This is a genomic window from Aporhodopirellula rubra, from assembly GCF_014192335.1.
Lineage (GTDB): Bacteria > Planctomycetota > Planctomycetia > Pirellulales > Pirellulaceae > Rhodopirellula > Rhodopirellula rubra.
The window spans coordinates 1-57671 of the sequence record NZ_JACHXU010000011.1; the positions used below are offsets into that span (position 1 = coordinate 1).

The 57671-nt window shown below is 57.7% G+C and carries 43 protein-coding genes and 2 tRNA genes (1 of these 45 running past the window's edge); 22 read left to right on the forward strand and 23 right to left on the reverse strand.

Annotated elements, in window-relative coordinates; all coding sequences use genetic code 11:
• The 11 genes from FHS27_RS15485 to FHS27_RS15535 all read left to right on the forward strand — a co-directional run.
• A partial coding sequence (locus FHS27_RS15485) for a tyrosine-type recombinase/integrase (RefSeq protein WP_184305825.1) occupies positions 1 to 1083 on the forward strand: 1083 nt, incomplete at its 5' end.
• 1346 nt (positions 1084 to 2429) lie between these two features.
• Positions 2430 to 2500, forward strand: a tRNA-Ile gene (locus FHS27_RS15490).
• A gap of 240 nt (positions 2501 to 2740) precedes the next feature.
• Complete coding sequence (locus tag FHS27_RS15495; protein ID WP_184305826.1) at positions 2741 to 2980, forward strand: helix-turn-helix transcriptional regulator; 240 nt, start codon at positions 2741 to 2743, stop codon at positions 2978 to 2980.
• 221 nt (positions 2981 to 3201) lie between these two features.
• Entirely contained in the window at positions 3202 to 3378 is a 177-nt protein-coding gene (locus FHS27_RS15500) for a hypothetical protein (protein ID WP_184305827.1), read from the forward strand.
• Between the two features lie 257 nt (positions 3379 to 3635).
• Positions 3636 to 4964, forward strand: coding sequence for a hypothetical protein (locus FHS27_RS15505; RefSeq protein ID WP_184305828.1), 1329 nt, complete (start codon positions 3636 to 3638; stop codon positions 4962 to 4964).
• A 467-nt stretch (positions 4965 to 5431) separates the two neighbouring features.
• Positions 5432 to 5734 carry a hypothetical protein gene (locus FHS27_RS15510; protein ID WP_184305829.1) on the forward strand — a complete coding sequence of 101 codons (303 nt, stop codon included), beginning with the start codon at positions 5432 to 5434 and terminating at the stop codon, positions 5732 to 5734.
• 328 nt (positions 5735 to 6062) lie between these two features.
• Entirely contained in the window at positions 6063 to 6497 is a 435-nt protein-coding gene (locus FHS27_RS15515; RefSeq protein ID WP_184305830.1) for a hypothetical protein, read from the forward strand.
• Positions 6484 to 6864, forward strand: coding sequence for a helix-turn-helix domain-containing protein (locus FHS27_RS15520; protein ID WP_184305831.1), 381 nt, complete (start codon positions 6484 to 6486; stop codon positions 6862 to 6864). Before FHS27_RS15515 ends, FHS27_RS15520 begins: the two co-directional genes overlap by 14 nt.
• Before the next feature lie 62 nt (positions 6865 to 6926).
• Entirely contained in the window at positions 6927 to 7346 is a 420-nt protein-coding gene (locus tag FHS27_RS15525) for a hypothetical protein (RefSeq protein ID WP_221225142.1), read from the forward strand.
• 785 nt (positions 7347 to 8131) lie between these two features.
• On the forward strand, positions 8132 to 8347 hold the full coding sequence (locus FHS27_RS15530; RefSeq protein ID WP_184305833.1) for a hypothetical protein: 216 nt from the start codon (positions 8132 to 8134) through the stop codon (positions 8345 to 8347).
• Between the two features lie 133 nt (positions 8348 to 8480).
• Positions 8481 to 8554, forward strand: a tRNA-Ile gene (locus tag FHS27_RS15535).
• Here the strand turns inward: FHS27_RS15535 and FHS27_RS15540 are convergent.
• From FHS27_RS15540 to FHS27_RS15575, 9 genes are all read right to left on the reverse strand, one after another.
• A complete protein-coding gene (locus FHS27_RS15540; RefSeq protein ID WP_246419869.1) occupies positions 8523 to 9941 on the reverse strand; it encodes a tyrosine-type recombinase/integrase in 1419 nt (472 codons plus the stop codon). The two genes, FHS27_RS15535 and FHS27_RS15540, sit on opposite strands and share 32 nt — an antisense overlap.
• A 566-nt stretch (positions 9942 to 10507) precedes the next feature.
• Positions 10508 to 10927, reverse strand: a complete 420-nt coding sequence (locus FHS27_RS15545; protein ID WP_184305835.1) for a hypothetical protein — start codon at positions 10925 to 10927, stop codon at positions 10508 to 10510.
• A 154-nt stretch (positions 10928 to 11081) separates the two neighbouring features.
• Positions 11082 to 12821 carry a DNA polymerase gene (locus tag FHS27_RS15550; RefSeq protein WP_184305836.1) on the reverse strand — a complete coding sequence of 580 codons (1740 nt, stop codon included), beginning with the start codon at positions 12819 to 12821 and terminating at the stop codon, positions 11082 to 11084.
• A complete protein-coding gene (locus FHS27_RS15555) occupies positions 12821 to 13552 on the reverse strand; it encodes a hypothetical protein (protein WP_184305837.1) in 732 nt (243 codons plus the stop codon). Before FHS27_RS15555 ends, FHS27_RS15550 begins: the two co-directional genes overlap by 1 nt.
• Positions 13549 to 13782, reverse strand: coding sequence for a hypothetical protein (locus tag FHS27_RS30810; RefSeq protein ID WP_221225143.1), 234 nt, complete (start codon positions 13780 to 13782; stop codon positions 13549 to 13551). The genes FHS27_RS15555 and FHS27_RS30810 overlap by 4 nt, the downstream gene beginning before the upstream one ends.
• The gene (locus tag FHS27_RS15560; protein ID WP_184305838.1) at positions 13782 to 14165 is read right to left on the reverse strand and encodes an excisionase family DNA-binding protein; all 384 of its coding nucleotides are present in this window, start codon (positions 14163 to 14165) and stop codon (positions 13782 to 13784) included. Before FHS27_RS15560 ends, FHS27_RS30810 begins: the two co-directional genes overlap by 1 nt.
• Positions 14162 to 14428, reverse strand: a complete 267-nt coding sequence (locus tag FHS27_RS15565) for a hypothetical protein (protein ID WP_184305839.1) — start codon at positions 14426 to 14428, stop codon at positions 14162 to 14164. Before FHS27_RS15565 ends, FHS27_RS15560 begins: the two co-directional genes overlap by 4 nt.
• The gene (locus FHS27_RS15570; protein ID WP_184305840.1) at positions 14421 to 14606 is read right to left on the reverse strand and encodes a hypothetical protein; all 186 of its coding nucleotides are present in this window, start codon (positions 14604 to 14606) and stop codon (positions 14421 to 14423) included. Before FHS27_RS15570 ends, FHS27_RS15565 begins: the two co-directional genes overlap by 8 nt.
• Positions 14607 to 14685: 79 nt before the next feature.
• On the reverse strand, positions 14686 to 15990 hold the full coding sequence (locus tag FHS27_RS15575; protein WP_184305841.1) for a hypothetical protein: 1305 nt from the start codon (positions 15988 to 15990) through the stop codon (positions 14686 to 14688).
• A 1353-nt stretch (positions 15991 to 17343) separates the two neighbouring features.
• On the opposite strand from FHS27_RS15575, the gene FHS27_RS15580 reads away from it, so the two are divergent.
• The 5 genes from FHS27_RS15580 (at position 17344) to FHS27_RS15600 (ending at position 26260) form a co-directional block, all read left to right on the forward strand.
• Complete coding sequence (locus FHS27_RS15580; RefSeq protein ID WP_184305842.1) at positions 17344 to 18555, forward strand: pseudouridine synthase; 1212 nt, start codon at positions 17344 to 17346, stop codon at positions 18553 to 18555.
• Positions 18556 to 18561: 6 nt separating this feature from the next.
• Complete coding sequence (locus FHS27_RS15585) at positions 18562 to 19419, forward strand: dihydroorotate dehydrogenase electron transfer subunit (protein WP_184305843.1); 858 nt, start codon at positions 18562 to 18564, stop codon at positions 19417 to 19419.
• Between the two features lie 3 nt (positions 19420 to 19422).
• Positions 19423 to 20730: a glycosyltransferase family 2 protein gene (locus tag FHS27_RS15590; RefSeq protein ID WP_184305844.1), complete on the forward strand. Its 1308-nt coding sequence runs from the start codon at positions 19423 to 19425 to the stop codon at positions 20728 to 20730.
• Positions 20730 to 22364: a hypothetical protein gene (locus FHS27_RS15595; protein WP_184305845.1), complete on the forward strand. Its 1635-nt coding sequence runs from the start codon at positions 20730 to 20732 to the stop codon at positions 22362 to 22364. Before FHS27_RS15590 ends, FHS27_RS15595 begins: the two co-directional genes overlap by 1 nt.
• 131 nt (positions 22365 to 22495) lie before the next feature.
• Positions 22496 to 26260, forward strand: coding sequence for a hypothetical protein (locus FHS27_RS15600; RefSeq protein WP_184305846.1), 3765 nt, complete (start codon positions 22496 to 22498; stop codon positions 26258 to 26260).
• Between the two features lie 69 nt (positions 26261 to 26329).
• Here FHS27_RS15600 and FHS27_RS15605 read toward each other — a convergent pair whose 3' ends face one another.
• The 5 genes from FHS27_RS15605 to FHS27_RS15625 all read right to left on the reverse strand — a co-directional run bounded on the left by FHS27_RS15605 (position 26330) and on the right by FHS27_RS15625 (position 33342).
• Entirely contained in the window at positions 26330 to 27790 is a 1461-nt protein-coding gene (locus tag FHS27_RS15605; RefSeq protein ID WP_184305847.1) for an MATE family efflux transporter, read from the reverse strand.
• Between the two features lie 5 nt (positions 27791 to 27795).
• Positions 27796 to 28239, reverse strand: coding sequence for a transcription antitermination factor NusB (gene nusB / locus FHS27_RS15610; protein ID WP_173405327.1), 444 nt, complete (start codon positions 28237 to 28239; stop codon positions 27796 to 27798).
• Between the two features lie 165 nt (positions 28240 to 28404).
• Positions 28405 to 28815: a 6-carboxytetrahydropterin synthase QueD gene (queD, locus tag FHS27_RS15615; RefSeq protein WP_044253920.1), complete on the reverse strand. Its 411-nt coding sequence runs from the start codon at positions 28813 to 28815 to the stop codon at positions 28405 to 28407.
• A 222-nt stretch (positions 28816 to 29037) separates the two neighbouring features.
• Positions 29038 to 29841: a hypothetical protein gene (locus FHS27_RS15620; RefSeq protein ID WP_184305848.1), complete on the reverse strand. Its 804-nt coding sequence runs from the start codon at positions 29839 to 29841 to the stop codon at positions 29038 to 29040.
• A gap of 138 nt (positions 29842 to 29979) precedes the next feature.
• Complete coding sequence (locus FHS27_RS15625) at positions 29980 to 33342, reverse strand: hypothetical protein (protein WP_184305849.1); 3363 nt, start codon at positions 33340 to 33342, stop codon at positions 29980 to 29982.
• Between the two features lie 322 nt (positions 33343 to 33664).
• Between FHS27_RS15625 and FHS27_RS15630 the strand changes: the two genes are divergently transcribed.
• Positions 33665 to 34654 carry a lysophospholipid acyltransferase family protein gene (locus FHS27_RS15630; RefSeq protein ID WP_184305850.1) on the forward strand — a complete coding sequence of 330 codons (990 nt, stop codon included), beginning with the start codon at positions 33665 to 33667 and terminating at the stop codon, positions 34652 to 34654.
• Here the strand turns inward: FHS27_RS15630 and holA are convergent.
• From holA to pilM, 4 genes are all read right to left on the reverse strand, one after another.
• Positions 34637 to 35686 (reverse strand): DNA polymerase III subunit delta, encoded by a 1050-nt coding sequence (gene holA / locus FHS27_RS15635; protein ID WP_184305851.1) that lies wholly within the window; start codon positions 35684 to 35686, stop codon positions 34637 to 34639. The two genes, FHS27_RS15630 and holA, sit on opposite strands and share 18 nt — an antisense overlap.
• A gap of 5 nt (positions 35687 to 35691) precedes the next feature.
• The gene (locus FHS27_RS15640; RefSeq protein ID WP_184305852.1) at positions 35692 to 37776 is read right to left on the reverse strand and encodes a hypothetical protein; all 2085 of its coding nucleotides are present in this window, start codon (positions 37774 to 37776) and stop codon (positions 35692 to 35694) included.
• Between the two features lie 95 nt (positions 37777 to 37871).
• A complete protein-coding gene (locus FHS27_RS15645; RefSeq protein ID WP_184305853.1) occupies positions 37872 to 39647 on the reverse strand; it encodes a hypothetical protein in 1776 nt (591 codons plus the stop codon).
• 72 nt (positions 39648 to 39719) lie between these two features.
• The gene (gene pilM, locus FHS27_RS15650; RefSeq protein WP_184305854.1) at positions 39720 to 41861 is read right to left on the reverse strand and encodes a type IV pilus assembly protein PilM; all 2142 of its coding nucleotides are present in this window, start codon (positions 41859 to 41861) and stop codon (positions 39720 to 39722) included.
• A gap of 155 nt (positions 41862 to 42016) precedes the next feature.
• Here pilM and FHS27_RS15655 point away from each other — a divergent pair, with 155 nt between their 5' ends.
• From FHS27_RS15655 to FHS27_RS15665, 3 genes are all read left to right on the forward strand, one after another.
• Positions 42017 to 45442: a hypothetical protein gene (locus FHS27_RS15655; protein WP_184305855.1), complete on the forward strand. Its 3426-nt coding sequence runs from the start codon at positions 42017 to 42019 to the stop codon at positions 45440 to 45442.
• On the forward strand, positions 45439 to 46962 hold the full coding sequence (locus tag FHS27_RS15660) for a serine/threonine-protein kinase (RefSeq protein ID WP_184305856.1): 1524 nt from the start codon (positions 45439 to 45441) through the stop codon (positions 46960 to 46962). The genes FHS27_RS15655 and FHS27_RS15660 overlap by 4 nt, the downstream gene beginning before the upstream one ends.
• A 201-nt stretch (positions 46963 to 47163) precedes the next feature.
• A complete protein-coding gene (locus FHS27_RS15665; RefSeq protein ID WP_184305857.1) occupies positions 47164 to 47925 on the forward strand; it encodes an SGNH/GDSL hydrolase family protein in 762 nt (253 codons plus the stop codon).
• Between the two features lie 210 nt (positions 47926 to 48135).
• Here the strand turns inward: FHS27_RS15665 and FHS27_RS15670 are convergent, their stop codons facing one another.
• A complete protein-coding gene (locus FHS27_RS15670) occupies positions 48136 to 48507 on the reverse strand; it encodes a hypothetical protein (RefSeq protein ID WP_184305858.1) in 372 nt (123 codons plus the stop codon).
• A gap of 779 nt (positions 48508 to 49286) precedes the next feature.
• Between FHS27_RS15670 and FHS27_RS15675 the strand changes: the two genes are divergently transcribed.
• Positions 49287 to 51116, forward strand: a complete 1830-nt coding sequence (locus FHS27_RS15675; protein WP_184305859.1) for a UDP-N-acetylmuramoyl-L-alanyl-D-glutamate--2,6-diaminopimelate ligase — start codon at positions 49287 to 49289, stop codon at positions 51114 to 51116.
• Positions 51117 to 51313: 197 nt separating this feature from the next.
• Here FHS27_RS15675 and lepA read toward each other — a convergent pair whose 3' ends face one another.
• The 4 genes from lepA to FHS27_RS15695 form a co-directional block, all read right to left on the reverse strand.
• Entirely contained in the window at positions 51314 to 53119 is a 1806-nt protein-coding gene (gene lepA, locus FHS27_RS15680) for a translation elongation factor 4 (protein WP_184305860.1), read from the reverse strand.
• 191 nt (positions 53120 to 53310) lie between these two features.
• On the reverse strand, positions 53311 to 54369 hold the full coding sequence (locus tag FHS27_RS15685) for an ROK family protein (RefSeq protein WP_184305861.1): 1059 nt from the start codon (positions 54367 to 54369) through the stop codon (positions 53311 to 53313).
• A gap of 312 nt (positions 54370 to 54681) precedes the next feature.
• On the reverse strand, positions 54682 to 55146 hold the full coding sequence (locus FHS27_RS15690; protein WP_184305862.1) for a hypothetical protein: 465 nt from the start codon (positions 55144 to 55146) through the stop codon (positions 54682 to 54684).
• 21 nt (positions 55147 to 55167) lie between these two features.
• Positions 55168 to 56934 (reverse strand): ExeA family protein, encoded by a 1767-nt coding sequence (locus FHS27_RS15695; protein ID WP_221225144.1) that lies wholly within the window; start codon positions 56932 to 56934, stop codon positions 55168 to 55170.
• 250 nt (positions 56935 to 57184) lie between these two features.
• Between FHS27_RS15695 and queG the strand changes: the two genes are divergently transcribed.
• Positions 57185 to 57671: the start of a tRNA epoxyqueuosine(34) reductase QueG gene (gene queG / locus FHS27_RS15700; protein WP_184305863.1), read on the forward strand. It continues 695 nt past the right edge of the window; the window shows 487 of its 1182 coding nt (coding positions 1-487); it begins with the start codon at positions 57185 to 57187; its stop codon lies off the right edge, out of view.

Here is a 57671-nt window from a genome sequence, read left to right on the forward strand (position 1 = left end):
GATTTGGATCGCAACACGATCTCAATCGTTCAAGGGAAAGGGAACGTGGATCGTCAGGTGATGTTGCCGGCGACTTATCGGGCAATGTTCGCGGCAGTCAAAGGGCAGTTGGGAGGAGACGCGTATTTGTTTCCGAGTGAGTCGGTGTCGCGAGGCGGTTCGAGCTCGTCGCGTTACCTGTCGCCTCGCACGGTACAGCGTGCGATGAAGAAAGCGGTCGCGATCGCGGGAATCATGAAGGACGCCACGCCACACAGTTTGCGTCACTCGTTCGCGACGCACAGTTTCGAGGACGGGTGTGACATCCGCCGCATCCAAAAGGTGCTCGGTCACGTTCGGCTGGAAACGACGACGATTTACGTCCACATCGCCAAGCCGGCCGAGCCGTCGCTGATGCCCAGTCCGATGGACCGGTTGTCGGAGTCGAAAGAACAAGTGACGGCGGAAGAGTACGTAACGGGGCGGGCCGGTTCGAGACGTGTCAATTCGAAAAGGGCGGATTCAGGAAGGGCCGATTCAGAAAGGAACTGTCCGGTAAGGGGCGGTTCTGGAAGGGGTGATTCCGGAAGGGGCGGGGCACGTCGAGCGAATCCGTCGGGAGCGAACGGGTCGCGTGTGGATGAGGGCGTTGGATCCGGTCGAGATGCGGTGGCGGGGAGGTTGGCGGGAACTTTGGCTGGGTTCGTCAATCCGCCGCGTGTTCACGTGAAGCGTTTCGAGGGCGAGTCGTGGACTCGCGTGACGGTTGAGATTGTGGCGACGTCGGGGCGAGTGTTTTTGACCGGGATTCGGGCGACGGAGTCACGGCCGGGGTTTTGGACGTTATCGATCCCGCCGCTGGAGAGTTGGCGGGACGAGATCGGGCGGCTCGATGCGGTGCAATGCAAAGTGTGGAGGCGGAGTTCTATGAGTTTCTGCGAGCGTCGATCGGGAGCCGGTTGCGGGCGAGTGAGTCGGAGCGTGCGAGTTCGGTCGCGGAGGTTCGCACGAGTGGCTTGGGGGCAGCGTTGTCTCGGAAGGTCGATCAGAAAGTCCAGGAGTCGCGGTCTCGGTTCGTCGTGTCGAAGTCGGCGTAGAGGCTAGGCGGTTCTCGAGCGTGGAAGTTGGTGGCCGGGGCTTTGCGTTGAGCCCCGTTGTTGCGCTGGGCCCTCCCCTCGCTTTGCTCGACCCTCCCGGGGGGAGGGTTAATGTTTTTTTGGGGGGAAGCGGGTGATGTTTGGGGTTGGTGATGGGGCGTGTGGGGTTTGGTGTTTGATTGAATTGTGGCGGGCTGAGGCTCTCAGGCCGTGTCGGTGAGGAGCTGACCGAGGGCCTCGGTTAGCTACGAGGGTGTTTGGTGATGTTTGGGTTGGTGGGGCTGGTGATGGGTTGTGTGGGGTTTGGTATTTGAATGAATTGTGGCGGACTGAGGCTCTCAGGCCGTGTTGGTGTGTGGGGCTGACCGAGGGCCTCGGTTAGCTACGAGGGTGTTTGGTGGATGATGTGGGCTGGTGGGGTTGGTGATGGGGCGTGCGGGGGTTGGTGTTTGATTGAACTTTGGCGGACTGAGGCTCTCAGGGTGTGTCGGTGTGTGGGGCTGACCGAGGGCCTCGGTTAGCTACGAGGGTGTTTGGTGGATGATGTGGGTTGGTGGGGTTGGTGATGGGGCGTGTGGTGGTTGGTGTTTGATTGAACTTTGGCGGACTGAGGCTCTCAGGCCGTGTCGGTGTGTGGGGCTGACCGAGGGCCTGGGTTAGTTACGAGGGTGTTTGGTGGATGATATGGGCTGGTGGGGTTGGTGATGGGGCGTGCGGGGGTTGGTGTTTGATTGAATTGTGGCGGGCTGAGGCTCTCAGGCCGTGTTGGTGTGTGGGGCTGACCGAGGGCCTCGGTTAGCTACGAGGGTGTTTGGTGGATGATGTGGGTTGGTGGGGCTGGTGATGGGGTGTGTGGGGTTTGGTGTTTGATTGAATTGTGGCGGACTGAGGCTCTCAGGCCGTGTCGGTGTGTGGGGCTGACCGAGGGCCTCGGTTAGCTACGAGGGTGTTTGGTGATGTTTGGGTTGGTGGGGTTGGTGATGGGGCGTGCGGGGGTTGGTATTTGATTGAATTGTGGCGGACTGAGGCTCTCAGGCCGTGATGATGTGTGGGGCTGACCGAGGGCCTCGGTCAGCTACGGGGGTGTTTGGTGGTTGGCGTGGGTTGGTGGAAGCGGGTGATGTTTGGGGTTGGTGGCTTGGTTGTTTGAGTGGGGCGTTTGAGAATGAGGTTGCTGCGTCTGTCGCGTTTTGGGGGAGGTGACTACAATCTTCGATGCCGTTCGCGGAGTTGCTCTTCATTTTGGGGCGACGTCCGCCACAGAAGGCTCGGCTTGATCGCTCAGGTGCTCAAGACGGGGGTGGGGAGGAATCGTCGAAACGACGCTTTTTCTCTTCAAATCGACGGCATTCCGGGGCTGTAGCTCAGTCGGTTAGAGCTGGGAACTCATAATTCCGATTGGCGTCTTTCGCCAAGTCCCGCCAGGACGCCCTCGGATAGCGCAAAACACCGTATTTTGCAGCGCCAAACGCCGTCGCCACACTCGCCGGTTCACGCCGCCTCCCGCCGAGTAACGCCTCCGAAATATCCCCTATGTATCCCCGGAGATAGAAAGACTTGAAATCAGATTTTGATCTGCCAGGGTGACCTGCGGAATTACGCCTTGCTTAATGGAGGCGACTCCACATGGTGAAGATCAAGATATCAAGCAACGGAGTGGCAGCGTGCTACGTAAGCAAATCGACGGACAGTACACCGCATCGCTACAGCCGAGCGGAATGAAGAAAGCAGACGCCGCGTACTACTGCGGTTTGTCCGTGAGGACCTTTGAGCGGCTCGTGGCGTCTGGGGAAATCCGACCGCGACGGGTGGGTAGCCGCACCATCATCTACCTACGCAGCGAACTGGATGAGTATCTGGGGCAATTGCCGGTCGGCGGTGGCGAGATGCCATCAGTCGACTAAAAGACTACGAACAAATCCTCTTGCGTGGGCTGGCGATCGCCCTGAAGATATTCGCACCGCCATGACGGTGTCAGTTGGCCTCACGATTGAGGCGCATGAAAAAGCCCCGATGATCCGTCGCCAAACAGTGACCATCGAGGCTCATCACCTGATGCGTCGATGATACGGTAGGCGAAGCCAAATTCAACCGCATCAGATCACTCCCAAGTCATCTGATAAAAATGTCTGACTCCCTCCCTGATACACAGCGTGAGCAAAACTCCCTCTCGTCGTCTTGCCTAACCCCCGCGCAAGTAGACGCCATCGCGAGACTGCTCCTGAGCCTGACGGAGGACCGTAGCGACGGTGCAGATGAACCGACCAGCCGTGTCGGTCAGCGCGAGCAGAAAGAGGCTTAGTTTCGCTATGGATGGCGATCATTTCGGCCACGATTTAAAAACCCCAGCTTGGGGTTTTTAAATTCGTCCCGCAAAACACGGTGTTTTTGGGTCTGAACGCCCAAGACTAGAGATTGACCCGATCGGGTGTTCTCATTTTTAACAGACACAAAAAAACGGGCATCAAGCAATTTGCCTGATGACCGTAATTGAATCGGGATGACTTTGAGCTGTGGCGGCGATCAGTCATCTCTCCCGTACACGACTGAGGTAGAGTCATGCAGCTGAACGACATTGTACGCGTGCAAAAAGCCAAGGGCAACAACTTGCCCAAACGGGAGCCGCTGGCAAGGGTGGCGGTCCCAAGGTCGGTTGAATTGCCATCTGGCGTCGAGGGTGATAACTGGGCGCTGTTCTTGTCGACACTCGCCCTGCATACATCGCTGACACGCGAGAGGCGAGATCACGGCCACTGGGTCAACCTCCACAACCAAAATCTCTCGACGTTGCTAGGCCGGAGCTATCGCCGCCGAATCGATGCAATGATCGACGCTGGCATCGTCGAGCGGAACGATCGCTATTCGACGGGCATGGAAGGCGTCAAAGCGTTCACGAAGTCGTACAGGATCGCAGAGCAGCACCGAACAGGGCAGTCGCGACAGCACTGCATCACGTCACGCCCGGTCGCGAAGAAGGTAGCAAAGACGTACGCGGTCGACCCAGAGAACTTAGGGCAGGCTGGAATGCACTACCGAGAATGCTTCAACAAATTGCGTTTGGATGAAGCGGCGGCGGAAGATCCGAAGCTAACCAACCACTGGGACCAGTGGACGATAGCACGATGGCACAACAGACAGGAGTTCGCGAAACGGTGCGATTATGGGAGGTATCACGGTCTGACCTCACAGCTACCAAAACGCGCGAGAAAGCATCTACGGACAATCAATGGAGAAGACATCGTCGTTGTCGACGTCTCAGCCTGTCAGCCACTCATAACAGGGCACCTAGCTCACCAACACACCACAGGCAACCACCCACCGCAACGCGCCCCACTACCATATGACGCGCGTTTTTCGAAAATGGAAAAGAACAAGACCAAACCGGATGTGGCGAGGTGGATCGAGCTGTGTGAATCGAAATCGTTCTATCGGTATTTCTTCGATTCAATCCAGACGTTCGACGGTGACACAACCGCGACGATCAAGCTGCAATCAGGGCGGACGATCAGGACTGATATGCGGGAAATGCCCGAACGCTCGATCAAGCGGGCGACGTTGATTCCCGTTTTCGACCGTACTGACGCAATGAGACGTTCGCCGATCTTCCGTATCATCGAGCGTGACTTCCCAACTATTGCAAATTTCATCGTTGCGGCTAAAGAAAGCGGACATCAGCGATTAGCCTGTCTGCTGCAGCGCACCGAGTCGGGACTTATGATCGACGGACTAGGGAACGAGCTAAGGAAGCGACACCCAGGCGTGACGGCACAGCCGATCCACGATGCGATAGTGGTACCGGTATCGTTCGCGGCCACTGCCGCCGAACTGATTCGGGAGCAGTTCGGTAGAGTAGGTCTATCGCCTAGTGTGACGGCGGACGCTGTGTAGTTCGGTCACGGCAAAATGATCGCACAAAAAAAACACGCCCCAGAGTGATCCAGGGCGTGGCCAAAGGTGATCGGCATGTCCGTACCGAGCAGTGTCAGTGTAGTGGTTGCGGTATGGTATTCAATCTCTTGGCATTTCAATCGAACTACTAGCCGAATCGTCACTCTGGTTTTGAAACGAAGGGACCTGATTGGCGTCGCGCTCTCGATGACAGGCGAGTGACAGACGTCATCACCCGCGATCGAGAGGAGCAGGACTTGGCGACCGATATTCTCTACTGGTGTATTCTCTACTGGTGCTGCCGGGTTAGGCCGTTAGGCATCGACGAAAAAACCGCTTGACGCGATTCACGAAATCCGCAACATTGATCGCACGACTACTCACCAGCCGCCGCAACCGGCTGAGTCGCGATCGATCGGGAACGTTACTAACTACCGTTCACCTTCTTTCCGTTGCGAGGCACTATCATGACCATCGAGTCATCACGTCGACGGTTGATCGACGCGCACCCGTCACTCTGTCAGTTCGATCAGATTCTCTTGGTCGCTACGCTGCTGAAGCAGTCGCGCCGAGACCTCACCATCGAGGAGATCAACGAGGACGTTTCGGAAATCCGGGGAGACGTTTCAGGTGACGTTCCTATTGAGACTGTTCTGGAATTCCTGGATTCCATCGGCGTCGTCAGCGAGCTAGACGGTCAGTGGCGTTTCTATGACATCGAGTCGACCACTCACAGGATCGTTGACTCGCTAGCCGCTTCTCTTCGATAGCTGTTTAGTTGCTATCGGTGGTCAAGAAACAGGAGACCGCCGCGCGGGGTGTGGGGAGACGCAACAACCCGGCATCCAATCCCCCCGGCGACAAAGGGGGGCGTTTTTCCTTCGTGGCAGCGCGGTGGCCACGTGTCCAAAACCTGATAAAACAGGGCCTGCCAGTTAGGCAGACTGCGTGGTTATCGCCCCCTGCCAAGGGGAGTCATTGCCGGTGTAAACTGAGTCCAGACAGGAAAACGCACGTCAAACCCCGTTTTTCCGAACCACTCTTATCCAAATCAGTCTATCCTGAGACTTGAAAAATGTTTAGGTAAAGCTACACTTCATGCGTTCCGAAGAAGTTCTAAAGGAGTACTGCGACCTGCTTGAAGTTGGAGAGTGGGGGAAAATTTGGGCAGTGAAAGTAATCCCACTTCGGCGAATGTGCTCCCAGGCAACTTCCGTTGAGGACATGGTTGAGCAGATGGCGGAAAGCAAGATCGGTCATTTTGCTGCGGTTGTCTCGCAACTCGCGGAGAATGGAACTACGGGATCCCACAAGTTCCGATCCGAAGCAAATGGATTCAAAGCTATCGCAATCAAGGGTAAGCAGCAGCAGATGTACAGATTCCCGGCCTTCCGCTTGCGATGCAATTGGGTTGTTGTTTACGGTTTTGTAAAGCCACGACAAGCAACATGGGACCAGAAACATAATGACTGGGCTGATACGGTTCGAACTGAAATCACGGAAAAAATACGAGGGAAAAATGAGCAAGCTTAAGCAGCGATTAGAAGCGACCAAGCGAGGCCGCCATTACTGCGAAACCAAATTTATTCTTGAAGTCACTGACGCGCTTGCTGACTGCCTCGAAGACTCAGGTGTCAAGAAGAAAGACTTGGCAAGCAAGCTTGGGCTTACCAGAGGCCGTATCTCACAGTTGTTCAGCGGTGAGAAAAACCTCACCCTGCGAACCTTAGCTGGCATTCTTTGGGCGTCGGGCAAACGTGGCCGACTTGTCATTGAGGACATGGACCAGGACTCGGATGAATTCCATCCACTTAACCAATGTATCTACAACGCATCCTCTTGCACTCGCTATACTTTCAAGACGGACGCGAGTTACTGCGAAAGTAATATCTCGACATGACGCATAAGCTTATCGAACTCACTTCGTTGGTTTCCCCTCACGCATCTGTGCTACGGATTCGCATGACCTCTGGTCAATTCAATTCACCAGATCATTTGCCTGAGCGAAACGCTGTTGAGTTCGCTGTTTCCGCGAAATACTTACCTGTGGAAGGGGATGGTCGCTGCGCGTGCGATGTCAGTGTTAAGGTCCGCACTACCGACAACAGCGAGGAGTCAGAGGAGTCAGAGGAAACTGGGCTTCAGATACTGGCAAACTACGAGGTGCTATTTTCAATTGAAGGCGAGCACGAGCAGGAGGCTATTGAAGCCTTTGCAAGGCTAAATGGGGTCTTCACTGCATGGCCATACATGCGGGAGTTCACGCAGTCCTGCACATGCCGAATGGACCTGCCGCCACTAACTCTTCCACTCGTTACGGCACCAGCAATAGCGAACCATCTTTCTAAAGACGAGGACGTCGATATCCCGGCGATCGAATAGTGCGCACGGTCATTGGACGGCTCAATTTGCGCAACCGCTCATGGCCTTCATCACGGACTTCCAGTGTTGTCTCCTGTTCGTAGTTACCTACGACTTCGGGAGACATTGGCGAGGACATGCCAGCTGCTTCCCCGATCCGAAAACGCCCGGCTCTCACAGTTATCGCTGCAATCGTGTTCGTGTTGATCGGTGCCGTCACGTTGTTGCTGGGGTCGTGGATAGACGGCGTTGGTGCGCTGCTAGTTGGCGCGGCGTGTTGGGCTATCGGGCGCGAGGGAAAGTCGCCCTCCTGACGGCGATCACTTTGGCGACGATTTAAAAACCCCAACTTGGGGTTTTTAAATTCGCCCCGCAAAACACGGCGTTTTTTGAAAGGCAATTTTCGGGCGCCGTCCGTTTCGAGCGTGAATTCTCGCGATGGTGTCCGCGTATTGCGGACTGCCTAGCGCAGTGAAACGATTGATTTTGGTCAATCAAATCACCTGCGACTGGAGCCTCGCATGTCAACTATCGATTCGAATTCAACTCCCTCGACCGTCCACCCCCGCGTCGTCTCACTGATACGAGAGCGTATCGGCGTGGACACTTGCCGCACCCTCTCTGATGACGATTTAGTCCGGTGTGCCAGCGGCACCGCACTGATGGCTGTCTGCCAGTTACGTTACGTGGGCGAGCAGGTTAGCCAGTCTCTGTCAGACCTCGTGTCTGGTGTCAGCAGCCGCCTTGGTCGTGAGGTGCGATCATGATTCCCGCTTGGCATTTCTGCTTGAGACCGATCCCAGGCTATGGCATTGGCTGGCGTCCATGTCAAGACGATCCAATCAGTGATGCGACACAAGGACGTGAAATTGACTCTCGACACCTACGGCCATTTATTCCGGTCGATGGAAGCGGAGGCAGTGCAGCGGATGGCGTTGATGGTTGGCGGTGTGTCGCCGGAGGCTGCGGCAAACGCACCGCTCACGACCGAAACCAACCGGGTTGGATCTGTCGCAAACTGATCTGCGCGGCTATCATCCCCGGTGCCTCGCGGCTGTTTCTGGGGGAGAATATCCCCTATGTATCCCCGAGGCGAATTTTGCCGCGTTTTTAAATGTTCGAAAAACGCGATTTGTCCCGTGTTTTACGGGCAAAGGGGCTGTAGCTCAGTTGGTCAGAGCTGGGAACTCATAATTCCTAGGTCGCGGGTTCAAGTCCTGCCAGCCCTACTAGGTAGTAATCGCCGTTGTTGTCCTGAACTATTGAAAACCCGTTTTCTCGCGGGTTTTCCGGTGTTTTTGCCGGGTTCGCGGCAACAACGGCGGTTCCCTCTTCTGGTTCAATAGCACCAGATTCACCCGAAATGGAACCACCAGACGCGTCGGTTCCACTGGTGGCGTCCTCGGACTCCTCGGTCGGTTTCGGTGTGCCGGAGGCGACCGTCGTCGCCTCCGGATCCGATGCCGCCTTGAACGCTTCGTCCGTCGCCATCGCGTAATGCTTCATCGCCGTGGGCACCGAATTGCCGAGCCACGAGGCGACGTCCTTGGCCGGGTAGCGGGCCATCAGTTCCGTTTCGCGAGAGGCCCGCAAGTTTTGGAACAACCGGGGCCACGGCTCCACACCGCCACGCGTCAGAATTTTTAGGAACGTGGTCCCCAAGTTTTGATCGGGTCGCCGATATCGGTTGATCACGTAGGGCGACGTCGGGCCGTCCGGCATCGCATCCCATGCCGCTTGCAAGTGCCGGTGAAGTTCAGGGAATATCGGGCACACCCGGATCCCGCCGGAGGAGTGGTGTTCAGTTTTCGACGCCGTGATGGTCATTTTGCGGGCCTCCAAATCAATATCCGACCGTCGCAGTGGGATCAATTCGGACGGGCACCGCAGGCCACCGTAACGCGTCAGGGCCAATATCAGACGCCAGTCGCCGCAGGGACAATGGTCCATCAAACTTTCAATCGTTGTCGACTCGACGAAGTGTTGGTTTTTCTCGTTTCCTTGGCCGGTCGACGCGAGGCCCGCGAACGGATTGGAATCAATGAGGCCACGAGCCATCGCCTCACCGAAAAACAGTTTCGCCAGTGCCGTCATCTTGCGAGTCGTTTCCTCGGACAGCCCCGGTTTATCCTTGTCGCGGAGATTGCCTTTCGTCTTGATCGCAATCCGCCACTTGCGAGCGTCCTCGACCGTCACGTCACGAAGTCGTTTTCGTTTCCCGAAATAGTCGACCAGCTTCGCACGGCCGCGAGAGTAGGTGAGTTTCGTGCTTGGCTTCACGTCCTCACGCTCCGCCACGTATTCGTCGATCCATGCGACCAATGTCAGATCACGAGAGACGCGTTTGGTGACCGATTCGCACAGACCGCATTTCGCCAGCTTGTTCCGCAGGTCGTTATCAACACTCGCGAGCCAATCAGCCGTCGCCGATTCCGGTGGTCGCTGTTTTTTGGTTTGCACGATCAAGTGTTCGACGTGGGCCTGAATATCCTCCGCCTTGGCCTCGGTCACGTCACCCAGCCAAATAGATCGCTTGCGTTTCGAAGCATCCCGAAATTGCAAACGGTATCCGCCGGTGCGTTTCTCGGTCTTTTCTTCGCGGCTCAAACTCGCCATTGAATCAACTCCATCAGTTGTTCCCATGTAGGTGAATGAAGAGCCACGGCGGGGCCGGCATGGGACCGGCTTTTCGGCCGCTAAACCTAGCCGTGGCCAAACGCATCATAGCGGTGAATCTCGAATCAAAACATTGTCGCCGCAATTTCGTTCCGTGTTTCACCTTCTTTCAGTTCCGAGAGATAGGACCGTCTATGCGACTCGCACGAATAATCCGATATCGCGTACCGTGCTTCGACGGACACTCCGATGTACTCGGTCTCGTAATCACTCTCGCCCCCTAGACCATTCGCTCGGAGATCCCAACGTATCCGGCCTACAATGAAGTCGTGTCGATTCGCCGCGGACCGAATTAGCGGATCCACAACTTGAACCCAATCACCCTCACGAGGTACGGCGGGGAGTTCCAAATCAAAACCGAAATCTGCTTCACCACCATGTGGTGGAACTACTACAAAGTGAATTCTCATAGGATTTTCCAAAAGGGAATGTTGAAACGACGAAAAACTTCGCCCGTACATTCCATGTCGCGAAATCGGTGTGAGTAGGGTCGCCTAGTTATCGTTTTATTGGAGGAAAGTTGTCGGTGGAGCCGTAATCGTCACCAAAGGCGACCGGCCACGAGCAAACTCACACTGGACCAATCCCAATTCCTCCATACGCCGCAAAATCCGTTTTCCGGTCTTCGGGTGGACGCGTAGTTCGCTGAGGAGCGTCGGTGTCATCTTGATCGGATTCCGCCGTTGGTATCCCGCCGCATACCACAGCAGCACCGCCACGGCCTCGGCACGATCACCACACGTCGACGCCGCTCGGAACCACGTCAACGGGATCGGGCCACGGATGAATCGCTCACCCGGTCGATGCCGTGGCAATGGCACCGATACCGACTTGGCCTTGGCGTTCCGATCGACTCTCCGCTCGCCACGGACTGCGAACAATTCGGCCACGTCGGTGGGGCGGGCCGTGAAAGATTCCAAGTTCATGGGGTACCTATTAAAGAGATTTCTAAATAGAACCAGTAAAGAGATTACTAAGTAGATATGGGGGTACGGGTGGGACAACACGTTCCATTTCTTGGACAATGCGTTCCGATTTTCGGACGACGCGTTCCAATTACCGGAACGTGGTGTCCGATGTTCAAGTTTGCTGTTTGGCGTCCGCTTCGCAGGCAAGCCGGACCACTCGGTCCCACATATCCACACCACGATCGTCGTCCATGTAACGGTCGGGATGCCGGATCACCTTGGCGTCGGACTCCAAATCGAAGCCATCGAGCACGAGGCGACCGGCCTCTCGCATGATCGCTTGCGTTTCCATCACCACACGGTCGATCACGTCGGTTTCGGCCTCGATCAAAATTGCATCGTGAACCGGACAACACACCCGAACTCCGGCCTCGGTCGCCATACAGCACGCCAGACGCATCATCTCCGCCCCGTTGGCCTGCATCGGGAAGTTTGCGAGGGACCTCGGATTGTCGCCGCCGATGGTGCGGATACGCCACCCGAACACGGTCTGTAACCCGCCGGTCAACATCGCAGTGTCGACTTGGGCCTGCGACCATTTCCAAAACACAGGAAAGGTTTCGCGGTGTCGACGGAGGAGGTTTCTCGCGAACGCGACCGGCTTGTTCAACTTCAACGCGAGTCCGTGTTCGCTCATGCCGTATTGGGTCGCCAACATGCAAACCTTGTACGCCGATCGCTCCGCCGGGTGGGATTTCTTCGTCGCCGTCGCCGGGACCGCTCCGGCCATCTTGGCGAACTCCAAATAGGGATCCCCGCTCGCGTAGGCACGCGTCAACGCAGGGTCGCCGGACAATGCCGCCGCAATCCCGAGTTCTTGCTGCGACCAATCCACGTAGGCCAACGCGTGACCGTGTTGAGGTTGCATTAAACCGCGTAACCAAACCGATGGACCGAAAATGAATTTGTTGTTGGACGGTTGATTCCGGCCACTGCGACTCGCGAACGGACTCAACATCGTCCGGTTCCGTCCGTCCGATCCCACTGCCAACTTTTCCAGCTTCATCTCGGACAACGCGTGACACAGTTCACGCAGTGGCGATAGTTGCGGATAGGTTTTCACTTGATCCCGAAACACGTCGTCCTTCAATGACAATTGACCACTGTCCGTTTCCGGCCACGGGATCCCGTTACGAATCAGATATGCCGCAAACCGATCACGCTTCAACGTCATCCCATCGAACACGCCGAACGCATGATCGACCGACCGAATCAAATCGAGTTTGATCGTCTCCCATTGCCGCCGAAACATCGACAATATGTTCGTGTCGATCGGGATCCCGTTGTATTCCATACTCGCCACGGCTTTCATGTAACGGCCACGATGCACCGCACGAGGGAAGTCGATCAGCGGCAACATAGCGGGCAACAATTTGTCCAGAGCATCGACGTCGGTCTGACAGTAGTCCACGAGTGCTTCCATCTCCTCGGACGTGTATGGGCCGCCGCGTATCGCGAGATCACGCATTTCGGTTTTCTCGGTCGCCAACATCGAATCGAAACCGAAGTGTGACAGGCACGAGAGCAGGCCCCATCCGGACGCCGGAAAAGTGCCGTTGAGCATGTTCCGAAACTCACACCACAAGTCGAGCACGTAGGTCGGTAGGCTCCATCCCAAGGCGAGGAAACATTTCCACTCCGCCGATGAAAAGTACGCCACGCAAAGCGAACTCGGTCCCGTGTCAAACGGCGGTTCCTTCATCGTCGTCAACGCGTCCATGTCGATCCGAATCAATCGCTTCGTATGGAACTCACGAGCCACCAGACAAACAACGCTCGGCCGTTCGCCTGGTGGTTGTGAGAACTCAAAGTCGAGTGACCAAACCGAATTAAATCGGTTCAGCCAATCCATCACGCAGCCCCGAAGAGTTCCAGCAGGAACGGGTGGTTCATCGAGTCAATGAATCGGGTTTTGAACGCGAGTTTCAACAACTCGCCCATTGAAAGTTCCGGCCACTCCGGCTCCGGCAAATTGCCCGTGGCCTCGAACACCGCGTAGGATCCGGACGACATATCCGCCTGGACCCGCACCCAGCTCTTCGTCGCAAGTTCTTGGGCCTCCAACATCGACGTGTGCCAGTCCATCGGACGTCCGTTTGGATCCGGTAGTTTCGCAGGCCACAGGAACGTCGCACCGTGACGGTTTACCGCAACGCACAGGCGAACCAGTGTGATGAAGTCCGGTAGCTCCGGCCACAACGCAGGGGCCACGAGGTAGCTTTCGCGGTTGTTCTTGTCCTCCACGATAGCGGTGTCGATCCGGTACGTTTCGGACGGATGCACACGGCAAAACTCCATCTTGTCCGGTTTGCCGACTTTCAACGTGACAATCTTGCGTTTGACGCCGATCGCTCCCGCCGCCGTGTTCGGGTTGATCCGCAGAGCCGCCGGGTCAAACGGATCGACTGCACGAAGAGGATCCGGTGGTTCCGGTGTCGCCGCCACGGCCACGTCGACCGGTGGTTTGTTCGGAGGAACGTTGTCCTCCACCTGGACTTCGTTTTCGATGCCGGGCAGGTTTCCGGCCTCGGAGGTCGCGTTGGACTTGGACGTCCGTTTGGTAGTTTTGCTAGAATCGCTCATAGGTTCGTTTCCTTCGTCGACCGTGCATCGTCATCACCGGTGCCGGTCGTTTTTTGTTGATAAATGTTGAGGTTGTTAGAAGTCACGAGGCAGAAGTCGCCTTCGGATGACAGATGTTTTTGCGGCTCAATGGAATACCGCAGGCATGGTTCGCACAGACTCGCGAAACCATTGAGCACGCGGAAACGGTGGACCACGGCTTCGCGTCGATTGCAGAAGTCGCATAGCATTATTCGCCGTCCGATTGGCCCGAATTGGGGCCAACGAATCGCCAACACTCATCGCAGGTATCCACCACGCCGTTGTCGGTCGGAACGTGGTGGACCACTGGTTCGTTCCGGCATACCTCGCAAGTGGCCGGGGGGGCCGATTTCGCCGCCATGTGCGTTATCACGGCATGGGGGTCAAACAACACTTTGCGACCGACACGGATGACGGGTAACTCGCCATCACGCAACATCGTGTCCAGCTTCGGGACCGACACGTTGATCACCTCGGACAGTTCGTGCCGTGTGAGAAGTCGCCGCCGGTTGGCAAGACGATCGGCCACCCGGTCGGCGACCATATCGGCCAACACTTCCATGTCGACCGGGCTCAGATCGGAGAGCGTCATTTCGCACCTCCGATCGAATCGTCGACTAATTCCCACAACCGGGAATGACAACATCGATTCGTCGATGGAACGTAACCGACCGGACGAATAATCCGGTCACGATGAAGCTCGGCGACCATCGCACCGAACACGCGTCCGTCCAAACCATCGGGCATGGACAGACCACGAATTGCATCGGTAAACGTGGCGGGGCCGTCTTTGAGTCGGCGGAGAAACCGACGTCGGGCATCGGCAATCAGCTGCCGTTGGTGTTGATTAGCCACGATCCACCTCCGATGCATCGGAGGTGGACTCTGTAGACTGTTCTAATTCGGTGGCCAACCTGAGCAGAATGCCCAGTTTCGCGGCCTCTGCTTGCACCTGAATCAGTCGTTCTCGCACGATACGAGAAGACGGTATGACCGGCATTTGAAGCGACTTCGGTCGTAGGTCTGTTGCCATTAGGCACCTCCTTAAAATGAGATGCCCGAATGATCGCTATCTAATTGGTACAATCAGTGGGTCAAACGGTGCCACCGTTTTATTGCTCGATCGCTGACAGCCCCTGTGCCACAGACTCACCAAGCTCAGTCAACCAGTAACCGCCCCCGCGTCCTTCCTTCGCGTCGACTAGTTGCAGCCCTTTCAAATTGTCAAAAGCTCGTTTCTGGTCACCGCGGTACAGAGCAGTTTTTACGATCGTCTGTGCGTTTTCTTTCTTTGCGGGATAGGCTTTCAATCCCAACATCGCCGAGAGAATTGCGCGATCGTTTTCTGTGAGGTTATAAAACTGGGGCGATGTTACGTTTGCGTCAGCATCGTTTTCGCCAGACTCGATGGCTGCATTCGCAGGCACCGTCAACGTTACCATCCAATTGGCAATCCATAGACACGCATCAGCGTACCTGGATGCAACGTCGCCCAAATGTTCGTGTCGGAATGCTTTCAAAAACTCGGGATCCGGAATTGAAGTATCGTTCGTGCCGATTTCGATTGGTCGAAACAGTCCTTGTTCATCAACGAGGCGGATAAAACCAGGATTTAGCGACCACGTGCATATCGGCACCACGTTTCCCTCGTAGGTTGTTTCCGATGTTGCTGTACTTTCGGTGTACCCCAAAATTGCGACCCCAACATCAATTCTCTTTTCTCGCTGTCGCTTGGATTCAATCGCAAGTTCTATTGCTGGAGGCAAAGCATGGGCATCGATTGCGTCAGCCACTGCAGATGAAAACTGGCCCGCAAACCAACCAAGATTGCGTCGATTGATCTCTGAATAACCTTTGATTTCCTGGAAGTATTCACCGAGTGAAATGAACGCACTAACCAGATCATCGAACCATTGAACTGTCGGATTGGTGATGGATGGAGCATGCTCTTTCCGCACTTCAACTTTTGCACCGCGTAATTTTCCGCTAATCGGCGGGTACTCCCCGAAACGATTTCCGTTGTGTGCAGTCTCCCCAGGTATCGCTTCGTACCTACCAACAACGACCGTGCGATTGGACAGCTCGTGAAGAGCGGTATGCAGATTTTCTTTTACGTGATCTCGATACAACTGGCCCCGCTCCCGATCAATCCGATACCAGACCGACTCCAAACGGTTGTTAAATCCGCCCGAATGAATGCCTCTAAATTTTTCGGTGAGTGAGATTAACTCAGTCTGTGCCGTGGGAAGTTCGGTTAGCTGCTGGACGCAGTCTTGGCTCCATGAGTCGACATCGTCAACAAATGTCTTCAACAGATCTAGACCGCGATAGTACCTCCGGCCCTCAAACTCCAGGTCTTCAAATTTAGGCAGGCTATAAATGAAAAGGTCCGCTAACGTAGGCCAGCGATCCCCCACGATCCTTAGATCCGTATTAGCGATTTTGATTAGGTCTCTCGCATTCTGAAAGTTTTCCAGACGATGCTTCAGATACTCCAGTGGATCATCTCGGTACAGGTTTGGATCGCAATGTGCGTTCGACAAAGCTAGCCCCCACCCCAGGGCAGAGATCGTCGCTCGCATTTTTGAGTAGACACCATCGATTAGATGAATCGCCGCTAGTCGTCCAGCCAACTGCATTCCCTCTCATATTGCAACTCAGGCCGATCCGATCGGCCGCTACGGAAAGGGTTCGTAGTCGGCCGGTCGAATCGTACGGCCGGAGCTACCGGCCTACCTTAGAAATCGTCGCGGGTCAGGCGACGACGATTTAGTGGGCGACCAAACCCACAGCACCATTGTGGGGGAATGCTCCGCTCCGTCCAAGTGCCGGTGAACCGGAGGGGGTGGGGTGGTCCCATTTCACGACGGACGCGTGCGAGAGTAGTGGCATGGACGGGAATCAACCCGCGAAATCCGCACCGGGAAGGACCCGCAAGCCCCGGTGCCACGGCTCCGTCGCACCGTCCGTCCGGAATATCTATTTGCTGGTCACGCTTACGCAGACGGGCACCCAGGTCATTTGTCGATGTCGGTCGACAATTTGATGGCCCCCCTTGGACGATCAAGACGGACGGACTCTCTCTCCGCCGTGCGGTGGCGGGAATCTCAGCGGTCCCGACAATCGACCAGGAGGACCCAATAGGGTGCGGGCAATCCACAGGTCCCCCCCCTCCCCCGCGTCAATTTCACGCCGGACGGTGTTTAAGGGGCCACGGACTGAATTCTACCGCAGGACGTCATCGACCGCCCCAGGGACCCGAAAGGCCTGCCAGGGGGGCCCGCGAAATTCATTTTGCTGCATACGCAAGACCCGCAGGCCAACAATCGGTCGTGACGTTCCGAAACAGAGAATCTACCGTCCCCGCCGGTCTGTCCAATCTCGGATTCAGCTCGACGGCTCCTTGTGACATTGTTCAGGCAGGAAATTCAGGGTCGTACCTACCCGAATCAGGGTCGTACCTACCCGAACCAGTCGGCACCCGCATGGGCCACGCTCCGGTCGCCGGATGAATCACACGGTCACCGCACCCCCTCACGTCGACTCAGAATGCTTTCGGCGACCGTGGTCAACTCCTCGATCACGTCGATGTCGAGATCACTCAAAACACGTCCGAGAGCATCGGGAATTGGACACAATGGAACCACCGGTGGAACAACGGGAACCCCATCGACCGAATCGGCCCCGTGAATTACGATGTTTTGTTCGCAAGATTCAAGTCCTGCCAGCCCTACTTTTTCCGTCTCACGCACGCTCTGTAAGTCCGCTTCATGCCCCGCCAGCCCGCTCCCCGCAAGAAGCAGTCACGTCCTGCCGATGACACCAAACGATTGAATCAACTGCTCGCGTCGGCAGGATTGGGCAGTCGGCGTCACGTCGAAGAGTTAATCCGTGAGGGCCGCGTCGAGGTGGACGGGGAGGTGGTGACGCAGTTGAGCGTGAACGTGAATTCGAAGACGCAGAAGGTGCGTGTGGACGGAATTCCGTTGAAGCCTCAGAAACTGGTTTATTACGCGGTGCACAAACCGACGGGGGTGGTTTCGACCAATTCGGATCCGCAGGGGCGGGTTCGGGTGATCGATTTGGTGCCGCCGACGGAGCGAGTTTATCCGGTGGGGCGATTGGACCGCAGTAGTGACGGTTTGATCTTGTTGACCAACGATGGGGAGTTGGCTCAGTCGTTGTCGCATCCGAGGTTTGGCGTCCAGAAGATTTATCGCGTGACGGTCGCCGGGGAAGTGAAGCCGGAGACGATGCGTAAGATGCGTCAAGGGATTTACATCGCGGAGGGTTTGGTCCGGGTCGACGGGGCCAAGATCATCAAGGCTCGCAAGAAAGCGACGGACATGGAGATCCGTTTGCGAGAGGGTAAGAACCGCGAGATCCGTCGGATTTTGGCGAAATTCGGGCACAAGGTTCAGACGCTGCGTCGGGTCGCGATCGGGCCGCTGCGGTTGGGTGACATGCCAGCGGGTGCATACCGAAAATTATCTCGGGAAGAAATTGAGAAGCTGCGATCGATCGCATCACAGGCTGCGGCGGCGCCTCCGGAAAAGCCGACCAAGGAACAGGCGGCGGGCCGAGGCGGCGCAGACGGACGAGGTCCGGGCGTCGGGAAACCTCGTGATTTGAAACCGGCCGACGGAAAGTCGCGAGGCGGCAAACGGGCGACGGCAAAACGTTCGACGGTGAAACGTTCAGCGGCGGGAGGGGCCGCGGCAGGTCGTCCTGCGTCGCGGGGGGCAGCGGGCGGTGAGCCGCAGCGTCGCGAGAATCGTCGTCCGGTGAAAGCGGTTAAGCGAACCGTCAAGGCTCCGTCGCGTGATTCGCTGCGTGTGGGCAAAATCATTGTGGGGGATGAGGTGGTTGCGGAGACGACGCGAGAGTCTCAGGGGCCGAAGGCGAAACGTGGAAAAGCGGCCTCGAAAAAGTCATTCAAACGCACCGGTGGTGTTTCTCGAAAACGTAAAGGAAGACGATAGACCGACATGGCTTCACTGCATGCGAAGAACTACGCCGACTCGATGGTTCATTTGACCGGACCGTTGTTAGAGAACCGGGCAGTCGCCGAGAACACGTATTTGTTACGAGTGCGTGCACCGGAGATCGCGTCGAAGGCGAAACCGGGGCAATTCGTAATGATTCGATTGGCGGGGCTGGACGCGCCACTGATCGGGCGCGCGTTTGCGATTTACGATGTTCACGTCGATGAGAATGGATCCCCAGACGCGATCGACCTGATTTATCTGCGCAAGGGTGCGTTGACGATGCCGTTGTCCGCGGCGCCGGTGGGGACACCGGTTTCGGTCTGGGGGCCGCTCGGTAATGCGTTTCGCGATGCCGAGTGTGATCGTTTGGTCATGGCAGTCGGCGGAATCGGTCAGACGCCGATGTTAGTGACGGGCCGCGATGCGTTGAGTCGTGGATGGGCAAAGCGTGTCGATCTCATTTACGGTGCCCGTCGGTCGTCGTTGTTGGCGGGAGTGGACGATTTCCGTGGGGCGGGGTTCGATGTGACCACGTGCACGGACGACGGGTCGGAAGGTCGGCAGGCGTTGGTGCCGGATGTTTTGGCGGAGCGGCTCGACGAAATCAAACAGCAGGACCCTGGAGAGCGAATCCGTGTGCTCACGTGCGGGCCTGAAATTATGATGGAGAAGGTCGCTGGGGTTTGCATCGACCGCGGCGTGGACGTTCAGGTTTCGATGGAGACGCCGATGGCGTGTGGGATCGGGATCTGTTTTTCGTGTGTCGCGAAGGTCAAGCAAGACGACGGAAGTTGGGATTACAAACGAACGTGCGTCGACGGGCCGATTTTTGACGCCGAGCAACTGTGTTGGGAATAGCTGTTGAGTAAGCACATCGACCGATCATTGTCCGATTTCGACGCGGCGGTATTGAGCAATCGTCCGCCACGATTTCAGGACCCTCCGCGACGGTCTGATGAGTCGAAGGCGGGCAATCCGATTGGCGTTGAATCGCCGAGTTTGACCGTTGTCATTCCGGCGATGAACGAGGAGGAATCGCTCGATACTCTGCATGCGAAACTGCTGGAGGTTTGCGGTCGCATCGGCGAGCGGGTCGAGATTATTTTCATCGACGACGGTTCGACGGATTCGACGTGGGCGAAGATGAGTTCGCTAACGGGCGGGAATCAGGGCACGCGGGCGATCCGGCTGCGAAGAAATTTCGGAAAAGCGGCGGCGTTGAGTGCCGGGTTCTCCGTCGCTCGTGGTGACATCGTTTTCACGATGGATGCGGATTTACAGGACGATCCGGAGGAGATACCGCGGTTTCTTTCCGCGTTAGCGGGGGAGACGCCTGTTCGAGCGTCGGAGTCCGAGGGGCAGCAATCGGGGGGTGAGGCAAGAATAGGCCTCACGGGGGAAGCGTCGACCTACCGCGAGGCGAATGACGTAAGTACACTCGATGTCGTGAGTGGGTGGAAACGTGTTCGGCACGATCCGTGGCACAAGGTGCTGCCCAGTCGGGTGTTCAATGCGATGGTTAGCGGGATAACGGGCGTTCATCTCCACGATCACAACTGCGGCTTCAAAGCGTATCGGCGTGAGGTTCTCGCGGAAGTGGATCTATACGGGGAGCGTCATCGTTTCATTCCGGTGCTCGCGGCGGCGCGCGGTTGGAAGGTCGGTGAGATCGAAGTTTTGCACCATCCGAGGGCTCACGGGAAATCGAAATATGGTTTGTCGCGGCTAGGAAAGGGCTTCCTCGATTTGATGAGTATTTATCTGTTAACCGACTACGCTCGGCGACCGCTGCATTTGATCGGTTCGGCGGGGTTGGCGTGTTTCGCGCTCGGTTCGCTCGGCATGCTGTATTTGAGCGCGATGTGGGTGTTTTCTCGTCTCGGCACGGGGGAAGCGTTGCATCTGCATTCAACGGCGATTTTCTATTATTGCATTTTGGCGGTGTTGTTCGGGGCTCAGTGCGTGCTCGCGGGTTTGATCGCTGAATTGATCGTGTCGGTATCGGCGGCGCGTGACCGATCGTTGCGCTCGTTCCAAAAAGGAACAACCATCGGAGGTGCGGCGGATGTGCCGCTGCATCATGTTTCGTTTAGCGTTTCGCAGGTTGCGGGATTCGAGTGGCAGCCCTCGGCCGATGACGACAATCAATCGGCCAAGGCGTCGGGCTGATGCGAAAACATGACGTGCCGCGTGAAAAGCGGATACGAATGCACATGGTGCTGATCGCGGTGTCGTTGGCGTTGGTGGCCGGACGGATTGCCGTGGTCGTTAACCCCGAGGGTGACAGCGCGTTCTTGAGCGCGAATGACCGCAGTCGTTGGGTTAGTGTCGCGGCGCTAGTAGAAAAGAACACCTTTGCGATCGATGATTTGATCACGATCCGGGGCGCGCGTGGGCATCGATTGTGGGATACGATCGACAAGGTTCGGCATGTCGGAGTCGACGGTCGGTTGCACTACTACAGCAGCAAACCGACGTTGTTGACGACGATGGTCGCGGGGGTGTACTGGGTCGTTCACCAGACCACGGGGCTGAGCATGACGGAGCATCCGATCTATGTGCCGCGGTTGCTGTTGTTGATGATCAATTTGCCCGTGATGGCGTTGTTCTTGATCACGATGGTGATGAGTATCGAGTGGTCCAGCGCGTCCGATTTCGCAAAACGGATGGCGGTGACGGCGGGATGTTTCGGCACGATGCTGACCCCGTTCGCGATCTCGTTGAACAACCATTTGTTCGCTGCCGCGGCGACATCGTTGACGTTGTACATCTATCTGCACGCGAGCGAAAAGGTGCACGACTCGTTTGCGGGGCTGACTTATCGGCCGCGGTTTTGGCCATGGGCGATCGCGGGGGGATCGGCGGCGTTCGCGGTCGCGTGTGAATTGCCCGCGCTGTCGATGTTTGTGCTGTGGGGGGCGTTGTTTGGGATTTTGATCCCCCGATCGATCCCTGGGTTTCTAATCGGAGCGGCCGTCGTTGCGGTTGGGATTTTTGGAACGAACCATTGGGCGCATCAGAGTTGGCGGACGCCGTACGCCCATCGTGGTGTGGGGGAGTCGGTCGAGGAGTTCGATTGGAACGCGGAGTCCGGTTCGGATGCCGTGGAGTCCCTCCGCGTGCGAGCGAGGGAGTTGAGCACGTTTGCGAAGGCGGAGTCGATCCAGATTCGAGCGTTGCAGGCGGGCGGTTACGAAATCATCGATGAGTCGTCTGAGAACGGTACGCTGCGTCAACGACAGTGGAAGGTGCAGTCACAGGCGAACTCAAAATCGGCGTCTGCATGGGAAATCGCGAAATGGGACGATTGGTACGACTACCCCGGCAGTTATTGGCGGACGGGAAAGCGGCGGGGCGTTGATCTCGGCGAGGCAAGCCGCGGGGTTTACGCGTTCAACGCGACCTTGGGGACCTACGGCATCTTCTCGTTGACTCCGATCTGGTTGCTGATGCCGTTGGGGCTGATTTATAAGTGTTTTAATGGTCCGTTTGATCGTCGTTTGTTGGCGATTGCGATCTTGGTGGCGACGGTGGTTTGCTTTGCGTTTTACATCGCTCGACCGGAAATTGATCGAAATTACGGGGGTGTGAGCGTTTGTTTCCGCTGGATGCTGTGGTTTGCTCCGTTGTGGATCTACGCGATCATTCCTGAGCTGAACGAAATGAGCGAATCGCGGGGGGGCAGGTTCTTTGCGGTCGCCCTGTTGGTGGCGAGCGTTTTCTCGGTCTCGACGAGTTTGGATTCGCCGTGGCAAAGTCCATGGTTGTATCGGTTTGCGTCGTTTTTGGACTGGTTAAACTAGGAATTCAGCAGTTAGTATCGGGGCAGTCTGGATCAGGCAGCAGGGCCCCGATTTTCGGTGTGTTTTCTGTGGACGGTGCGCACCGTTTCGCCTGAAGGCAGGCGTAATTTCTCAAGGATGAGATCTCTCCGTTGACGTCGTCGGTCCCCGATACGCAATCCGCTCGCCCACGCCGCAGCCGTCTTCAATCGATGGCGGTGTTGGTGATGGTATGCCTGGCGATTGTGTTCGTGGCGCGAACGATTGGCCCGCAGACTTTGGGCGAACAGGCCCGCCGAATGTTCGAGCGACAACTCGCCGAGCACTACACGCAGTGGGATGTGTCGATCGGGCGGGGAGTCTATCTGCCGGGTGTCGGATTTCAGTTTGAACGGATCGCGTTTGCGCCGTTGTCGGACGAACGCCCGCGGACGTCTCAGCAGTCGATCACCGGTGCGATCCTCTTGGGGTGGAATCGTTCCCCGGTCGTTGTGCTCGATAGCATGACGGTGATCGCGGATATCGACGCGAAGAAGCTGCTCGATAAACGCAGCCCCATGACGACGCGGCAGGTCGTCATCGAGGGAGTCCACGCGGACATGCGATTGGAATCCGACGGTACGGTTTCGTTGAAGGGATTGTTGCCGTTGCCCAAGCTCGGCCCGGTCTGCCCTCGGATCGATCTACGCGATGTCATCTTGAATGTTGCGGTAGAGGAGAAACTGAGCAACGACGGATCGGCGGTGCGGGCGGGCGGTGTCGACGATGTGGTTGGAATGAGCGAACCGGAACGTCCGATACAGTTCCGGTGGTCAGAAATTGTGATCGAGAACTTGAGTGAGGTCGCTGCGGTCCGAGACGGCGAGCGGAAGTTCACAATCCAAGGCGACAGCGATTTGTGTGGGCGCTGCGAGGTGAACGTGTCGCAGGTTTTGCGGGACGAGGAGGTCATCCGTACGGTTGCGTCGGCGAACGTCGCGTCGCTGCGGTTGAACAATTCGGTCGTCGACCGTTTTCGAACTTGGTTGCCGAAGGGGCCACCGGCCGGGGCGCAATTCGACGTGCTCGGTGACCTCAGCATCACGTTTGAAATGGGCGATGCCGGCGCGAGTCAGGTGCCAGCGGCAACGCAGAGCGTGTATGCCGCACCGGCAAGCCATCCGACCAATGGCGTGAATGCAATCCCGGGTGTGAATCGGGTGCCGAGTGTCAATGCAGTGAAAAACGGCGGGTTGTCGGGCGCGGGTTTGACGGGGGCTGCGAATCGTGGTGGGAACACGGGGACGTTCGATTACGTGATTGACTATGTCGTTCGCAATGGTCGGTATACGGACAGGCGGTTGCCGTCGCCGATCGAGGATTGCTCAGGGCGAGTTAAGATCACACCGACGAAGATCGAGTTGTTTCCGATGCAGGCGACATTGGGGCAGGCATTGGTGCGTGCCCAGGGAACGGCGGAGATGCAGGTGGCACTGAATGCACCGGAGCCGATTCGGTCCGCATCGGTTTACACCGCGAATTACTCAACACCCATCGGCCTGCCGGACGATGCGTTGACGATTCCGATTTGTGATTCGAGCTTGGTCGCTCGTTTGTGGAATTGTGATATCACCGTCTCGGCTGAGAATCTTTATCTGAACGAGGGTTTTCGTCCGTTGATGCCGGAGAAGACGGCACTGTTGTTCGATCGCTTTCAACCTTCGGGTCAGATCGACTTTGTGACGCGGTGGTTTAACCCTCAACCTCTCGCCAAGAAACCGTGGTCGGTCGAGGCGAATGTGAACTGCGAGGGTGTCGGTGTTCAGTTCGATAAGTTTCCGTATCCGGTTGAGAGTTTGACCGGGTTGATTCGGATATCGAACGGACGAGTGGACTCGCGTCGGTTGACGGGCAATGCGGGCGGACGACCGATTCATTGTGAATTCAATGTGCCGATGAAGCTGCGGCCCGATGATCGTGTGTCGCCCGCGAAGTCGGTCGTCATCCGTTCCGACGGAGCGATCCCGATTGATAGTGCGTTGGTGTCGGCGCTGACACCTCGCGAATCGTCCGTGGCGGGTGATGGAACGACCGGGAGTGCTTCGACGGGTGAATCGAAATTGGAGTCGTTCATCCGTTCGCTGCATCCTCGCGGCGCGATTGAACTCGCGTCGGCATCGATTCAAACCGATGCGGCTGGAGTGACGAGTCGGCAGTTTGATTTGCGAGTGATCGGCGGGACGCTTCGCTACGACCAATTTGCCTACCCGCTGTACAACGTGGCCGGGCGGGTTCAGGTCAAAGACGACCTCGTGCGAATGATTGGTTTTACGGCTAACAACGCGGGCGCGGCGAAGATCGCGTGCGACGGTTTGTATCAGATGTCGTCTGATCCGATGGCGACGGAATTGAACATGCGATTCCGTGTTGCGGACATTGCGATGGATCACTCGTTGAGGGTTTCGTTGCCGGAGTCGTCGCGTAATATCTGGGAGGCGTTGTCGCCGGCGGGGACGCTCGATCAGCTCGATGTGCAGATTCAGCGAACGGGGACGCGGCCGATCGTTCTTTCGCTTAATGCGGCGCATCAAAGTGAGTTGCGTGCGAAGCCAAACATTTTGAGTATTCGGCCGAAGGCGGTTCCGTACCGACTCGATATCGTGAGCGGTAGCGTTGATTACAGCGATGGGCAGGTGAAAATCACGAATTTGCGTGGCCGGCACGACGCGTCACGATTGATCGCCGACGGGGTTTGTCGGCCGGATTCGACGGGACGGTGGTTGTTAACGTTGGATCTGCATAGCGGGTGTCGGTTGATTCCCGATGAGGAGTTGATCGCTGCGTTGCCGGAGCAAATGAGTTGGGCGATGCGAGGGTTGGACCTGCGTGGGCCGCTGGGATTGCGGGGCGTGACGAATATTTTGCTGCCGGAATCTGAGTTAGATTCACCCGCGATTGACTGGGATCTCGCCCTGCAGTTGGAAGGCAATCGGATCGCGGACGTCGGTCCGGTCCATTCGCTTCGCGGTGAGATCATGATTCGCGGGGTCAAGGATGGTGAGCTGTTGCGGGCCGGTGGTGATCTCGCAATTGATTCGTTGCACGCGTATGGGTTTCAGGTGACGTCACTGCGAGGGCCGTTTTCGATTCTCGGGGATGAGTTGCGATTGGGGACGTTTTCCACTGGACTCGATCCGATCACGGGTGTGCCTCTGATTGGTACAGCGGAGTCTCGGCTCGGTGGCGCGGTCAACCCCGACAAGTCGGGACGGCAGGCTCCTATCGTTGGCCGGATGTTTGAAGGTCAGCTCAACGTTAGTGGGATCGTGGCGTTGTCGACGGGAGATTTTGACGTCGGCGCGTCGATGGAGAATGGGCAGCTCGCGACAATCCTGGCCGAGATGGGGCAGACGCGTTCGGGGATCACTGGACGGTTCGATATGAACTCACGGCTCGACGGACGGCTCGGCGACTCCGATTTGCTGAAGGGATCGGGAACCGCGAGGGTCAGTGGCGCGAACATGTATGAGTTACCTCTGTTAGTGCAAGTGTTGAATTTGTTGCGGATCACACCGACCGAAGACGTTGCGTTCACCGACGGCGAGACCGAGTTTGCGATCTTTGGTGAGGACATCAATTTTAATCGTCTGTCGATGTGGGGCGATCTGGTCGCGCTCGATGGCAGTGGCACGCTGTCTCGGCTCGAGCATCTGGACCTTTCGTTTAATACGAAAGTGAGCCCTCAGAACTTGTTCAGCAAAGTGATCAGCCCTTTGCGGGATAATAGCTATACGTTTTGGACGATTGAGGTCGATGGGCCTTTGTCGGCACCGACGATCCAGCGGCATGCACTCGGCGGCGTTAGTCAGACGCTGGAGTCGTGGTTCCCTGGAATGGTGCGATCGACGACTGCGGACACGTCAGCAGTAAATCGGTAAGCCGCTAGAGTGTTTCATGAAATCGTGAGCGGGCATGTCAGGGTAAGAAATGCTCGCGTCGTTCGCCGCTCAGACCATTCGCATGCGTTTCCATGAGCCTTGCAGGTAGCGGGCGGACATGGCGGCGGCGAGTGAAATCACCCAACCCGTTAGGATCATCCACCACCATCGCAGCGTTCCGGAGACGGAATCTGACATCGTGGTTGGGGTGGTTGCAGTGGTCGGGGTTGCTAAATCGTCGGTGCCCCACAACGCGGGTTCCCATGTCGGTTCGAACACGATGCCGATCGTTAACGCGACAACCGAGACACTGAGTCCCGCGATGAGAACGAACCAAGTGTCGCCGGCGCCGCGAAGTGCACCGGCGAGGATGAGTTGGGTCGCGTCCAGCAGTACGTAGATCGCGACGAAGCCGAGCAATCCTTCAGCGGTTTTGAGTGCGAGTGCGGCGTCACCGGGGATCGTGGATTCGGATTGGTTCAAGGCGTAGAGCGAGATCAGCGTTTCGGCTCCGAACCAGTACGCGAGTGCCCACGCGGCGGAGTAGGCCCACGCGATCGTTAGTGCGGCGCGTACGCACCGGATGGCTGGTTCGTGTCCGCTGCGTACGAGATGTTGTCCGACCAAGACGGACGCGGCAATCGACATACCGACCAACGGGATGAATGCGATCATGTTGAAATTGATCGCCATCGTGGTCGCTTGCAAGGGAACGTCGCCGAGTCGTCCGATCATCAAGACGATGACGGAGAACGCGCCCGCTTCGGTGACGTACATCAGTCCGGCGGGGAATCCGAAGTAGGCGAGTCGCCACATCATTCGGCGATCGAAGCAGAGTCCGCGAATGATGCCGTAGGAGTTTCGGAACTGCGGTTTCAAAAGGATCGCGGCATAGCAGACGGCTTTGAACCAGAACGAAATGACGCTCGCGATCCCCGCGCCGGCGATCCCTAGTTCCAAAACGACATCCCCGTCGCCTCCCCACCAACCGGGATCGATACCGAAGATGAGCAGGTAGTCGAGCAACAAGTTCAGTACACCGGAGACGACGCTGACGATCGCTATCGTTCGGGTGCGATGCGTGCCGCTGAAGAAACCCGAGAGCGCTGTTTGAAGGACTTCGCCGGCACCGCCCCACATCAATATTTGGAAGTACACCGTTTGCAACGGGATCAACGTGGGGGCTTGGTCAGTCCACTTGAACAGTGGTTCGGCGAAGTATGCCAGGGTGAGAAAGAGCGGCATTGTCGCCAACGAGAACCATACCGATTGCCAGAGCATGCGGCCGATCCGGTTGGGACGGCCCGCACCGACGTACTGGCTCGCGATCGCGCCGGTCATCGACGCGATTCCGACGAATATGCAGATGCTGACCCAGAACAGGTTTCCGGCCGCCATCGCGGCGCCCATTTCGGCCGGTTCGTGTTGAAACAGCAGCGTGCGGTCGGCAAAGAGTACGAGCGAGAACATGCCCGTGCTGATCATCAACGGGACCGCGATGCGGAGCACCTCGGCGTAAGCGGATCGCATGGGGGCTATTCCGAGGCGACGGTGCTTTTTTCCGCAGCGGATTTCTTGAAGAGGCGATCGAGAACGCCGTTAATGAACCGGGGGCTGTTCTCGCCGCCGTACCGACGTGCGAGCGTCAACGCTTCGGAAATCGCGACTTGGCCAGGCGTTTGCGAATACAGGATTTCGTACGCGCCGAGACGGAGGACGTTTCGGTCGGTGACTGGCATCCGGCTGAGAGCCCAGTTGGTCGACAGCCGTTTCAGTTCGCGATCAATCTCGTCGCGATGGGACAACGTTCCTTCGAGCAGTTCGGTGGCGAAGGTTGTGAGCAGATTGCGGCCCTGCAATCGTGACCGAATGAAACGGCGCGTTGCAGCCGGGTCGCGCCAATCGTTTAGATCGGCTTCGTAGAGAAGTTGGAGGACAATTTCGCGTGCTCGTCGTCGTGTAGCCATGCGTGATAACATGCCCCACGAAGATAGAGGATGTCAACGGGACGAATTCGAGGTGCGTGGCGAAGCCGGAAATGTCCGTGTTGCCCGGTGAAATTGATGAGGACATCCGTCCAGTTGGGGGAAGTGGCAATTGGCTGGTGCCTGGTATTCCTTTTCGGGGCGATTGGGGGCGGGTTTTTAGAGCGTGACTTCGGCGTAGGTTTCTTCGCTTTCCCACAGTCTGATTTTGAACGCGCTGGCGCCGGTTTCGCCGAGGATTTTTGGGCAGACAACGTGTAGGAAATGCTTGGCCATGTTTTCCGCTGTCGGGTTGCTGTCGAGTTCGTAGATGCGGTGCGGTTCGGAGCTGCGGATCGCATCGAGACCGTTTTGGTCTTTCTCCCATAACACAAAAGTGTGATCCCAGTTCTCGTCAATCCACGTCTTGCATCTCGTTTTGAGTTGCTTGAAATCGAGAATGCGGCCGATCGCGTCCTGTTCTTGGCCGGTCACGTAGACTTCGAGCACGTAGTTGTGGCCATGAAGATTTTGGCACTTTCCTTCATGGCCCACCAAGCGGTGGCCGGCGCAGAAAGTGAAACGGCGCATGATTGAAATCGACACAGATGTGGCTCTCGGATCGAAGCAGTCGGAGGAGGGTGAGGACGTTCGCGATCATTCGAATCGCAGATCATTGATACGTTGCATCAATGATAGCGGTGTTCCGAAATCTCGCACTCCCCAGGGTAGCGGCGCGGTGCCGTATGGGAAGTCATCAACGCGGGGGCTCGACGCAAGTAAACCGGTGGCGGCATTGCGAGTCGAGGTGGGCTACCGGGTTTTTGCCACGGTGCTGTCGTGTTCGCGGCGGCGTTCGGCGTGGCGATAGGATACGAACCGATGCACGGGGCCACGCGGTTGGTATTCGTCGGAGGCTTCTGAACCGACCCGGCCTGCCATCTGCAATTGGCCGGCGATCAAGTTGACCGATTCAATGACGAGAGGTTTGATGACGAAGCGTGGGTCTTCCTGGGGAATTTCGACCAGGGCGATGGGGCCCGTTTCGGTGAAGTCCCAGCGGATGTCGAGATCGCCCATCGCGGCCTCTTTGCTGATCTTGCGAACGAAGGGTTCGAGTGGCAGCGGCAGTGCACCCGCCTTGAGGTCGGATAACGCGATCGCGAGCAGGTTGGGTTCCTCGGTCATCTCGACGCTCAGCCGGCAGGACACGACCGTGTCCCAACGTTTCGAGGTGTAGCGAGCGGCCGCAAAAAGTTGGCCGTTCTCGAGTGCGATTGCGGGATCGGAGACGCCGTGGGCGAACAAGCGTCCGAATCGCTCGGGGAGTTCGCTCTGCAACCAAGCGTTGATTTCTTCTTCGGAAAAGGACGTTTTCCAGAACCGTCCCTGTTGAGTTTGACGCCGGACTTCTTCGACGTCGTGTTCGAGTTGGTTCCTGGCGATCTCCGCGATTGGGCCCGATTGGTTTCGGGCTCGGCTGTAGAATTCGGGGACCTGTCGAGATTGTGAAACCGCCCACCAACTGGCACCGGAAAAGAGAAGTACGCAAACGGAGACGATCCCCAAAGTGATACGTACCCACCGATTCGTGAATGCATTTTTGAAGCGGCTCATCAGATCTCCACTGAAGGATGACGGCAGATTGAGGCGAGGCGCTGGAGTTTCACCAAGCCGGGTAATATTGGAAGCGGTATTTGCGCTCAAAACAACCGAAAGTCGTGCCGTGGCGGAGTCGAATCTTCTGAAATTTGGTTAGAAGCGCAGGGGTGTCGGCAACCACCTGCGGATCCTTCCAGCGAGCGTTTCGGACGGTTCTGATTCAGCTTTTGTATGTTTGGATGATTGGTTGGGTTCGGCTTTTACGCGTGCATCATTGCCTGTGGTTCGGGGCGCATCGGCAGATTCGGGAAGTGGGGAGTCGGAACGGGTGGCGGGGGCGGCGGGCGTCGAACGTGGAGCGAGTGAGTCGATCGCCGTTGTGGGAGCCGCTCCGTCGCGCCAGATCGGCGTCGGTAGGGTGCCCACGTCGAACGGGAATCGGCTACGTGACGACGTGCGATTTGCGGAGTCTTGTTCGTTTTCGGTGAGCATCGATACGGTCGTGTGCTCAGCGATTCGCAGCAGGTCGTTGGCCCAGTAATTCTTCAGCAGCAGTGCGGCGGGTTTGAGGTCAGAGTGTTGGAGGCCCTGCACGGCGAGATACGCGAGGCTCTGCAGTTCAGATCGCTCGGCGGTGCTCGCGAAGTAATCGGTCACGACGACGTCGTCAATCCAAACGGCGGAGGTCGAAAAATTGTCGATCGTGACACGAAGGTTTTGGTCTTTTTGCGGGTCAACGTCTAACCATTCCAGGACGAGACGTCCGACTCTCCACTTGCCGTCATTGGCGAATTTGATCGTTTTGCTGCGACGGATCGGTTGTCCGTCTCGTTCGCCTTCGATCGCGACGCGAATTTCGGCGGGTTCGTTCGTAGACGACTTGTTGCTGGCTTTTGTCATGTCGGTTTCGCTCGGTGCTTCGCCGCGGATCGACATCGAGATTCCGATTCGGCCTGCGATGGGGCGATTCACTTCGCGGCTGATCATCCACGACGCGGCACCGGATTCGTCTTTGCCGCACATCCGGATTGCGTTGGCGCCTTCGCTGTAAATCAAGGAATCGACGATCACCGCGTTGGCCGGGTGATGGGCGTGCATCCATCCAGGGATCCCGATCTCGTGAGGTTGTTCAAATCCGCCGTTTGTGATCAGGTTGCGGCAGGTCGGTTGCGAACTCGATTGCGTTGCCGTCATGGTGCGATCGCCCAGTCGGTCGACGGCCGTCGAGACGCTCGACGCGGTTTGTCCGCGTGGTGGCGTGCTGTTGTCGGATGGTGTGATCACGCGGGTGACGTTCCATCGGTCGGACGACCAGAGTGCGCTCGCCCAGCTCGATGAGCCCGCGTCATTTGCGGTGGCGGACTGAGGCGCCGAGACGCCTCGTGTTGCGGAGTGGTGATTGGAGGCAACCATTGTGTGCGCCGGAGAGGTGGCGACGGATGTCATTCCCGCGAGTTCGCCGAGGAGGCCGAGGTTTTCGACGATCGTGGTGACTTGGCGTGTCAACGTTGTGACTCGCGAGCGGGCGTCTTCGATTTCGACGGCGTATTGGATCGTGGGTGAGATCTGGCCTGAGCAGCAGCACACGCTCGTCGCCGATGCCGGGATGACGATTGAGGTGACGGTCGATTGCACGGTGGGCTGAATCAATCGCACCGATTCGATCGGTGGAGGCGGGGTCGTTGACCATTTGGCGAGTTCTGCGATCGGAAGCGTGACTCGCATTGGCCATGGGGCTTGGTTGATGCAGACAATCGCGGTGTTGCCGTCGATATTCGCGTGGCGAACGTGAACGAGTGAGTTGACGGATTGTCGATCGTCGCGGAGGGAAGAGTTCGTCAACCAGCGTGAGTCGTCGGCCCAACAGGTTTGCCACAGTTGGATGGCTCCTCGGACCGAACCGGACTCAGGAATTGCTTCGCCGTTGAGGAGCGTTTCGTCGATGAGGAGACCGTGTCGGCAGATGCGTTTGAGCGAATTGGATTGCGTGTGCCGGATCGCCCAACGGGACCAATCTTGGAGCCATGTGTTTGCGGCGAACGCGTCGTCACGCTGCATGAGGGGCAATTGGATTTGGGGGCTGGCGGCGCTGGTGGATGCCGGATTTGCGATTTGCTTATCGCCGGCGAGTTCGGTCACGCATCCGTCGCATCCAAACCAGAGCATTTCAGCGTCGGAGGCGGCGTGCATCATCGGCGGAAAGTGGCCACGGATGGTTTGTGGTGAAGGGCGGAGGAAACTCGCGACGCTGAGCCGAGGTGATGCAGCCGCGGGGCCGGTGCGACGTGTGATTCGGACGAGGGCGACATTGGCGTTCTCTTCGCGTGTCGCATCGACGGGTGAGTCGCCTTCGACTACGGAGGACGGTTCGCTCGATCGCGGATCGTTTGTCAGCGTAGTGGTTTGCCAAAGCTCGAGTCCGAGGCGGTTCGCTTTTGCTTGAACGCAGCGAGTCAGCAGTTCTCGGCGTTCTTTTTCGTCAGCCGAAGCGGTTGGGGAGGCTTCGTCGAACACGATCCCGTCGGCTGCGGAGGCCACGATCGTATCGAGTCTTTGTTCGATCGAATTCATGATGCTGGCCCAGCGCTGTGATGGCGTTGAACCGGTGGGAGCGGCACCCGAGAGGACCCAGGAAAACCGTGATGTCACGGTTGTTCCCGCATTGGAAGCGTCGGATTCTGGGTCGATTTCGGGGAAGCCCGACCAACGGACGAGGCATTTGCGTGGTGTCGTTGTTCCGTCAGGCGGTGATGATTCCTGGTCGGTCGAAGACGCGAGTTCCGTCGAGGTGGTGGTCTCTGATGGCAGGACGATGAGGGGCCAGGTTTCCGGTGTCCGTATCGATGCGGTCGTGTCGCCGCGGTCTTTCAGAAGGTTGCGGTCGAGGTGCAGCAGTCCTCGCCACCGCGACGTTGGCGGGGTGTGAGTGTCGAGGCGTAATTCGTAGACGCCCTCGGGCAATGTATCGGCCAGGTGAAATTCCCATCGGCCGACGGATTGATCCGTGTTCGCGGGTTCGGGGGCGATCGCGTTCGGTGAATCGGGTTCCGTTTGATCGGCGCGAACTAGCGTCGCCCGTTCGGTAAGGCGGCGATCGGCGACGGAGGTAACGACAATGCTGCATCCGGACCAATGGTCATCGGGCAGGGGGCTGCCGTCGTCATGGCGGCATTCGATGATGCCGTGAACGGGGGCGTTGGCCAATGCAATCGCGGGCCGTCCGGGCATATCGTCTCGGCCAAACGCGGATGATTCGGCGGTGGTTTGAAGGACGGCCGATAAAACGAGGTTGGACGCTTCGGGGGCGGTGACGGCAGGGTTGATTGACCCGTCGACGGGCGTCGCGGCGGTGTTGATGGCCGCATCGAAACGCGGGGTTTTTTGGGCCGTTGCCGCGATCGGAACGCTCACCAAGCTCACGAGGACGAGAGTCCCGGTGGCGAACGCGATGCTGAAAAACCGGCGAATCACGAGGTTAGGGAGGAGTAGATCGATCACAGTGACAACGTCGCTCACGCTCGAATAGGTTCATGGGAGTGACTGGAGTAAGCCAGCTCGAACGTAGTCAGATATTCACGTTGGTCACAAGTCCGTTTTTTGTTTCGCGTTGTCAAACGTTGCGAAATGCGGTGTTAATCCACCTCTTGCGGCAAATCGAATGCGATCACGGGCAGCGAAAACCGATCCCGAAATTGTCGCAGGAAATGCCGCGATTTCGCCGAAGCTCGTCTCTTGAAACGCTTTCGGCATTGGGGCGGGCAATCGATCTGGTCACGGGGACGCGAAGGTTGTCAGAATGCTGCTCACGTCGAGGTATTGTTCATTCGCCAGGAAACCCATGACACTCAAAAGGCTGACGACACCGGTGGTTGATGCGGTTGCGTATATTGCCGTTCGCGGGATCGTCTGCGTGATCCAAATCTTGCCGCTCGATATGGGCGATCATTTGTGCCGAGGGTTGGCCATGTTGCTGTCCGGGCCGCTGCCGGTGCGTGGTCGGACGATTTCAGACACTCTTGAGAAGATTTATCCGACCGTCGACGCCGAAGATGCGAGGCGATTGACGTTGTCGATGTGGCACCACCTGATGTTGATGGTTTGCGAAATCGCGTGGGCTCAGCGACGACTGCATCGGTCGAACTGGACCGAGCACGTCAGTTTCCGTGGCAATCGGGAAATGCTTTCCGCGAGTCTGTCGCCACGGCCATCGGTATTGGTGAGCGGGCACTATGGAAATTTTGAGATCGGCAGTTACACGCTCGGGCTCATGGGAATGAAGACGCTCGCGATCGCGCGGAATCTCGACAACGTTTATTTGCACCGATGGGTTGAGCGATTCCGTGGAGCGAAAGGTCAGCGTCTCGTCGATAAGAACGGGTGTGCGCCGATTGTGGACAAGTTCATGCAGGAAGGCGGCACGTTGTCGTTATTGGCTGACCAGCACGCTGGAGACAAGGGGTTGTGGGTCGATTTCTGCGGGGTGCCGGCATCGTGCCACAAGGCGCTCGCGCTGTTCTCGCTGGCGAACGTCGCGCCGATGTTGGCGGTTTACACTCGCCGGGTCGATGGACGACCGATGCAGTTCGAATCAGCCATGATGGAGATGGTCGACCCCGCCAAAGTCGACGCGAACGGTCGAACAGCGCCAGAGTGTGAGTCCGTCGAATCACTGACGCGTTGGTACAACCTGCAGTTGGAACGCACCATTGATTTGGCACCCGAGCAGTATTGGTGGTTGCACCGCCGGTGGCGAACGCCGTCTCCGCGAGTTGCCAAACGATTGGCGAAGAAACGCGAGGCTGCGACTCAATTACGTGCTGCGGGCTAGCCGAAGGACGAGTTGTTCGAGCATGAACCGGTCTCGACCGTCGGCGCTGTGGGTGCCTTTGAGGCGAAGGTCGGCATCGAGCAACCACCCGAGCAGTTGCTTGGCTCGAGGTCGACCCATTGTTTGCAACTGCTTTTTCGCAGACTGGATTTCCGCGGGTCGGCGAATGCCGGCAAGACCGAGGACGTCCTCGAATTGCCAAGGACGACCGCAACGCTCGCGGTGTTCGATGATGGTCGTTGCCATGCCAAGGCGACGCAGCGACCACGAGATTTGCGGCAGTAATGCGATTGCCTTTTGCCCGCCGGTGAAAAGTTTGTCGAGTTGCCGTAATGCTTCGGCGGCATCTCCGCCCGCAATCGCGTCCGTGATTTGCCAGACCGTTTTGCCCTGCCATCCGGCGACAACGTCTCGCACGAGTGGTTCTTCGATCTTGCCGCCGACGTCGACGTAGAGCGCGAGTTTCGCGATCTCGGTGTCGAGCATACCGATTTCTTCGCCTAGGATTTCGATCAGCGCGTCGGCGGCGCCGGCAGCCAATTTGACTTTGTGCCGCGAGGCGACGTATCCGGTCAAGAATTTTCGACGCGTTGCCGCGGTCACGCCTTGTTTGGTGTCGGTGGCGTTGCCGCACGCGACGAGGAGGTGGTTCTTGTCGGCCGCTTTGTAGAGTCGCGTGTTGCTCGCGAGAGATTCGAGTTCGAGCACGAAGCGGGTGCTGTCACCTGGTGCGGCGACGTATTTTTCGAGTTCGGTACGGTTCCCGGAAACGAATTTATCGGCGGAGCGAACCGCGAGGGTGCGTTTGTCACCGGCATCGAAATCGAACAGCGATGCGGTCGCCAAGTCATCTTTGAGGTCCGACCAGCGTGTCGTTTCCCCGTCGAACTGAGTCCAGTCGCCATCGCCAATCAGCGTTTCCATCGCCCAACGTCGCAGCGTCGCGTCGTTGCCATAGATGATTGCGAGCGAATCCCCGGCGGTCGTTGGCGTCGTGCCAGCGACATATTCAAAAGCGTGTTGTTTCGGCATCCTGGTTAGATACCACGTTCCTTCGCGAACGAATAGATGCGGTACTTCTCTTGGTCCTGCACTTCGTCTTGGACCTTCAGGCCGCCGTACTCATCGAAGATCAGCATCATCCCCGGTTCGGTCAGTTCTTCATCTTCGAAAATGGCGAGCGGGGCGCCGCCCTCGAGGTCGATGACGGTCGATGTCGAAAGTACTTCGGCGTCCTCGACCTTTTTGATCTGCATGTTCAGCGGATCGATGATGTCGGCGGTGCCCTTGAAACTGAGCGAGGAACCTTCGGTTCGTTTGTTCAACCAGAGTGGCATCGGGGCGGCGTAAGTCGCGTTGTGTGCAAAGTTCAACACATCGACTAGCGGTGGTGACTTGTAGTAGTCGATCTTTTTACCCGCGACGTTGAACGTGCGGGGGCGTGTCGGTTCGACGGGACCGGCGTAAAGGTTGCTCAGGGTTGGAAGTTCGGCGGGCGGGCTCGCTTCGCTCCATGGGCTCCATCGTTGGAAGTCACGTTTCTTCGTTTCTTCCGCCTTGAGCATCAGACCTTGCACGCGTGCGTAAACATCGGCACCGAGTGTGGCACTCTTGGGTTGTTGCAGAGGGTTGGCGGGGAAGTTCGGGTCTTGGACCGCATAGCGAATCCGGTAAACGTACGATTGACCGGGCATAGGGCTGAGTTTGTCATTGCGGCGGGCGAAGTCATAGAACCGCATCAGTTTGTACTCAACCGGGTTTTCGTCGAGGGTTTGCATGCCCGCTGCGACACCCATTCCCATGCCCATGCTCATACCCATGTCCATATCCATGTCCATCATGGAATAGTCATATCCCATGTCGCCGCCCATTCCGCCCATCGCGCCGGTGGCGTTCGGATCGGCGAGTTCCATTTCGTCAGGGTTGATTTCGACGACCTGTTGCGATTCCTCGTACAGTTTTTGGTCTTCGATCTGTTGCCGTGTTTCCATCGGAATCAGCGGATGGAGCGCGAACTTGGAATAGTCACTCAGAAGGACCGGCGGGATGTAGCCGGTCACGTTCAGATCGCGGTAGTCGATTGGCACTAATTCAGGTGCATAGCCCGCCCAAACAAATGCGGCCCGCTTGAGGTCACTTTCGCGTGATCCGATAAGCACCCAATCTTCTTCGACCAGTTGATCGACCGTTTTCTTCGTGACATTGGCTCGCTGAATTTCGTAGTTGAAGTAAAACGGTTGGTCACGTTGCGGGAGGAACCCGTCGGCGTCGAACAGAGCGGCTTTGTAGGATTCAGCGATTTCTTTGTGTGGGATGACGGCGGTGCCTGCAATGAACCAGGCGCTTTGTGGAATCGGCTGCTTCGTTTCGGTGCCCGGTACACCACTGCTGGTGGTGGTGCTGTTGGCACGGTATCCGAAGTTGTATTCGGGGGCGAGCGTTCGGATGGGGCCGGTCATGCCCGATCCCATCATGCCTGGATCCATCATCCCGGGGCCCATCATTCCCGAACCCATCATGCTTGGGTCCATCATTCCCGATCCCATCATGCCTGGGTCCATCATGCCTGGGTCCATCATCTCCATTTCCATTCCCATCATGTCGTCCATGCCCATCATGCCACGACGGCCACGCGGTTTCTTGGGTTTGGGTTTCTTCTTTTGCTCGACCATTTCCAATTTCTCGGCTGGTTCGAGTTCTTTCACGCGGTAGTTGCCGTTACCCAGGACGGCATATGATTCGATGTGAGAACTCGTCAACAGCGCACGAGGTGCGAGCAACGTGGGATCCTGGCGACGCGTCGATTCACTCAGCGGGATTGGGATCCAGGTTTTGTCAGGGTTGAAGGACTCGTACGCCACGTATTCGTTCTTTTTAGCCAGCTCGGCATCAATGTCAAAAGTCGGCTCGCGGGGCGGAATGATCGCCTCGGTGTGGTCATCGTCGATGCTCGCGCGAACCTGTTTCGCTTCGTTGGCGAGTTTGTCCGGGTCTTGTTCCTTGGTCATGTCGGGCATGCTCAGTCCGCCATAGACCATCCACGCCGATGCCAGCATCACCAAGCCCACGACCATTTTTTCGGCGTGATGAATGAAGAAGTCTTTGATTTTATCAGCGTCCATGGGATTCTCCGTCGGAGAGACTTAATGTTGAGCGATGAGGCGAGATGAGAAGGGGGCCGGTGTTGCGCCAGAGACGCAACGGAAGTCAAAATCGGTTAGGAAGCGGCGAGAGGCTCGCTCGCCTCTGCCCCTGGTTGTACCGGAACGGCACCAGGTTGGCCAGGATTTTCACCATTTGCGGGCGAAGGTTCGGTCCCGGGGGGGACCGTGGCAGGCGGTTGTGAAGGATCGGTCGCTGGAGCGACAGGCGGTTCGCCTGCAGGATTGGTACCGGGAGCAGGCAGGGCTGAATCAGGAGCAGCCACGTTGTTTGCGGCTTTCTCGTTTTCAACTTTCTCTGCCATTGTCTCACCGTCGATGACGGTTTCGGATGTGATTTGATCGACGCCGAGTTTGTCTTTTTGCGGTGGGTTGTAGATGTGGATCAAACCATAGACCTCGACGGTAACGTCGAGTGGGAACAGTTCCGAACCGGTGGAGGGAGTGCCCATCGAAGGGCCGCCCATCCCCATTCCCCTGTCCATCCCCATTCCCATATCCATGTCCATCCCCATGTCTCCATCCATGCCGCTGCTACGGGATGCCGCGCCGGGGCCACCCAAGATGCGGGTCTGTACGACCTGAACCATCAGCGGGGCACTGCCACAGGCGGCGAGCAATTCTGGGATCGCACGTTGATCGATGACGACTGACATCATTACCGGAACGCGTTTGGCCACTTTGAGCGGTGCGTCCGTGGGCGAATCGCTTTCGAATGCCGAGCGAAGTTGTGAGCCGGTGATTTGTTGGTGGTCGGGATCGACGTATCGGTTGTCGGCCGGGTCGATTTCGGACATGCCGCCTTCCATCCCCATTCCCATGCCCATATCCATCCCCATGTCCATTCCCATATCCATGCCCATGTCGTCCATGCCCATTCCCATTCCCATCCCCATTTCATCCATCCCCATTCCCATGCCCATGCCGCCGATTCCTGGCGATGCTAATTTGCCGGCGATGAATCGGACTTTGCGTCCCATCGAGAGTTTGTTGATCTCGCGAATTTGAGCTTCGAACGGTTGCTGGGCTTCGTCATTGACGTCCGCGATGATCGCGAGAAGCTGACGCAGGATCCAGAGATTTTCTTGGCTGTAGTAGATCTCGAGTTCGTTAGGGCGACGTGAAGCCCACGGAAACAATTCGCTGACTAGTTCGGATTGGGCACCGTTGGACCATCGGACCAGAGGGCCTTTCTTGACACCGCTGATGCTGATATCGCTGAGGCCGTTACCCATTGCGCCGCTCATCATCCGACCGCCCATGTCGTCCATCATTCCGCTCATGCCTCCCATTCCGCTCATGCCACCCATGGCAGAGGAATTGGACGTATCAAATTTGGCGGTCCATTCGGCTTTGGCGATTTTCGCGATGTCGGGCAAGACGTTGGCGATGTAGTAGCGATATTGCTGCAACAGCGCGGTTGGAATCTTTTCCTCATCAAGAATCGGAAAGCTGATGTAGGATTCGATCGGAATTTTATCGCGGTAGTGATCGAGCAGTTCGGAGGTCAGTTCTTTCTCGGGCCAGACGAGGATGTCTTTTTGCTTCTCGAAAACCGTGCTCCACGCGTCGAGAACTTGGTCTTCTCGATTCTCGATCATCTTTTCCATCTCTTCGTGAGAGAGCGAGTTGGGATGTTCGGGAACTTCCGCGCGGACACTCTTAACCTGGCTGACGTCGCCACGGATTGCACTGGCGCGTCGATCGCTTTCGGCGACCAGGTCTCCGGTCACTTTGAACCAAACACCAACGGATCCCAAGAGGATGATGCCGACGGCAATCCAGAAGCCGTACTTCTTGAGAAATTCAAGGGCGGGTTTGAGTTGTTCCATGGTGGCACGTGCCGGTAAATAAGAAGAGTCGAAAGTGGGGCGTCAGGAGCGTTGTTTAACGGGAGGTTGTGATCAGCCCGGGATTTCCGGATCGATCATCACCTCGTTGGCGGCTTCAGCTTCTGCCGCTTCGGCGGCTAGTTTTTTCGCTTCGATTCGGTCGGTCCACGGAGTGGGTTTCCAGACGAATTGGAAGACGAAGTCCAGCCGAAGTTCTTCGAGTGTGGGCGGGTCATAGACCAGCGGTTCCCCGTCGGGGCCGATCAATTCTTGTCCAGGTGCGAGTCCGGTTGCGGGAACCATTCGCGCCGCGAGGCTGTTGGGGTCGTAGTCCGGGTTGCGGACCTGCACGAGCACCGGTTGTTTTTCGTCGAGTTGCAGCGGGTAGCTGATGCCGAGTTCGTGCGGCATGAACGTCTCTTTCTCACCGTTGGGACCGGTGAGAGTGATCGGCTTATCGAGGAAATTCTTCGTCAAGTGGCGACGGACGTGGTTGCTACCTTCGAAGCCCATCTTTTCGGGGCTGTTGTAGTAATGAAAGCCGCGTAGTTGGACGACCCATCCTTCTTCGATCGGGCCGGTGTCTTCGGCGAAATCCTCGGGCAGGACGTAGCCCGTCTGGTCAGACAGGTTGCCCATCTCTTCCTTGTACCGCTTGGCGACGATTTCGTTGTACCAGAGGCTCAGGTCATCGAAGTGTTTCGTTTCGATATCGGTAATATGGAGGTCGATGCGGTCCTTGTACGGCAATTCTCGTGGAGACGGGATTTTACCGTCGGGATAATCCTCACGGGGGATCATGACGTTGATCGTTTTGAAGAGTTCGAGCCACAGCAATCGCTCGTCGTTGTCGCCGGTGATCTCTTCGCCGAGTCGGTTGAGGAATAGCAAACGGCTTTCGAGGTCAGCGTCTTTGGCTTTTTCCTCGGTGCTGTGTTTCGCCATCTCGGTGACGGCGCTCTTGGCGGTTTTCCACACGTTGTCATGGGTGGTTGCCCAAGACCGCTGCGTCAGTGCGTATTGGATGGTGGCTCCGACCAGCATCGCGGTCAGTCCCAGCAGCGCCCACGGCTTTTTCGCGCGGATCATACGTTGCGTCAAGATTTCACGCGGCACCAACGTCGTGTGCACTTGGCTCATGCCGAGCCCTTGCAGGCACAAACCGTAACAGACCGCGAAAGTCGGCGCGTTGTCGCGGAATGTTGGGATCGACAACACGTCGTCACCGCCGAGGCGGTTAAAACGGTCCATCATTTGGACATCGTACCCGAGGTTTTTGCCGAGATACGCGGCAAGACCAGGCATTTTGACCGTGTTACCGGTGACCAACAGTTCGGTGATGTTCGCTTTCTTGTCGATGCTGCGGAAGAACCCGATCGAACGTTGCACCTCGGTGACGAGATCGTTGAAGACCGGACGCATTGTCTGGAACACGAGTTTCGGATCGACCGCTTCGCGAGCGTTTCGTTTGAGGTGTTCAGCCTTGGCGAAGGTCAGCTTCAGGTCTTTCGTCAATTGACGCGTGAAGTGGTTACCGCCGATCGGCATGCTACGTTGCCAAATTCGGAATCCATTGGTGATGATCAAATCGCTCGAGTCGGTTCCGATCGACAGAATCACCGTCGAGGTCGGTGGGTCATCGGCGTCGAACTCTTCGTTCTCGAGACGTTCGTGCATGCGGTCGTAGGCGACGGCGTTGTACAACGCGATCGGGGCCAACTGCACGAGATCGACTTGCATGTCGGCCTCATCGAACGGCGCCAATTGCCGGTAGGCTTGCTCGCGTTTCATCGCAAACAGGCCGACTTCGCTTTCGAGTGCGTATCCCTCTTGGATTTGAGCACCCGGCATCATTTGGTAGTCCCAAATCACGTCGGACAATTCGAACGGGATCTGCTGTTTCGCTTCGTAGCGAACGATGTCGGCGATCTTTTTCAGGTCGACCGGAGGCGGTTTGAAAAATTTCGCCAATCCGCTCTGACCCGGTACGCTGATGCAGACTTTGTCTCGGATCGATTCATTCCGATCGAGAAGTTGCAAAATTGCCTCGGCGACGAGTTCGTCGGGGTTGGCATCAGGTTGACTGAGGATTTTGGGATATTCGACGAAATCGAACTGGTCCGCGACCACTTCGTCGCCTTCTTTGACGCAGTGGAGTGCTTTCAGAGCACTTTGACCGATTTCGATTCCCCAAACGCCGGCGGAGCCTGCCATGGATGTCTTTCACGCGAATTGAGTAGAAGAATAGGGAAACGCAGGTTTATTACGTTTCAAATTGAGAATAGTTTCCGCTGTGCGGGAGGTGCCAGTGGGGCTGTATTCCGATTAGTATCTCGTTTTCCCCCCTCTACGTCAAATTTTAGTCGCTCATGCCGCTTTTTGCTGAGTGCTGTGTCATTATTCCGTGCAGCACGATCGAAGATTTCCCTTCCCGATTGGATCCTGCCGGTGCGCGAAGCCTTTTGGGTGGCCTCACGGCTGTCTGGCATCCTCGCCTGATTGCGGCGACGCGCCGTACGCCGACGTGGCACCGCAGTGACGATCTACCGCCCGCGGTTTCGGTCTCCAGCGACTATCTGGAAACCTCGGAGTCGGGCTCTCGCGAAACCTCGGAGTCGGGCGAAACCACCGATTCCGGTGAAACGGCTGCGTTGGATGACGTCGGATCGGCAGACGCATCCGAAAGCCAGACGGCGGGTAACGACACGCCGGTGCGGTTGTTGGTCGTTCCAGAGGTCTGCGTCACCACGCTGCCCAGCGAACTTCGCGAGGCCGTCGACGCGGACGCAATCTCCCACCACACGCCGCTCGATGGTGACGGCCGCGAGGTGCGGATTCGGGTCTCCGGTCGTGGCGATGCGTTGGAGAAAATCGCATCGGCCGTCGCGATGATCGCTGAATTAAATGGTGCCGACGCCGCAGCGACCTCGCTCGCCAACGCGTCGGGGACGGTCGAATCGAGCGTTTGGACGGACCTGACTCCGTCGGAGACGACTATTTGCGAGCACGATTTTTTTGCCCTCGGGTACACGTGGTGGCAAACTCAGGTGCTCACTCGACGATTGCGTTACACCAGCAATCTCGATCACCTCCATTTTGAGAATCGCCTCGTTGATGCGGCGACTGCGTTCGTGGATGGCCGGACGAAAGAAGCGACCGAGGCACTGCACGACTGCTACGACGCCCTCGCCGAAGAACGCGATCACTATTTCTCGTCCGATCCGGCGTTGATCGATTTGACACTTTTGACGCCAGGAACGGTCGACCGCTGGCTCGATGTCCGCAGGCCGTCCACGCCTGAATCGTCAACGACGGATTGCTCCGAGCAGCGGACGAAACTCGCAACGCCACAAAATATTTTGGTCGATGAGTCCGTTGCCGATGCGATCGCGAGCGGACCGGCGGAGCGACGCGAGCGGTTTGCCGACTGTTTGAAACGTGACACGCAAGCAGCCTCCGATGCACCGCCTGGTGAACAAGGGGACACATGCTGTGATTCGGTCGGATGGGTTGGGGGCGGTCCGGCGAGCGATTTTTCGTTCGACGAGCATTCGATCGCGTCTGCAGAACAGCGAATTGCGGACGCGGTTCGCGCCGTGCGGGATGTCGGGCCGATTCCATTGAAGGTATACGGTCGACTCGGTGGCGGTATCGCGGGTGAGTGGGTTCCCGCGATCGCGGCGGCAGGGTTCGACGGGATCGTGCCGATCGACTTTCTCAACGGCCGCGGATTTGATGATGAATCGAAGGTTCTGTTGGGCGAAGGCGACCACGAGGTCGAAGCCTTAACGGCGAAACCGATCGATGCGGATGATGAGAGTTCATTCCTGACCCTTTCGACACGTCTCGGGGAAGCGATCGACCGCGGTGAAATTGCGACGGCGTTGATGGTTCATTGGCCCGGCGGTGGCTGTGACAGCTTTCACGACGTTCGCCGAGCCGCGTCCTGGTCGCTGTGTTTGGGCCGGCTGTGGCGGATGGCTGACTACTTTACCGATGGCGAACGGCCCTACCATCACGGCAGTTCCCCGAAAGCCACCCCCTCGGTCTCGGAAACACTCGCCGATGCGGAGCGACGTCGCGAACGCCTGCAGGAAGACCTGCGAAGCCAATCCGCGAAGAACTTGCTCGGGTTCGCCGCTTTGGTCGATCCGGCAACGACTTTGAAAGCGATCGGAAGCACCGACGAACCGTTAGGTGTTTTACCGCAAGTCGCGTCGTCGCTCGGTTTCCAGGTGGATGCGACCGCGATCGATGTCGGCCGGTCGGCGAGCAATGCGCTTTTGATTCATCCATCCTATCCCGCGGCTCGAACGGCGGTGTACGTCGCGGGCAAAGTATCGCCAAACGCCGCATCGGTTTTTGATGCCTCGACCTCGGGGACGGGAACGGATCTGATTGTCGACGTGCCCGCTTGGGGTTTTTCCGTTGTTGGTCCGGCGGTCAAGCGACAGGCGACCGATGGCGAGGGCAAGTCAACGTCATCTCTGCAGAAAATCACGCGATGGTTGACCGGTGGCTCGCGACGAATCGTTAACGAGAACCGGTTAAGCAACGAATTCATGGAAGTTTCGATTCACCGGGAACACGGTGGAATCGAAGGCGTGTACAGCGGTGCGGGACGGGGCAATCGCTTTTCCACGCGTCTGTTGTTGGCTCCCGTCGCGAAGATCGCCGCTGATTCGTCGGCCGATACGGCGGCATCGCAGTGGGCGACCAAATGCGATCAGTTTCGAACGCTGCATGATTCGCCCGGTTCGGCGGTCATCGATTTGTCGGGGACGTTTGAGCGGTCTGCCGACTCGGTTAAAAACGTGGCTGACACGAGTGAAGTGAACGCCCCGAAACGGTGGCAGGCCCAGTATCGTTTGGAACGAGGCAGCCGGCGATTGCTCTATCGGGTTCGGTTTTTGCCGGGCGCAAACGGCGCGACGACGATCGCGGACGCCTGGAAGCTCAATCCGGTGTTGCGGGTTGCGACTGCGGAGGCGACACCGATCGTTCGTGCGATCCTGCGAGAGAAACTCGTCCGCACGAGTGCCCGGGCGTTCCAATCATCGCTCGGTTATGTCATCGACGAAGATGAACGCACGACGTTGGTGGCGAGCGAATCGGCGACGATCCATCGACGCAGCGGCGATCGTTTCTTCGATTCGCTGTTGAGCCTGGCTAGTGCCGAAAACGTACCCGAGTCGCATGCGAGCCAGGTTTGGGGTGAGAAGACGGATTCGACGCCGGGTAACGAGCCGTGGTCGCAGTGGCAATCGTTCGCGTTCGGATTCGATGTCCGTCATCCCGTTGCGTCGGCGAAGTCGTTTGCGATGGGGGATCCTGTTCCCAATGTCCCGGTTCTCGCGAAAAACGGATCACTCGGATCGGCGCCGACGCGTGGTTGGCTGATCCATCCGTCCCCCGCGACGCTGGACGTTCAGGTCGTTGACGTGGGCCGCGTTGGAGCGGAACAAACGACCGCGAATGACAAGGACGCCTCGACCGGCAAAAAGGGACAACCACGCGAGTTCATGGCGTTGCATTTGCGAGTGATCCAAACGGCCAGTCGTGGTGCGGCGGCGAGTTTGCGGTTCTGTCGAGACGTGCATTCGGTGCACGAAGTTTCGTCGCTCTCACGCCCCTTCCGTAAGGACGCGGGAATCGGGGAGTTGACGATGGATCGGCTGAACGAGATCAGCAATCCGGAATCGATTGGCCATGAGGAAGACCGGGTTCGGTGGTCGCAACCGAGTCACGGTGTGGTGCATATGGTCGTGCTGTTTGCTATCGGTGAGCAAGCATGAGCACACCGCTGCCTCCCGACCTGATTTTCCGCGAAGCAGCACTGTTGAGTGAACTGGTCAGCGAGGAGCAGTGGAGGACCGCGGTTTCGGAGGTCAAGCACAACCGCAAAGATGCCGGGACGCCGCCGCCGAAGACAGACGAAGATCGGTCTCTGATTTGTGACGAGATCGAAACGGTGTTGATCCGTGACGATGTGATCACGCCCTATCAGGCTACGCAGTTGCGCGCCGGTCGGACAAAGCTGACGCTGGGGCCGTACGTCGTGACGGAGTTTCTCGGCCAAGGAGGCATGGGGCAGGTCTTCGGCGGCGTGCACGAGATCATGGGCCGTCGCTGTGCGATCAAAGTGTTGCCGCTGGATAAATCTGACGAACTCGCACGGGAGAGTTTCAATCGCGAGATTCGGTTGCAGGCTTCGCTCGATTGCCCGTACCTCGTCCGAGCGTTCGACGCAGGTCGCGAAGGAAGCGTGCATTTCTTGGTGACGGAATACGTTCCGGGAACCGATCTTAGGCAACTCGTCAAAGACGGCGGTCGGTTGTCGGTGCAACAAGCGTCGTCGATCGTCGCGCAAGCCGCCGCGGGACTCGCCTACGCGCACGAGAGCGGTTTGATTCATCGCGACATTAAGCCGGCCAACATTCTCGTTACGCCCGATGGTCACGCCAAAGTCGCCGACGTCGGGTTGGCCGCGTTGATGTTCGTTCCCGACGATGATCCGCGCGCGGGCAAAGTCGTGGGAACGGCCGATTATCTTTCGCCGGAACAGATACGCACGCCCGATCAGGTCGGACCGCAGTGTGATATCTATTCGCTCGGATGCACGCTTTATTACGCGATCACGGGCAAAGTTCCGTTTCCCGGAGGAGACTCGCGGAGCAAGTGCAAACGGCATCTCACGCAGGCGCCGTGGGACCCTCGCAAATACGCCCCGGAACTCACCGAGGCCTATGTCGAGATCATTGCCGACATGATGGAAAAGGATGTCAGCAAACGGATCCAGTCCGCTGCCGAGGTGGTTCGCCGGTTGAGCCCGTGGGCCTCGATTCATCCCGACGAAGGCGAAGCGTGGTTGGCCGAACTCGGTATCAGTTTGCCGGACGAAAACACACGATCGAAAAAGCCCGACCCGTCCCGCGCCGCGGGGCTGGATGAGCAGTTCATCGAAGAGGACCTGGCGTGGAAGACATCCTCCGGTGCAGCGACAGGTTCATCGGCAGGTAACTCCGACTCCGTGCACGAAGACCACTCGGCGTCTTCGGGTGCGTTGTCGAGCATCACCGATGATCCACCCCCACCGCCTTTGCCCGAACAAGGGACACGTGCAGGGGCCTCGTCGCAGGCCAGTCAAATCTCGCCACTCGCAAATTCGATGTTGCCGACCGCGGCGCCCGTCCCGCCACCGCTAGCAAGCGGACGCCCGATGGTGTCGCGGTCCACCATGATCGCGGCGGTGATCGCCGCCATCGTCGTCAGTGGTATCGCGGGTTTTACACTCGCGATGGTTTTGGATATATGATGTGCGTTGTCCGCTGAGCATCTCGGCGGATTCCGAAGCGATGGCCCCGGTTGCTGCTGCAACAATGCAGACCGTTTTGCCGTGGGTCCGTTTGCGAGTAGTGGACGGAGACATCCGTCGGCGTTGTCCGATCGGAGTATCCAGGCGTCCATGTTTCTTGCCTGCCCCCGTTTACCACCCACCTTTCTACATCCAGAGATCATGCAAAAACCACTCGATCGTCGTGAGATTTTCAAAGCATCGGCCGCCGCAATCGCCGCCGCAGGACTGAGTCAAACGCTTGCGTCTAACGCGTCGGCCACCGACACCGTTGCTGAGTCGGGAGCCTTACCCGAAAACGCGACCGTGTTGTTTCAAGGCGATTCAATCACGGACGCCGGACGTGACCGCAAACGCGGTAAAGCGAACGAATCACGTTCGCTCGGCCACGGCTATCCGGTGATGATCGCGGGAGCGTTGTTGAAAGAGAACGCGGGCAAGAATCTGCAAGTTTTTAATCGTGGCATTAGCGGAAACAAGGTTCCCGATTTGGCAGCCCGGTGGGAAGAAGATTGCATCGGACTGAAGCCAGATGTGCTGAGCATTCTGATCGGCGTTAATGACATCTGGCACAAAATCAACGGTCGGTATGATGGCACGGTTGAGACTTACGAGGTCGGTTTAAAAGCGTTGCTCGAAGAGACAATGGAAAAGCTGCCGAACGTCCGAATTGCGATCTGTGAACCGTTCGTCCTTCGCTGCGGTGCGGTCGGTGACAACTGGTTCCCCGAATTTACCGAACGTCTCGAAGCCGCCCGGCGAGTCACCAGTCAGCTTTCGCTCGAACAGGTTGCATTTCAAGAAATGTTCGACGAAGCCGTCAAAGTGGCACCACCACAGTACTGGGCCCATGACGGGGTTCACCCGACTCTGGCCGGGCACGCCCTGATGGCCGAGACGTGGCGGAAAACACTCAATATCTGAGTTGTCCCCTTTATGGGGTGGGTTCTCGGCGGGGCCGGTGGTTGCCAAACACTCGGCGCATCAAAAAAGGCTCTTCAATTGAAGAGCCTTTTCGTTACCCCGTACGGATATTCTCAATGCGTTAGAACGCCGATGCGTTCAGAGCGTTCTTGCGAATGCTTCCAATTTTAGAATGGAACGTTCGCGATCGTTCAGGTCAGCGGTGGGCGACTAGTGATGTCCGTGACGTCCGTAGTGAAGGTCATAGTGCCCGGGCTGGTAGTGGAAGTGGTTTCCGTGAGGCACGATCGACGGTGCATGGTAATCGTAGTGAGGGGTCCGCGATCCGCGATAACCAGAGTGATATCGAATTCCGGAACTCGGATAGATTACCGGCCCGAATGCACGGTGGCCGTAGTTCGAACGATAGCCGCTGTATCCGTAGCCCGAATATCCTGAGGAATATCGATACCCGGGAACCGCGTATCCGCCCGTACCAAACGTGATGGAAAGACCACCGGCGTCCGCCTTCGGCGTCTCACCTGCCAAAACCATGGCCACGGCAAGAACTGGGACACCCAAAAATGTAAATATTCGAGACATGTTGTTTTCCTTCTCCTGATCGACGAGCTCGCACTGTGACGCCAACATGGCGACGGATGGGAGGAGTGTGAAACTCGTTTCGGAGGATCACTAAACGCAATGCCAATGCCAAAGTGACGCGAAAGAGACGAATTGTCGGTATTGGTCGATAAAAGCGGCGATTTTCGTGACAAAGTCGTTTTGAAATCGTCCTGGCAGAAAATGCGGTGACATCAAAGTGATGTCGTTTTGATGTCGCGTTCGGATCAGATTGAGACGAATTCGATCAAGTCGGTTCGATCAAGCAGGATCGATCATGCAGGGCTGGTCGCTGAATCGTCTCACACTGCCGTCGTGCGTCTTTCCGGGGATTTGACCGGGAGCGTCAGATTGACCGGAGCATCAGAAACGCCGACGTGCCCGATCGTATTAGCTGGGAATCCCCGGAATTCCGTGCTCTACATTTCGGCGATATCGCTACCGCTTTTCAAAACGTGCCGTATTTGGTGATTCGTAATCGGACGTTCTGGCGTGGGTACGTAAACCGCCTGTCTTGCCAATCGTAGCGTTACGACCGAAGTTCAAAATTTCGACCTTGACCGATTTGGCCAGATGGGAACAATTGGCATCTCAGTCATACGGCTTCGCAACGAAGACGTTTGACAAGCACGGGAACGGAATTCTCGTGAAAGCTTTACCGCCGGTGTGGATCGCGTGACGAATGAGCGTCGCACGAACACGTAAGGAATCGGATCAGGTGAGGCGGATTTGATTTTCTGCGTCAGCAAGGAGGCGACGAGATGCACCATTCTATTAATCGATCGATCGAGTTTTCGAGCAATCAGGCCCTCACCGGATGGGGCCCGTCGTCGCACCGCGACCCGTCGTCCAATTCCGATGTGGCATCCACGTCCGACACGGCAACCAAAACTCTCGACAAGATTTGCAGCACGGTCGATCGTTTGGCGGGCTGTGACGAAGCTCAGGTCAATGCACCATCGGATGTTCAGTCATCGTCCGTTCAAGACGATTCGGCGTCACAGTCTCTCGCCGCTTTGCTTCCCCAGTCGCGATTCTTCTCGGGCAGCGATATTGAGTTTTGTTCCATCGCCACTACGGCGGAGGAGTGTACTCCGGGGCAACTCGTGGTTTACCGCATCGGCGTGGATTGCCCGGTCGAGTTAATCGCACAAGCGTTGGCTCGGGGAGCCGCTGGGATTTTGACCGAACAGGTTTTGCCGGCACCGTTGCCGCAGTGCATCGTCTCGGACACCGACCAAGCGTTGGCGGAGATCACCGCGAAGCAACTGATCGACGAGAACGGCTCACGCCCGGACCAGCGATTGTTAACGATCGGGATCGTCGGCGAGACCGGGAAGAGCACCACGGCGCTCGCGTTGGCCCAAGTGCTCCGCGACATTCCTTGCCGTGTCGCCTATCAAACCGACCTTGGTTACAGCGACTCAATCACGACGGACATTTCGGGGCAGTCGATCATCGGCGGTGCCGAAATCGTGTCTCGAATCAGCGAGGCGGCCGACGCGGGAGCAGCGGTCACAATCCTGGAACTCGATGCCGGCGTGCTGCGATGCGGCGGATACGATCAGGTCGGCTTGGATATGTTGGTGATCGTCGGGCGTAATTCGGGACGCACCGACTTTGGTCCTTCGCCAGTCGATTGTGCCCTCGAGCGAGTTGACTGCGATGGCGTTGTTGTCGTCTCCGCGGAAGATCGCCGTAGCGTGCGAGTGGTCGAAGCATCTGGCCTCACCTATTTGACGTACGGTGTTGATGTCGACGCCGACGTGTCGCTGAAAACAATTGAAGTCGCAGACGGTGTTCTGACCGCGTTGGTGCGGCACGAAAGTCGATCGTCGATGATGGAGTCGTTGCTCGGGCAAGGATTCTTAGCCGAGTCGATCGTCGCCGCGGCTGCGGTTGGCGTGGCGACCGATAATCCGCTGGTTCAAATCACCGAATCGCTGAGCAAGCTTCGAGAGTTGCCGGGCCGTTGTCAGCGTGTCGCGGTCGAAGATTGGAACGTTGCCCAAGCGTCTCCTTCGATGGTTCTCGACGTAGCCGGGACGCCACGACGGGTTTCCTTCGTTCTCGATGCCGTGCGTCGTCAGATGCAAGACAGCGCACCGGCGTGTTTGCCGATGAACGCCAAGGTGCAATCCGGTTCGAACCGACGTGCGAAGATGTGGTGCGTGTTGGCAGTCTCCGATGCGGACGACGCCGAGACGCTCGCACTCTACGGACGATTGCTCGAGACGAAACCTGATCAGTGTGTTTTGACTTGCGATCCGAAATCGAAAGAACGGTTCCTGTCCCTGAGTCACGACGTGCTCGATGGCGTTGAAGACTGCGCGTCAATGCGTTTGGTTGCCGATCAAGAGCGAGCAATTGCTTGGGCGACCCAGTGTGCGAGTTCCAACGACACTGTTGTGGTCGTCGGTGGTGTCGACCGCAGTTCCCCGCACGCTCAGCGTGAAAACCTGGCGCGTCTGCAACAATTGATGGAAGGGTTGCAGCGTGAGTCGGCGGAGGCAGCGTCACCTGCGAAGCCAAAAAGTCAGGCCTCCACGAGTTCGGCGACGAAGCTGAAAGTCTTCAACCCGGACAGCTAGAGCGGTTTGCTAAGAGAGGTAGCTGATGTCGCAATGCTTTAGATGTCTACATCTGGCGACGTCTAGCTACTGTGCTCGGGCACGTCGTTATTTGGAATGCTCCGGCGTTTGTTCAAACGCGTTGGTATCGATTCGAAACGGTTTGCCTGTTCACGATGAACGGGGCAAACCGATCGGGGCCTTTGTCGGGCGGGCGTTCAGTCGTCGCCGCTGCTGAGGACGGCCATGAAGGCTTTTTGGCTGATTTCGACGTTGCCGATGGCCTTCATTCGCTTCTTGCCTTCTTTTTGCTTCTGCAGCAATTTCTTTTTACGTGAGACGTCACCGCCGTAACACTTCGCGGTCACGTTCTTTCGCATCGCGGGCACGGTCTCGCGAGCGATCACGCGACTGCCGATGGCGGCTTGGACGGCGACTTCGAACATATGGCGTTCGATTTCTGCCTTGAGGCGTTTGGCGACCGCTCGCCCGCGTCGGTCGGCATCGGCGCGGTGGCAAACGACCGACAACGCGTCGACACGACTGCCGTTGACCATGATGTCGAGGCGACACAGGTCGGCGGGTTCGTAGCCGACCATTTCGTAGTCGAGCGTCCCGTATCCTCGGGTGCAGCTTTTGATCTTATCGTGCAGATCGTAGATGACTTCGGCGAGCGGGATGTTGTACGTCAACATCGCTCGGCCGGCCCCGATGTATTCCTGGTTTCGCTGGATGCCTCGTCGTTCTTGGCATAGCTTGATCACCGCGCCGATGTACTCTTCCGGCACGATCACGTTGCACTTCACGATCGGTTGCCGGAATTCTTCAATTTCGCCTGGGTCGGGGACGTCCTGCGGTTTGTGGATCATTTTGGTTTCGCCACGTTTGAGCGTGATTTCATAGGTCACGTTCGGTGCGGTCTGGACCAGGTCGATGTCTGATTCTTGCTCGAGACGCTGTTGGATGATTTCCATGTGCAGCAGTCCGAGGAACCCGCAGCGGAAACCGAACCCGAGTGCTTCGCTGGTTTCCGGCTCAAACTCAAAGCTCGGGTCGTTGACCGAGAGTCGTTCGAGGGCGTCGCGAAGGTCCGTGAATTCTTGACCGTCGCTGGGAAACAATCCGCAGTAAACCATCCGCCGCGGCCGGTCGTAGCCGGGCAATGCGGGAGCATGGTTTTTGCCCACCACCGTCACGGTGTCGCCGATGTGAACATCGCCGAGGCTTTTGATGTTGCAAATGAGGTAGCCGACTTGGCCGGCCGACAATTCGTCCCGTGCGACGCGGGCAGGTGCAAATTGTCCGAGTTCGATGACTTCGTGTTCTGTACCGGCACGCAGGAACTGGATCTTTTGTCCTGCCTTCACGGTTCCCTGCATCACCCGGATGTACGTGATCGCACCGCGAAAGTCGTCGTAGTTGGAATCGAAAACCATTGCCTGCAATGTCGCCTCTGGGTCGCCCGACGGGGCGGGGATGCGGTCGACGATCGCATCGAGCAGGCCGGCAACGCCGACGCCCGTTTTGGCGCTCACGCGTACGCAGTCGTCGGGGTCGGTGCCGAGTGAGTTCATCATTTCCTCGGCGACTTCATCGGGTCTCGCGTGCACGAGGTCGATTTTATTGATCACGGGGATGATCATCAGGTCGTGTTCCATTGCCGCAAACGCGTTCGCCATCGTTTGAGCTTCGACGCCCTGGAACGCATCGACGAGCAGCAGCGCGCCTTCACAACACGCGAGCGATCGTGAGACTTCATACTGAAAGTCGACGTGGCCGGGGGTGTCGATCAAATTGAGTTGATAGGTCGTGCCGCCGTGTTTGAAGGGCATGGCGACGGCGCGAGCTTTGATCGTGATCCCGCGTTGCCGTTCGAGCGCAAGATCGTCGAGTAGTTGCGACTTCATCTCGCGCGTGGTGACCGTGCCGGTTTCCTCGAGCAGTCGATCTGCGAGCGTGCTTTTGCCGTGATCGATGTGCGCGATGATGCAAAAGTTGCGAATGTTCTTCGTTTGAACGGACATGGGGAGGAAAGCTGCCGGAGGCGAGCGCTCGATGGTTGTTGTGAAAGAGGTTGGTTGGGGCGCGGCGTCCACCGCGATAGGAGAGCGGTGTTGGTAGTGCGTTGTTATTGACGCGGATTTGTTGACGCGTTTTTTTGAGTAGGCGTCGAGGAGTCGGCAAGCGTCGAGGTCAGGGCGTCGAGGCTAGGGCGTCAGGAGTTGACCTTTCTCGCGTAGCCCGCGGCGCCGAGGTAACCGGCGTCACTGCCGAGGGTGGCGAATGAGATTGTTGTTCCCTCGAAGACGTTGGGGAACGTTCGTTCGCGGAACTCATCGCGGATGTGCTGCAGGAACCGTTTTCCGATCGGGCAGGCGTCGCCGCCGAAGTTCATCGCGCCGCCGAGAACGACACTGCCGGGGTCGACGGTGTGCACGAGAGTGGTGATCGCGATGCCGAGCCAGCGAGCGGTGTCGTCGATAATCGAGTTGGCCAGTTTGTCGCCCGCGACGGCTGCATCGTAGACACGTTTGCTGGTCAGTTCGTCTTTGCCGTGATCGCCTTCTTTGTTCTCGGTTTTGAGGTAGCGATACAGTTGGCTGTCGGGGACGTCTCGCAGACGTTTGCGGGTGATCGCCACGACGCCGGTTGCCGATGCGTAGGCTTCGAGTTGCCCACGGCCGCCGCCCCACTGGCATAGCTGTGCGTCGGGCGCGGAGTCGACCAGGATGTGCCCGCACTCGCTTCCGAAACTGTTGACTCCGTTGACGAGTTCGTTCTCGATGATGATCCCACCGCCAACACCCGTGCCGAGCGTCAGCAGCAGCATCGAGGAGTGCTTCGATCCGCTGCCGAGCCAGAATTCTCCGTAGGCGGCTGCGTTGGCGTCATTGAGGAACGAAACGTTTCGTCCGGTCGCTTTACTCAGTTCGTCGACGATCGGGAAATCCCACCACGACGGCAACTGCGGTGGCGCCACAAGCCGTCCGCGGGGAAGGTCCATCGGCCCGGGCGAGCCCATTCCGATGCCGGGCACTTTGCCGACCACGCCGCATCGTTCTTCGGTTTCGTTGACGAGGTTCGACAATCGTCTTACTGCGGCCTCGGGGCCTTCCGATTCCTGCGTGGGGACTTGCTCAAACGCGATCGTGTGCCCGTCGTGGTCGACAAGGCCGCACTTGATGCTGGTGCCACCGATATCGATGCCCCAGTAGAACGGAGCGGTGGCGGACGAAGGCGGGAACGCGTGATCGTGGACGTCGATGGAAGGCAAGGCAGGATTTCGTTTGGAGGGATTCGGTGGGTGTCGCAGAAAAACAAATTGGGATTAGTCTCGGGGCAGTCCGAGACGCTTGGGCGAGCGGTGGGCTGGTGATGCTGCCAAAGCGAGAGATCGCAATGGTGGGCATCATTGGTGGGGCTTTTGCCGGTCGCTAGCCCGTCGATTTGGCGGGCGGCGGATCCAAGTCGAGGACCCGGGCCGGTTCACGTTGGCGGCCTTAGTATAGAAACCGTTTGCGATTCGGCGAGGTGCGATCGGAGTGATCCCGCTCCGAGGCCGCGGTGGCGTCCGCGCGAGAGGGTTCTAGCTCCTCAGCGGCAGCGTCATTTGGGCCGGTTTGACCCATCCGGGCAGGCTAACCTCGGGGCCGGAGATGCCCAGGACGACCGATCCGCCATTGGCGACCGGGCGGCTGACGATCAGGCAATTGGTCAGCGAGATCGCGTCGGCTAGGTTCCGGCGGATAAACGCACGTTGACATCGGAACAGGTCCAGCCTCCGGCGCAGGCCGCCGAGCCAGTTCAGGCCTGAATCGGTGCTGCAGTAGTCAACACGCAAAAGGGTGTCGCCGCCGAGTCCGAGTTGCTCGCGGAGCAATTTCCACGACTCCGCGAGATCACAGAAGAACGCGGGTTGCAGCGAAACAATGGCCGGTACGACCAGCGTGAGCGTCTTTTGTTCGGACCGGTTGGCCGCGACCGCATGACACAGAAACGTTTTCAACGTGTTGTCAGTCGAAATCGCAGCCGAGTTTTGGGTCGCAGTCATGAATCACGCGTGGTTAGAAAACTATCGTTTCGGAGACCGCATCTTGGCCAGCATCGATTGGAAATCGACGGCGACAGGTGTGCCGGGCGTCTCGTCCGTTTTGGCTTCGCCGACCGTGATCGCTTCTTCGACCTCGACGTCATCTTCGATCACCAGCATGTCGCGGTCATCGTCGACGAGTGGATCGGGTTCGCCATCTTCCATCCACAAAACGGGAGCGGATGCGTCACCGCGAAGGCTGAGGATTTCGCGATGCAGGGAGGACTCGAGGTCTTCGCCGTGTTGCTCTTCACCAGCGTTCTGTTCCGGTGCTTCGGCCGATTGGCAGGTTGCGGAAGTTTCGCAGGCGATCGCGGAATCGTCGCCGAGCTTGGCGACAACGGGTTCCTCTTCGTCGAACTCGCCGAATAATTCATTCGGGCTCGGAGTTTCGAACGCGATTACCGGTTTGGTTTCGGCGTACACGGGTTCTTCGGTTTCGTCGCTTGCTTCGACTTGTTCGTCGTAATCGAACGTGCCGGTGGCACCGCAATCGTAGCTGACCGACTCGAACGCAACGTCGCTGTCGCATGCGATTGCGACTTCGGTTTGCATCGTGAAGTCAGTGTTGGTGGCTTGTTCAGTTTTCGCACAACCGGACTGGCATTCCGAAGCGTCGCACGATTCGGGATTGCAGTCGCCGTTTCCGCCGCAGTTCTCGCCACAGTTGCCCGTTTCTGATTCGGCTTTGAGTGCGACGCTTTCTTCGCGAGCGGGCTCTTCGTCGGTGCTGTCTTCGAAGGCCGTTTCGGGTTCGGTGTTTTCGGTTTCGAGCTCGGTCTCGAATTCGATGCTCGATGATTCGATCATACCTGGCGAATCAGTCATCGGGCCAAATTCGATCGCGTTGTCTTCATCGCAGAGTGGCCCGAACTCGACGCTCGATACCGGACGGCTGAGTTCCGGTTCTTCCATCAGCGGACTCGGCAATTGCTGCAGCACGGCCCACGCATGGTCGACGGTTTGATCGGTGATTTGGCCGTGACCGCGTGACGTTGCGAACTCAATGGTTGCCGTCATCAGTTGGTTGACGAGTCGCGGCACGCCGCTGCAAGCACGATGGATCGAACGTATCGCGGACTCTTCGATGCCGACCTTGGCGGCCGAGGCGCAGTTCTGGATCGTTTGCTGAACGTATTGCACGGTCTCGTCGCTGGAGAGCGGGTGCACGTAACAGCGTGTTGAGACCCGTTGGACGAGTGCGTCGAGCGAAGGCAGAGCGAGCGTCTCGTCGAGCTTCGGTCCGCCCAGCAAGACGGCGCTGACGCGTGGCCGGCCGCCCGACATCACGTTGGTCAGAATGCGGATCGTCTCAAGGACTTCAGGTTTGAGCGTTTGGGCTTCGTCGACGAGCAGTAGCAATCCGGCAAACTCTTTCGAGCTGCCCGCGATCCGTTCGATGATCGCGAGTTGTGGGTCGTCTCCCACGGCGACAGGAGTCGGGGCGATGCCGCGAATCCGGTCGAGTCGGCTGAGTAGGTGACGCTGCAGCGATTGTGGGCTTTCGAGGGTCGCGTCGCCGAAGACGATGACTTCGCGATCCCGAGCAAAATGTTGTTGCAAGACTTGGCAGATCAGCGATTTGCCGGTCCCCGGAGGCCCAATGACGAGCGAAATGGCCTCCCATGCCTCAACCGCACGGCGAACGCGTTGCAAAGCGTCGTCCTGCGAACCGACACGCACATAACGTTCGGCGCTTGGGAATGGTGGAAACGGGGGTACGTGAAACTGTGTTTCAACCGATGACATGGTCGAAGTCCCGAGGCGGCACAAAACGAAGAAAGCGGACATTCCGTCTAATCGTTACAGTCGTCACGAAAGGTGGCCGAACTGAAACGAAAATGGTGGCGAAGGTCGAGGCAATCGGTCTTGGTATGGTGAGATCAGATTGAGCCGAACTTCGCTCCCCCCGTCTTAACCAAAGCGGCCCGATCAGCGAAAGTGGGAAACCGTTCCTTCGCCGACTGCGTCCCGCGATTCCGCCTCGACCGTGTTTTTTATGCCCGATTCGCCCGTTTCTGACACCGTCGAACTCGCCGACGCGATCCGAACCGCGGCGGCGGAGGAGGGCTTCGTCGCCTGCTCGATCGCTCCCGCGGTCAACAGCGAGGGGTTCAGCGAATTGGTGCGTTGGATCGAAGCCGGCTATCCCGCGGAGATGGATTATTTCGCCAATCGCATCGACGCCTATCGGCATCCGGAAGGCGTTTTGCCCGGAGCCCGTTCCGTGGTGGTGCTGGCGTGGCCCTATTCCGCTTGCGATTCGGAACCAGGAGACAACAGCGACGTCGTGTTCGGAAAAGTCGCCCGGTACACGTGGCAGGCGACGGACTATCACGATGTCATTCATCCGAAGCTCAAGCGAATTCGGCGAATGATTCAGACGCGATGCCCCGACGCGAACGCTCGTGGGATCGTCGACACCGCGCCGTTGATGGAACGCGAAGTTGCCCAGCTCGCGGGGGTGGGCTGGCGGGGCAAGAACA

Coding starts and splice junctions, on each gene's coding strand:
- FHS27_RS15500 (WP_184305827.1), top strand. CDS start 3,202: ATGTCTGACTCCCTCCCTGATACACAGCGTGAGCAAAACTCCCTCTCG.
- FHS27_RS15505 (WP_184305828.1), top strand. CDS start 3,636: ATGCAGCTGAACGACATTGTACGCGTGCAAAAAGCCAAGGGCAACAAC.
- FHS27_RS15510 (WP_184305829.1), top strand. CDS start 5,432: ATGACCATCGAGTCATCACGTCGACGGTTGATCGACGCGCACCCGTCA.
- FHS27_RS15515 (WP_184305830.1), top strand. CDS start 6,063: ATGCGTTCCGAAGAAGTTCTAAAGGAGTACTGCGACCTGCTTGAAGTT.
- FHS27_RS15520 (WP_184305831.1), top strand. CDS start 6,484: ATGAGCAAGCTTAAGCAGCGATTAGAAGCGACCAAGCGAGGCCGCCAT.
- FHS27_RS15525 (WP_221225142.1), top strand. CDS start 6,927: ATGACCTCTGGTCAATTCAATTCACCAGATCATTTGCCTGAGCGAAAC.
- FHS27_RS15530 (WP_184305833.1), top strand. CDS start 8,132: ATGGCATTGGCTGGCGTCCATGTCAAGACGATCCAATCAGTGATGCGA.
- FHS27_RS15540 (WP_246419869.1), bottom strand. CDS start 9,941: ATGGCGAGTTTGAGCCGCGAAGAAAAGACCGAGAAACGCACCGGCGGA.
- FHS27_RS15545 (WP_184305835.1), bottom strand. CDS start 10,927: ATGAACTTGGAATCTTTCACGGCCCGCCCCACCGACGTGGCCGAATTG.
- FHS27_RS15550 (WP_184305836.1), bottom strand. CDS start 12,821: ATGGATTGGCTGAACCGATTTAATTCGGTTTGGTCACTCGACTTTGAG.
- FHS27_RS15555 (WP_184305837.1), bottom strand. CDS start 13,552: ATGAGCGATTCTAGCAAAACTACCAAACGGACGTCCAAGTCCAACGCG.
- FHS27_RS30810 (WP_221225143.1), bottom strand. CDS start 13,782: ATGCTATGCGACTTCTGCAATCGACGCGAAGCCGTGGTCCACCGTTTC.
- FHS27_RS15560 (WP_184305838.1), bottom strand. CDS start 14,165: ATGACGCTCTCCGATCTGAGCCCGGTCGACATGGAAGTGTTGGCCGAT.
- FHS27_RS15570 (WP_184305840.1), bottom strand. CDS start 14,606: ATGGCAACAGACCTACGACCGAAGTCGCTTCAAATGCCGGTCATACCG.
- FHS27_RS15580 (WP_184305842.1), top strand. CDS start 17,344: ATGCCCCGCCAGCCCGCTCCCCGCAAGAAGCAGTCACGTCCTGCCGAT.
- FHS27_RS15585 (WP_184305843.1), top strand. CDS start 18,562: ATGGCTTCACTGCATGCGAAGAACTACGCCGACTCGATGGTTCATTTG.
- FHS27_RS15595 (WP_184305845.1), top strand. CDS start 20,730: ATGCGAAAACATGACGTGCCGCGTGAAAAGCGGATACGAATGCACATG.
- FHS27_RS15605 (WP_184305847.1), bottom strand. CDS start 27,790: ATGCGATCCGCTTACGCCGAGGTGCTCCGCATCGCGGTCCCGTTGATG.
- nusB (WP_173405327.1), bottom strand. CDS start 28,239: ATGTTATCACGCATGGCTACACGACGACGAGCACGCGAAATTGTCCTC.
- queD (WP_044253920.1), bottom strand. CDS start 28,815: ATGCGCCGTTTCACTTTCTGCGCCGGCCACCGCTTGGTGGGCCATGAA.
- FHS27_RS15620 (WP_184305848.1), bottom strand. CDS start 29,841: ATGAGCCGCTTCAAAAATGCATTCACGAATCGGTGGGTACGTATCACT.
- FHS27_RS15630 (WP_184305850.1), top strand. CDS start 33,665: ATGACACTCAAAAGGCTGACGACACCGGTGGTTGATGCGGTTGCGTAT.
- holA (WP_184305851.1), bottom strand. CDS start 35,686: ATGCCGAAACAACACGCTTTTGAATATGTCGCTGGCACGACGCCAACG.
- FHS27_RS15640 (WP_184305852.1), bottom strand. CDS start 37,776: ATGGACGCTGATAAAATCAAAGACTTCTTCATTCATCACGCCGAAAAA.
- FHS27_RS15645 (WP_184305853.1), bottom strand. CDS start 39,647: ATGGAACAACTCAAACCCGCCCTTGAATTTCTCAAGAAGTACGGCTTC.
- pilM (WP_184305854.1), bottom strand. CDS start 41,861: ATGGCAGGCTCCGCCGGCGTTTGGGGAATCGAAATCGGTCAAAGTGCT.
- FHS27_RS15655 (WP_184305855.1), top strand. CDS start 42,017: ATGCCGCTTTTTGCTGAGTGCTGTGTCATTATTCCGTGCAGCACGATC.
- FHS27_RS15660 (WP_184305856.1), top strand. CDS start 45,439: ATGAGCACACCGCTGCCTCCCGACCTGATTTTCCGCGAAGCAGCACTG.
- FHS27_RS15665 (WP_184305857.1), top strand. CDS start 47,164: ATGCAAAAACCACTCGATCGTCGTGAGATTTTCAAAGCATCGGCCGCC.
- FHS27_RS15670 (WP_184305858.1), bottom strand. CDS start 48,507: ATGTCTCGAATATTTACATTTTTGGGTGTCCCAGTTCTTGCCGTGGCC.
- FHS27_RS15675 (WP_184305859.1), top strand. CDS start 49,287: ATGCACCATTCTATTAATCGATCGATCGAGTTTTCGAGCAATCAGGCC.
- lepA (WP_184305860.1), bottom strand. CDS start 53,119: ATGTCCGTTCAAACGAAGAACATTCGCAACTTTTGCATCATCGCGCAC.
- FHS27_RS15690 (WP_184305862.1), bottom strand. CDS start 55,146: ATGACTGCGACCCAAAACTCGGCTGCGATTTCGACTGACAACACGTTG.
- FHS27_RS15695 (WP_221225144.1), bottom strand. CDS start 56,934: ATGTCATCGGTTGAAACACAGTTTCACGTACCCCCGTTTCCACCATTC.